At 70.8% G+C, this 56,548-nt stretch carries 53 protein-coding genes (2 of these 53 running past the window's edge); 23 read left to right on the forward strand and 30 right to left on the reverse strand.

The features are described from left to right. The 4 genes from MZC64_RS34850 to MZC64_RS34865 all read right to left on the reverse strand — a co-directional run. Nucleotides 1–594, reverse strand: partial view of a JmjC domain-containing protein gene (locus MZC64_RS34850; protein WP_247763885.1) — the 5' portion only. It extends 579 nt beyond the left edge of the window; the window shows 594 of its 1,173 coding nt (coding positions 1–594); the start codon lies at nt 592–594; its stop codon lies off the left edge, out of view. Next, nucleotides 594–833 carry a hypothetical protein gene (locus tag MZC64_RS34855; RefSeq protein WP_247763886.1) on the reverse strand — a complete coding sequence of 80 codons (240 nt, stop codon included), beginning with the start codon at nt 831–833 and terminating at the stop codon, nt 594–596. Before MZC64_RS34855 ends, MZC64_RS34850 begins: the two co-directional genes overlap by 1 nt. Beyond that, the gene (locus MZC64_RS34860; protein ID WP_247763888.1) at nt 830–2,074 is read right to left on the reverse strand and encodes a JmjC domain-containing protein; all 1,245 of its coding nucleotides are present in this window, start codon (nt 2,072–2,074) and stop codon (nt 830–832) included. Before MZC64_RS34860 ends, MZC64_RS34855 begins: the two co-directional genes overlap by 4 nt. 116 nt (nt 2,075–2,190) lie before the next feature. Next, entirely contained in the window at nt 2,191–3,552 is a 1,362-nt protein-coding gene (locus tag MZC64_RS34865; protein WP_247763890.1) for an aminotransferase class I/II-fold pyridoxal phosphate-dependent enzyme, read from the reverse strand. 129 nt (nt 3,553–3,681) lie between these two features. Here MZC64_RS34865 and MZC64_RS34870 point away from each other — a divergent pair, with 129 nt between their 5' ends. Next, complete coding sequence (locus tag MZC64_RS34870; protein ID WP_247763892.1) at nt 3,682–4,743, forward strand: NAD(P)-dependent oxidoreductase; 1,062 nt, start codon at nt 3,682–3,684, stop codon at nt 4,741–4,743. Here the strand turns inward: MZC64_RS34870 and MZC64_RS34875 are convergent. Beyond that, the gene (locus tag MZC64_RS34875; protein ID WP_247763894.1) at nt 4,730–6,010 is read right to left on the reverse strand and encodes a hypothetical protein; all 1,281 of its coding nucleotides are present in this window, start codon (nt 6,008–6,010) and stop codon (nt 4,730–4,732) included. The genes MZC64_RS34870 and MZC64_RS34875 overlap by 14 nt on opposite strands. Before the next feature lie 144 nt (nt 6,011–6,154). Here MZC64_RS34875 and MZC64_RS34880 point away from each other — a divergent pair, with 144 nt between their 5' ends. The 5 genes from MZC64_RS34880 to MZC64_RS34900 are packed head-to-tail and all read left to right on the forward strand — an operon-like array spanning nt 6,155 to nt 9,662. After that, nucleotides 6,155–6,820 (forward strand): glycosyltransferase family 2 protein, encoded by a 666-nt coding sequence (locus MZC64_RS34880; protein WP_247763895.1) that lies wholly within the window; start codon nt 6,155–6,157, stop codon nt 6,818–6,820. Further along, a complete protein-coding gene (locus tag MZC64_RS34885) occupies nt 6,817–7,509 on the forward strand; it encodes a DUF2064 domain-containing protein (protein WP_247763897.1) in 693 nt (230 codons plus the stop codon). Before MZC64_RS34880 ends, MZC64_RS34885 begins: the two co-directional genes overlap by 4 nt. Then, nucleotides 7,506–8,135, forward strand: a complete 630-nt coding sequence (locus tag MZC64_RS34890) for a methyltransferase domain-containing protein (RefSeq protein WP_247763899.1) — start codon at nt 7,506–7,508, stop codon at nt 8,133–8,135. Before MZC64_RS34885 ends, MZC64_RS34890 begins: the two co-directional genes overlap by 4 nt. Beyond that, the gene (locus MZC64_RS34895) at nt 8,116–9,237 is read left to right on the forward strand and encodes a molybdopterin-dependent oxidoreductase (protein WP_247764037.1); all 1,122 of its coding nucleotides are present in this window, start codon (nt 8,116–8,118) and stop codon (nt 9,235–9,237) included. The genes MZC64_RS34890 and MZC64_RS34895 overlap by 20 nt, the downstream gene beginning before the upstream one ends. Continuing rightward, nucleotides 9,237–9,662, forward strand: coding sequence for a hypothetical protein (locus MZC64_RS34900; RefSeq protein WP_247763900.1), 426 nt, complete (start codon nt 9,237–9,239; stop codon nt 9,660–9,662). The genes MZC64_RS34895 and MZC64_RS34900 overlap by 1 nt, the downstream gene beginning before the upstream one ends. On the opposite strand, the gene MZC64_RS34905 is transcribed toward MZC64_RS34900, so the two are convergent. Both MZC64_RS34905 and MZC64_RS34910 read right to left on the reverse strand, forming a co-directional pair. Then, nucleotides 9,634–10,251, reverse strand: coding sequence for a DsbA family protein (locus MZC64_RS34905; protein WP_247763902.1), 618 nt, complete (start codon nt 10,249–10,251; stop codon nt 9,634–9,636). The two genes, MZC64_RS34900 and MZC64_RS34905, sit on opposite strands and share 29 nt — an antisense overlap. A 36-nt stretch (nt 10,252–10,287) precedes the next feature. Then, nucleotides 10,288–10,812: a MarR family winged helix-turn-helix transcriptional regulator gene (locus MZC64_RS34910; RefSeq protein WP_247763903.1), complete on the reverse strand. Its 525-nt coding sequence runs from the start codon at nt 10,810–10,812 to the stop codon at nt 10,288–10,290. Between the two features lie 112 nt (nt 10,813–10,924). Between MZC64_RS34910 and MZC64_RS34915 the strand changes: the two genes are divergently transcribed. Together MZC64_RS34915 and MZC64_RS34920 are read left to right on the forward strand one after the other, a co-directional pair. Beyond that, on the forward strand, nt 10,925–11,464 hold the full coding sequence (locus MZC64_RS34915) for a putative immunity protein (RefSeq protein ID WP_247764038.1): 540 nt from the start codon (nt 10,925–10,927) through the stop codon (nt 11,462–11,464). A 58-nt stretch (nt 11,465–11,522) separates the two neighbouring features. Next, nucleotides 11,523–12,395 (forward strand): S8 family peptidase, encoded by an 873-nt coding sequence (locus MZC64_RS34920; RefSeq protein WP_247763905.1) that lies wholly within the window; start codon nt 11,523–11,525, stop codon nt 12,393–12,395. Nucleotides 12,396–12,426: 31 nt separating this feature from the next. Here the strand turns inward: MZC64_RS34920 and MZC64_RS34925 are convergent, their stop codons facing one another. Beyond that, nucleotides 12,427–13,725, reverse strand: coding sequence for an alpha/beta fold hydrolase (locus tag MZC64_RS34925; protein ID WP_247763906.1), 1,299 nt, complete (start codon nt 13,723–13,725; stop codon nt 12,427–12,429). 133 nt (nt 13,726–13,858) lie between these two features. Between MZC64_RS34925 and MZC64_RS34930 the strand changes: the two genes are divergently transcribed. The 5 genes from MZC64_RS34930 to MZC64_RS34950 are packed head-to-tail and all read left to right on the forward strand — an operon-like array spanning nt 13,859 to nt 19,922. Next, entirely contained in the window at nt 13,859–14,701 is an 843-nt protein-coding gene (locus tag MZC64_RS34930; RefSeq protein WP_247763908.1) for a nitrilase-related carbon-nitrogen hydrolase, read from the forward strand. Between the two features lies 1 nt (nt 14,702). After that, nucleotides 14,703–16,001, forward strand: coding sequence for an aspartate aminotransferase family protein (locus MZC64_RS34935; RefSeq protein ID WP_247763910.1), 1,299 nt, complete (start codon nt 14,703–14,705; stop codon nt 15,999–16,001). Then, nucleotides 15,998–17,404 carry a dihydropyrimidinase gene (gene hydA, locus MZC64_RS34940; protein WP_247763912.1) on the forward strand — a complete coding sequence of 469 codons (1,407 nt, stop codon included), beginning with the start codon at nt 15,998–16,000 and terminating at the stop codon, nt 17,402–17,404. Before MZC64_RS34935 ends, hydA begins: the two co-directional genes overlap by 4 nt. Nucleotides 17,405–17,412: 8 nt before the next feature. Next, nucleotides 17,413–18,906: a CoA-acylating methylmalonate-semialdehyde dehydrogenase gene (locus MZC64_RS34945; protein WP_247763913.1), complete on the forward strand. Its 1,494-nt coding sequence runs from the start codon at nt 17,413–17,415 to the stop codon at nt 18,904–18,906. 14 nt (nt 18,907–18,920) lie between these two features. Then, nucleotides 18,921–19,922: a TIGR03842 family LLM class F420-dependent oxidoreductase gene (locus MZC64_RS34950; protein WP_247763915.1), complete on the forward strand. Its 1,002-nt coding sequence runs from the start codon at nt 18,921–18,923 to the stop codon at nt 19,920–19,922. Nucleotides 19,923–20,090: 168 nt separating this feature from the next. Here MZC64_RS34950 and MZC64_RS34955 read toward each other — a convergent pair whose 3' ends face one another. Further along, nucleotides 20,091–20,693 carry a TetR/AcrR family transcriptional regulator gene (locus MZC64_RS34955; RefSeq protein WP_247763917.1) on the reverse strand — a complete coding sequence of 201 codons (603 nt, stop codon included), beginning with the start codon at nt 20,691–20,693 and terminating at the stop codon, nt 20,091–20,093. A 53-nt stretch (nt 20,694–20,746) separates the two neighbouring features. On the opposite strand from MZC64_RS34955, the gene MZC64_RS34960 reads away from it, so the two are divergent. Next, a complete protein-coding gene (locus tag MZC64_RS34960) occupies nt 20,747–22,078 on the forward strand; it encodes a M14 family zinc carboxypeptidase (RefSeq protein WP_247763919.1) in 1,332 nt (443 codons plus the stop codon). On the opposite strand, the gene MZC64_RS34965 is transcribed toward MZC64_RS34960, so the two are convergent. Further along, nucleotides 22,068–22,874, reverse strand: coding sequence for a class I SAM-dependent methyltransferase (locus MZC64_RS34965; protein ID WP_247763921.1), 807 nt, complete (start codon nt 22,872–22,874; stop codon nt 22,068–22,070). The two genes, MZC64_RS34960 and MZC64_RS34965, sit on opposite strands and share 11 nt — an antisense overlap. Beyond that, the gene (locus MZC64_RS34970) at nt 22,871–23,779 is read right to left on the reverse strand and encodes a TetR/AcrR family transcriptional regulator C-terminal domain-containing protein (protein ID WP_247763923.1); all 909 of its coding nucleotides are present in this window, start codon (nt 23,777–23,779) and stop codon (nt 22,871–22,873) included. Before MZC64_RS34970 ends, MZC64_RS34965 begins: the two co-directional genes overlap by 4 nt. Before the next feature lie 94 nt (nt 23,780–23,873). On the opposite strand from MZC64_RS34970, the gene MZC64_RS34975 reads away from it, so the two are divergent. Next, on the forward strand, nt 23,874–24,428 hold the full coding sequence (locus MZC64_RS34975; protein ID WP_247763925.1) for an N-acetyltransferase: 555 nt from the start codon (nt 23,874–23,876) through the stop codon (nt 24,426–24,428). A 1-nt stretch (nt 24,429) separates the two neighbouring features. Then, nucleotides 24,430–25,554, forward strand: a complete 1,125-nt coding sequence (locus tag MZC64_RS34980) for a C45 family peptidase (RefSeq protein ID WP_247763927.1) — start codon at nt 24,430–24,432, stop codon at nt 25,552–25,554. A 58-nt stretch (nt 25,555–25,612) separates the two neighbouring features. On the opposite strand, the gene MZC64_RS34985 is transcribed toward MZC64_RS34980, so the two are convergent. Together MZC64_RS34985 and MZC64_RS34990 are read right to left on the reverse strand one after the other, a co-directional pair. Beyond that, entirely contained in the window at nt 25,613–25,810 is a 198-nt protein-coding gene (locus tag MZC64_RS34985; protein WP_247763929.1) for a hypothetical protein, read from the reverse strand. A 461-nt stretch (nt 25,811–26,271) separates the two neighbouring features. Further along, nucleotides 26,272–27,171, reverse strand: a complete 900-nt coding sequence (locus tag MZC64_RS34990) for an SMP-30/gluconolactonase/LRE family protein (protein WP_247763930.1) — start codon at nt 27,169–27,171, stop codon at nt 26,272–26,274. 62 nt (nt 27,172–27,233) lie between these two features. On the opposite strand from MZC64_RS34990, the gene MZC64_RS34995 reads away from it, so the two are divergent. Continuing rightward, nucleotides 27,234–27,707 carry an Lrp/AsnC family transcriptional regulator gene (locus MZC64_RS34995; protein WP_247763932.1) on the forward strand — a complete coding sequence of 158 codons (474 nt, stop codon included), beginning with the start codon at nt 27,234–27,236 and terminating at the stop codon, nt 27,705–27,707. Nucleotides 27,708–27,751: 44 nt separating this feature from the next. On the opposite strand, the gene MZC64_RS35000 is transcribed toward MZC64_RS34995, so the two are convergent. Together MZC64_RS35000 and MZC64_RS35005 are read right to left on the reverse strand one after the other, a co-directional pair. Beyond that, nucleotides 27,752–27,907, reverse strand: coding sequence for a DUF6131 family protein (locus MZC64_RS35000; protein WP_247763934.1), 156 nt, complete (start codon nt 27,905–27,907; stop codon nt 27,752–27,754). Nucleotides 27,908–28,045: 138 nt separating this feature from the next. Further along, entirely contained in the window at nt 28,046–28,588 is a 543-nt protein-coding gene (locus tag MZC64_RS35005) for a hypothetical protein (protein WP_247763936.1), read from the reverse strand. Nucleotides 28,589–28,830: 242 nt separating this feature from the next. Between MZC64_RS35005 and MZC64_RS35010 the strand changes: the two genes are divergently transcribed. From MZC64_RS35010 to MZC64_RS35020, 3 genes are all read left to right on the forward strand, one after another. Next, nucleotides 28,831–30,120 (forward strand): sensor histidine kinase, encoded by a 1,290-nt coding sequence (locus MZC64_RS35010; protein WP_247763938.1) that lies wholly within the window; start codon nt 28,831–28,833, stop codon nt 30,118–30,120. Nucleotides 30,121–30,440: 320 nt separating this feature from the next. After that, nucleotides 30,441–31,448 carry a sorbosone dehydrogenase family protein gene (locus MZC64_RS35015; RefSeq protein ID WP_247763940.1) on the forward strand — a complete coding sequence of 336 codons (1,008 nt, stop codon included), beginning with the start codon at nt 30,441–30,443 and terminating at the stop codon, nt 31,446–31,448. Nucleotides 31,449–31,617: 169 nt separating this feature from the next. Further along, the gene (locus MZC64_RS35020; RefSeq protein WP_247763942.1) at nt 31,618–34,356 is read left to right on the forward strand and encodes a helix-turn-helix transcriptional regulator; all 2,739 of its coding nucleotides are present in this window, start codon (nt 31,618–31,620) and stop codon (nt 34,354–34,356) included. Nucleotides 34,357–34,556: 200 nt separating this feature from the next. Here the strand turns inward: MZC64_RS35020 and MZC64_RS35025 are convergent, their stop codons facing one another. The 4 genes from MZC64_RS35025 to MZC64_RS35040 all read right to left on the reverse strand — a co-directional run bounded on the left by MZC64_RS35025 (nt 34,557) and on the right by MZC64_RS35040 (nt 38,926). Further along, nucleotides 34,557–36,287 (reverse strand): FAD-dependent oxidoreductase, encoded by a 1,731-nt coding sequence (locus MZC64_RS35025; RefSeq protein WP_247763944.1) that lies wholly within the window; start codon nt 36,285–36,287, stop codon nt 34,557–34,559. Continuing rightward, nucleotides 36,284–37,156 (reverse strand): 4Fe-4S domain-containing protein, encoded by an 873-nt coding sequence (locus MZC64_RS35030; protein WP_247763946.1) that lies wholly within the window; start codon nt 37,154–37,156, stop codon nt 36,284–36,286. Before MZC64_RS35030 ends, MZC64_RS35025 begins: the two co-directional genes overlap by 4 nt. 236 nt (nt 37,157–37,392) lie before the next feature. Continuing rightward, nucleotides 37,393–38,400, reverse strand: coding sequence for a DUF4142 domain-containing protein (locus MZC64_RS35035; protein WP_247763947.1), 1,008 nt, complete (start codon nt 38,398–38,400; stop codon nt 37,393–37,395). Then, on the reverse strand, nt 38,390–38,926 hold the full coding sequence (locus MZC64_RS35040; protein WP_247764039.1) for a hypothetical protein: 537 nt from the start codon (nt 38,924–38,926) through the stop codon (nt 38,390–38,392). The genes MZC64_RS35035 and MZC64_RS35040 overlap by 11 nt, the downstream gene beginning before the upstream one ends. Before the next feature lie 165 nt (nt 38,927–39,091). On the opposite strand from MZC64_RS35040, the gene MZC64_RS35045 reads away from it, so the two are divergent. Next, complete coding sequence (locus tag MZC64_RS35045; protein ID WP_185006828.1) at nt 39,092–39,646, forward strand: sigma-70 family RNA polymerase sigma factor; 555 nt, start codon at nt 39,092–39,094, stop codon at nt 39,644–39,646. A 24-nt stretch (nt 39,647–39,670) separates the two neighbouring features. Here the strand turns inward: MZC64_RS35045 and MZC64_RS35050 are convergent, their stop codons facing one another. From MZC64_RS35050 to MZC64_RS35065, 4 genes are all read right to left on the reverse strand, one after another. Then, nucleotides 39,671–41,047: a GH1 family beta-glucosidase gene (locus MZC64_RS35050; protein ID WP_247764040.1), complete on the reverse strand. Its 1,377-nt coding sequence runs from the start codon at nt 41,045–41,047 to the stop codon at nt 39,671–39,673. A 67-nt stretch (nt 41,048–41,114) separates the two neighbouring features. Beyond that, nucleotides 41,115–41,942 carry a carbohydrate ABC transporter permease gene (locus tag MZC64_RS35055; RefSeq protein WP_247763949.1) on the reverse strand — a complete coding sequence of 276 codons (828 nt, stop codon included), beginning with the start codon at nt 41,940–41,942 and terminating at the stop codon, nt 41,115–41,117. A 5-nt stretch (nt 41,943–41,947) separates the two neighbouring features. Beyond that, entirely contained in the window at nt 41,948–42,913 is a 966-nt protein-coding gene (locus MZC64_RS35060) for a carbohydrate ABC transporter permease (RefSeq protein ID WP_247763951.1), read from the reverse strand. 4 nt (nt 42,914–42,917) lie between these two features. Further along, complete coding sequence (locus tag MZC64_RS35065; RefSeq protein WP_247763952.1) at nt 42,918–44,192, reverse strand: extracellular solute-binding protein; 1,275 nt, start codon at nt 44,190–44,192, stop codon at nt 42,918–42,920. Between the two features lie 236 nt (nt 44,193–44,428). On the opposite strand from MZC64_RS35065, the gene MZC64_RS35070 reads away from it, so the two are divergent. Beyond that, complete coding sequence (locus tag MZC64_RS35070; protein WP_247763954.1) at nt 44,429–45,454, forward strand: LacI family DNA-binding transcriptional regulator; 1,026 nt, start codon at nt 44,429–44,431, stop codon at nt 45,452–45,454. A 101-nt stretch (nt 45,455–45,555) separates the two neighbouring features. Here MZC64_RS35070 and MZC64_RS35075 read toward each other — a convergent pair whose 3' ends face one another. From MZC64_RS35075 to MZC64_RS35085, 3 genes are read right to left on the reverse strand one after another with little or no spacing between them, the layout of a single operon-like run. Next, nucleotides 45,556–46,485 (reverse strand): phytoene/squalene synthase family protein, encoded by a 930-nt coding sequence (locus tag MZC64_RS35075; protein ID WP_247764041.1) that lies wholly within the window; start codon nt 46,483–46,485, stop codon nt 45,556–45,558. A gap of 53 nt (nt 46,486–46,538) precedes the next feature. Beyond that, nucleotides 46,539–48,395 (reverse strand): cellulase family glycosylhydrolase, encoded by a 1,857-nt coding sequence (locus tag MZC64_RS35080; RefSeq protein WP_247763956.1) that lies wholly within the window; start codon nt 48,393–48,395, stop codon nt 46,539–46,541. Nucleotides 48,396–48,428: 33 nt separating this feature from the next. Then, nucleotides 48,429–49,058, reverse strand: a complete 630-nt coding sequence (locus MZC64_RS35085) for an HD domain-containing protein (RefSeq protein WP_247763958.1) — start codon at nt 49,056–49,058, stop codon at nt 48,429–48,431. A 146-nt stretch (nt 49,059–49,204) separates the two neighbouring features. Here MZC64_RS35085 and MZC64_RS35090 point away from each other — a divergent pair, with 146 nt between their 5' ends. Then, complete coding sequence (locus MZC64_RS35090) at nt 49,205–51,385, forward strand: tetratricopeptide repeat protein (RefSeq protein WP_247763960.1); 2,181 nt, start codon at nt 49,205–49,207, stop codon at nt 51,383–51,385. Here the strand turns inward: MZC64_RS35090 and MZC64_RS35095 are convergent. The 4 genes in view from MZC64_RS35095 to MZC64_RS35110 are tightly spaced (at most 17 nt apart) and all read right to left on the reverse strand, a layout consistent with a single transcriptional unit that may run on beyond the window. Further along, nucleotides 51,366–54,056: a sugar-binding protein gene (locus tag MZC64_RS35095; protein WP_247763961.1), complete on the reverse strand. Its 2,691-nt coding sequence runs from the start codon at nt 54,054–54,056 to the stop codon at nt 51,366–51,368. The two genes, MZC64_RS35090 and MZC64_RS35095, sit on opposite strands and share 20 nt — an antisense overlap. A 17-nt stretch (nt 54,057–54,073) precedes the next feature. Further along, entirely contained in the window at nt 54,074–54,880 is an 807-nt protein-coding gene (locus MZC64_RS35100; protein WP_247763963.1) for a carbohydrate ABC transporter permease, read from the reverse strand. After that, on the reverse strand, nt 54,877–55,749 hold the full coding sequence (locus MZC64_RS35105; protein ID WP_247763965.1) for a carbohydrate ABC transporter permease: 873 nt from the start codon (nt 55,747–55,749) through the stop codon (nt 54,877–54,879). The genes MZC64_RS35100 and MZC64_RS35105 overlap by 4 nt, the downstream gene beginning before the upstream one ends. Further along, nucleotides 55,736–56,548: the 3' portion of an extracellular solute-binding protein gene (locus MZC64_RS35110; protein WP_247763967.1), read on the reverse strand. 537 nt of this gene lie beyond the right edge of the window; the window shows 813 of its 1,350 coding nt (coding positions 538–1,350); its start codon lies off the right edge, out of view; its stop codon occupies nt 55,736–55,738. The genes MZC64_RS35105 and MZC64_RS35110 overlap by 14 nt, the downstream gene beginning before the upstream one ends.

Genomic DNA, 56,548 nt, shown 5'->3' on the forward strand with positions numbered 1-56,548 from the left:
GGGTTCCAGCACGAACTCCTTGGCGTCACCGGGAATCCGCTCCGGTGGGGCCTCGCGCTGGTAGGCGCGCAGGTCCGGGGTGAGCGGATCGCCGGCGCCCCAGCCGTGCAGCGGGCGCGGGGTGAACTCGTTCGGCGCCACCCGCCACACCTTGCGACCGGTGAGCTGCACGGTGATCACGTCGATCGGGTCGAAGTGCACCTTGGTGACCGCGCCCGGCCGGTTGCCGAAGAGCTGGACCTTCGCCGACTGGGCGGAGACCCGGAAGGTCTCGGCCACCTCGCGCTCGAACGGGTCGAACTCGGCGATCTCCTGGAAAAAAGCGGTGAAGCCCGCGTCGTAGAGCCGCCGCGCACTGGCCGCGGGCATCAGCGCGGAACTGGTGTTGCCCGCGGCGTCCTGGAACCAGGCGCAGACCCGCCGCACCTGTTTGGCGAAGACGTCGTCGATGGAGTGGATCTCCAGGGTGTCCCGCAGGCGGGCGGCCAGCTCCGGCCGCGCCGGGGTGGCCAGAATCCGGCGGCCCAACACGGAGTTACTGAATCCGGCCAGGTCCGTGGGGGCGAACCAGTCCGCGAGGTCGAGCCGGGACATCACCCCTCCAGGTTGTCTTCGACGGGCGCCTTGGTGATCTGGGGATGGGGCCGGTGCGCGGTGGCCTCGCCAAGGCCCTGGGTGGTGGTGATCCGCAACTCGCCGAAGGTGGCGGTGGCGATGATGTCCTCGCCGGCGCCCCGGTCGATGAGGAAGGCCGGGCGCACGGCGTACTCGGCCTCGGCGCCCGCTTCGACGTGGACGACCACGGCGGGCGGCAGATCCGGCTGTTCGATCATGGCAGGGGCTCCTCGGGGGATCGGCGCACCAGCCGGGTCTGCTCCATGAGCCCCAGCAGGTCCTGCGCCTCGGGTTTGGTCAGTCCGGGGGCCTCGCGCAGCACATCGGCCACATCGAGGGCGGTCCCGGCGGGCAGGGCGTTCACCCAGCGCAGAGCGGGCAGCGCGGGTGCGGGCACGGTCACCGCGGCGGTCTGGGTCTCGCGGAAACCGTAGGCGGACACCGAGATCCGGACTGTGTCGTGGTCGAGACCGTCCACGCCGAAGGCGGCCTGACCGGCGCGGGTGAACCGGGTCTCCGGTCCGACCGGGGCGGTCGGCAGTGGGGCGCGGACCAGGTCGCGCGGGTCGAGGCGGGCCAGCGCGGCGCGCAGTGCGGCCAGGTCGGCGGCGGTGCGGGCGGCGGTCTCGGCCGGGGTGGCGAAGTCGTAGATCGCATCGCGCCAGTGCCGCTCGCCCGCCAGCTCGTTCTTCAACGCGGCGAGCAGGAAGTCCATGCGCAGCGGCGGGATCAGCAGCAGGTGCAGGGAGATCGAGTCCTGATCGGAGAACGTCTCGTGCCAGTAGCCGCGCGGCACGTGCAGCACCGAACCCGGTTCGAGCCGGTACTCCTTGACGTTGCCCGGGATCACCTCGGGCGGCGGGTTCTCCTGGTAGGTGCGCAGACTGGGCCCGATCGGCTCGCCGGCGCCCCAGCCCTTGAGCGGGCGCGGCGCGAACTCATTCGGCGCGATCCGCCAGGTCTTGCGGCCGGTGAGCTGCACGGTGATCACGTCGACCGGGTCGAAGTGCACTTTGGTGACCGCGCTGGGCCGGTTGCAGAAGAGCTGGACCTTGGCCGAGCCCGGCGCGACGCGGAAGGCGCCTGCCACCTCGCGCTCGAACCCCGCGAAGTCGGCGACCTCCTGGAAGTAGGCGGTGGTGCCCGCGTCGTAGAGCCGTCGCGCACTGGCCGCGGGCATCGGCGCGGTGGCGGCGTTGCCGTCCAGGTCCAGGAACCAGGCCCGGACCTCGCGCACCCGCTTGCCGAAGGCGTCGTCCACGGTGTGCACGCCCAGCGCGGCGCGCAGCCGGTCTGCCAGGTCGGCCCTGGGCTGGGTGACCAAGGGCCGCTGGCCGAGCACGGTGCGGCTGAACTCGGTCAGGCCCAGTGGCGCGAACCAGTCGTCGAGATCGAGGCGCGGGCCCAGCTCAGTCCCCGGTCCGCGGGGTCTGGGTGGCGCCGAGTCCGGATGCTGCATCGGTCCAACTTCGCCGCCGACCGTTCGGTTGGCCAGCGCGGTGACCGTTCCGCGCCCGATCGGGACCCATGATCAGCCCCTACAGACGGTCAAACCGGGAAGTTGATCTCTCTGGCTCAGACCCGGCTGTACGGCGGGTACGGGCGGGCCGCCTCGGCCAGGGCGTCGGCCACCGCGGCGGCCTCGCTCACCGGCAGGGTGGCGGTGGTGATGCGCAGGTGGTCGCCGCCGCTGGGCTCGACCAGGAACGGGGAGCCGGGGGCCGCGCCGATGCCCTGGGCGGCCAGGGTCACCAGGGCCTCGCGCTCGCGGGCCACGTCGATCCACAGGTTGATGCCGTCCCAGCCGGTGGAGCGGATGCCGCGGCTGGTCAGGGCGTCCTTGAGGGCGCCGCGGCGCTGGCCGTAGACGGTGCGGGCGGTGGCCACCGCGGCCACGCAGCCAGGGTCGGTGAGCAGGCCGACCAGGACCTCCTGCAGCAACCGGCTGGACCAGGCCGCGCCCAGGTGCCGTCGCCCGATCAGCGGTTCGACGATCGAGGCCGGTCCGCCGAGGGCGGCCAGCCGCAGGTCGGGGCCGTGCGATTTGGAGAAGCTCTGCACCCGGACCACCCGGTCGGGCAGTGCGCCGGCGAAGCTGACCGGGTCGGCCAGGGCCACGTCACCGGAGTGGTCGGCCTCGATGATCATCACGTTCGGGTGAGCGCGCAGTTTCTCTACCAACTGGTCGGCTCGCCGCTGGGTGAGGCTGACGCCGGTCGGGTTCTGCGCGCGCGGCTGCATGAGCAGCACCGCCGGGTCGCGGCGCAGCTGACCGGCCAGGGCGTCCGGCAGGATGCCCTCGTCGTCCACCGGCACCGGCAGCGCGCTGGCGCCCACGGTGTCCAGCAGGTCCAGGAACGGCGGGAAGGTCGGGTTCTCCACGATCACCCGGTCCCCCAGGCGCAGCAGCTGACCGAGCAGCCGGTCGATGCCGTCCAGGGAGCCGTTGACGATGGTCAGCGTCTCCGGATCGCACACCGAAGCCCAGGACTTGCGGACCAGGCGGTCCAGGTCGGGCAGCACCGGGGCGTCCAGGTAACCCGACAGCGGCGGCTGGCCGTCGATGCGGGCCAGCGCGGGCCCGATCGGCGGCAGTAACGCCTGGTCAGGCACGCCGGCGGAGAGGTCGCGGGCGAACCGGCCGGTATCGCCGGCCAGTCGCCAGAACCGGGTGGGCTCGGCGCTGTGCGTGCGGGCGGTGACGAAGGAGCCGTTGCGGCCCTTGGTCTCGATCGCGCCGACCCTGGCCAGCGAGCGCCAGGCCTCGTTCACCGTGGTCGGGCTGACACCGAGGGCCTGGGCGAGCGCGCGCACCGTGGGCAGCCTGGTGCCCACGGACAACTCGCCCGCGCCGATCAGCCGGTTGATCGCCGCGGCGATGCCCGTGGCCGATCCTTCCTCGACGACCGACAGAATCCGGCTCAGATCGGCGTGCATGACCCTCCCGTCCACTGGCCCGCCGCCACCATGGCGGACCACTCAGCATTGTGCGCAAGTTCTGACGGTTTGGTGACGTCCGACGCCGATGGCGCTCATCGATACATCGTTCGGCCTAGCGTCAGGGGCATGCGAGTGTTGATCACCGGAGCGGCCGGGTTCATCGGCTCCCACATCGTCGAGGCACTGTCCGGATCGGACACCGTGCTGCTGGACGCCCTGCTCCCGCAGGCACACGGCGCGGACGGCCCGCCCCCGTGGACGCCCGCGGACCTGGTCGTCGGCGACGTCCGGGACGCCGACCTGCTGGACCGGCTGCTGCCGGGCGTGGACGTGGTGTGCCACCAGGCCGCCATGGTCGGGCACGGGGTCGATCCGAACGACGCGCCGGAGTACGCGCTGCAGAACGACTACGGCACCGCGGTGCTGCTGGCCGCGATGCACCGGGCGGGGGTGGGCAGGCTGGTGCTGGCCTCCTCGATGGTGGTCTACGGCGAGGGCCGCTACCGCTGCGCCGAGCACGGCGTGGTGCGACCGGGTCCGCGGTTGCTGCCCGAGCTGGCGGCCGGCCGGTACGAGCCGCCCTGCCCGGTGTGCGGGGCCGCGCTGGCCGACGAACTGGTGCCCGAGGACGCCCCGGTGGATCCGCGCAGCACCTACGCGGCCAGCAAACTCGCCCAGGAGCACCTGGCGGCGGCCTGGGCGCGGCAGACCGGCGGTGCGGTGTGGGCGTTGCGCTACCACAACGTGTACGGGCCGCGGATGCCGCAGAACACGCCGTACGCCGGGGTGGCCTCGATGTTCCGGTCCTCCCTGGAACGCGGTGACGCGCCGGTGGTCCTGGAGGACGGGCGGCAGCGGCGGGACTTCGTGCACGTGCGGGATGTCGCGCTGGCCAACCGGCTGGCGATCGAGACGCCCGCGCCGGCGGGCGGGTTGTGCGCGGTGAACGTGTGTTCGGGTGATCCGCACACCGTGGGCGAGCTGGCCACGGAGCTGGCGAAGGCGTGTGGTGGTCCCGAACCGCGGATCGTGGGCGGGGCCCGGCCGGGGGATGTGCGGCATGTGGTGGCCGATCCGGTGAAGGCGGCGGCGGTGCTCGGCTACCGGGCCCAGGTGTCCTTCGCCGAGGGCGTCACCGAGTTCGCCACCGCGCCGTTGCGGCGACCGGCGCAGCTCACCAGTTCGTGAGCACCAGGTGGTTCACCGCGAGCGCGGTGACCGCCTGCGCGGCCAGCCACCAGCGCCGGGATCCCCTTGGCAGCAAGGCGGTCCCGGCGCACAGCCACACCGCGAACGGCAGCCAGATCCGCTCGACCTCGGCCTTGCTGAGTCCGGACAGGTCCGCGGCGAGCACCGCGAGCAGGGCGGCGGCGACCAGGACGGTGATCCCCCTGGTCCGTTCGGTGACGGCGCGGCGGATCCCGGCGGCCAGCGCGGGTCCGGTGGCCAGGGCGAGCGCGGCGAGGTTGGCCCATACCCAGTAGGCGTAGGGGCGGGCGGTGGCGATGCCCTGGTAGTAGCGCTCGACGACCAGGTGGTAGCCGTCCAGCCACCAGAACCCGGCCAGCGCGAACGCCCCTGTCACGGCCAGCACACCGGTCGCGGCCGGGAGCACCTTGCCGCGGCCGACGATCAGCACCGCCAACGCCAGTGGTCCCAACAGGATCAAGCCGTAACTGAGGAACAACCCGAAGCCCAGCAGCAGTCCGCCGAGCAGTGACCGCCACCAGCCACCCAGTGCCAGCAACGCGATTCCGCAGGCGGTGACGCCGGCGAACAGGCCGTCCGCGGAGACGCCGAACCACACAAAACCTGGCAGTAGCACCACGAACGGCAGCATGCGGCGGGCCGCGTCGGCGTCGGCCAGCGCGCGCACGGTGACCGGCACCGCGATCGCGACCAGGCAGCCGATCAGTATTGTGACGATCCCGGCCCAGGCGCCGCCGTCCAGGCCGATCCGGTCCAGCAGCACGTACACCAGCAGCGCGCCCGGCGGGTGGCCGGAGACGTGCGTGGTCCAGGAATCGGGCTGGAAGTCCAGGATCCGTCCGGCGAATCCGGCGATCATCGCGCCGATGTCGGTGATCCCGCCGACCTCGTGGAGGTATTCGTCGGAGGTGGTGAGCCTGGTTGCCAGGCCGCGTTGCCAACCGTCCACAGTGGCCAGTGCCACGGTCCAGGCCACCGCGGTCACGTATCCGGCGGCGAGCACTCCGCGCCAGGGCAGGCGATCCGCCAGCCGCGGTCCGTGCCACACCACCAGGATCGCCAGCAGCAGCGCGGGCGCGGTGCCGGGTCCGAGGTGCGGCAGCCACTCGCCGAACAGCGGCGCGGCCCCGGCGAAAATGGGGACCCCGTTGGCACGCAGGACAAAGCCGAGGACTACCGCGACGGCCACGAGCAGCACGAGGGCCGCCGCGGCCAGCAGGTCACGGCGGTCTTTTCCAGACAGCACGCGGCCACCGTAAGGCCATTCCGCGCACCGCACCCGGCGGATCCGGGGTCCGAAACAACTCGGTAAGAACTGGCCGGTACGTCATATTTCGGTAAGCACCGCAACGGTTCCCGGCCGATCGTCAGGGCCCTAACGTCCGGTGGCATGACGCAGACGACCGGCGCGGTGGACGTGGTGCTGCCCTGTCTCAACGAGGCAGCCGCACTGCCCGCCGTGCTCCAGCAGCTCCCTCCTGGATACCACGCGATCGTGGTCGACAACGGTTCCACCGACGGCACCGCCGCGGTGGCCGCCGGACTCGGCGCGACCGTGGTGCACGAGCCGCGCCGGGGTTACGGCGCCGCCGTGCACACCGGCATCGAACACGCGCGGACCGAGATCGTCTGCGTGCTCGACGCCGACGGCTCGATGGCCCCCGCCCTGCTGCCCGCCCTGGTCGCGCCGGTGGCCACCGGCCGGGCGCGACTCTCGGTGGGACGGCGGATCCCGGTGGGCCGCGGGGTGTGGCCGTGGCACGCGCGAGCCGGGAACGCCTTCCTGGCCTGGCTGTTGCGCCGCCGCGGTCTCGCGGTCCGGGACATCGGCCCGATCCGCGCCTTCCGCCGCGAGGACCTGCTCGCCCTGGGCATCACCGACCGCGGTTTCGGCTACCCCCTGGAACTGTTGATCCGGGCGGCCGACGCGGGCTGGGAAGTGTCCGAAGTGGACTTCGACTACCTGCCGCGGGCCGCGGGCACCAGGTCGAAGGTGAGCGGTTCGGTGCTCGGCACCCTGCGCGCGGCCAGGGACATGGCGGGGGTGCTGCGATGAATCCCGCGATCCTGGTGGTGGCCAAGGCCCCCGTCCCCGGCCAGGCGAAGACCCGCCTGACCCCGCCGGCCACCCCGCGGCAGGCCGCCGCCATCGCCGCGGCGAGCCTGCACGACACCCTGGCCGCCGCCCGCGCCACTCCCGGCACCCGCCTGGTGGTGGCGCTGACCGGGGACCTGGCGGCGGCGGCCGATTCGGTGCGGCTGCGCCGATCCCTGTATGGCAGCACGGTGATCTCCCAGCGCGGCAACGGTTTCGCCGAACGCCTGGCCAACGCGCACGCCGATGTCGCCGGACCGCGGTTGCAGCTCGGCATGGACACCCCGCAGGTCACCCCGAGACTGCTCGCCGACTGCCTGCGCCTGCTGGCCCAGCGCAACACGGACGCGGTGCTCGGCCCGGCCACCGACGGCGGCTGGTGGGCACTCGGGCTGCGCAGGCGGGAGCACGCGGCACTGCTGGCCACGGTGCCGATGTCCCAGTCCGACACCGGCGAGCACACCCTGGCTGCCTTGCGGGACAAGGGCCTGATCGTGCGGATCGCGCCGGAACTGTCCGATGTGGACACCATGGCGGACGCGGTGGCGGTGGCCCGCGGCCTGCCGGGCTCGTACTTCGCGCACGCGGTGACCGCGGTGCTGCCCAGCCTCGCCGCGGTAGCCGCGCGCCCTGCTGAGGTGGCCCGATGACCAGCGAGTTCGACGCCGCCCTGCTCGGTCACACCGACCTGCTGCTGCTCCCGGACGGCCGCAGCCTGTTGCTGCCCATCGCCCGCTGGTCCGCCACCCCGTGCCCTGCCGACGAGCAACTCCTGCGCCGCTGCACCGGCCCGGTCCTCGACCTCGGCTGCGGCCCCGGCCGCCTGGTCACCGCGCTCGGCCGCCGCGGCGTGATCGCGCTCGGCGTGGACAGTTCCCCGGTGGCCGTCCGCCTCACCACCGACCGCGGCGGCGCCGCGCTGTGCCGCGACCTCTTCGACCGGCTGCCCGCCGAGGGCCGCTGGCAACAGATCCTCCTGGCCGACGGCAACATCGGCATCGGCGGCGACCCGGTGGTGCTGCTCCGCCGGGTGCACCGACTGCTCGCCCCCACCGGCCACGCCCTCATCGAGGTCGAACCCCCGGGCACTGGACTGCGCCGGGAACAGGTGCGGCTGACCGGATCCGCCTTCGACTGGGCCTGGGTCGGCGCCGACGCCATCGGGCTGCTCGCCGTGGTCACCGGGTTCCGGGTGACCGAACTCTTCGACCACTCCGGCCGATGGTTCGCGGTGCTACGCAAGGAGGTGCGCGATGATGCGACTGCGGCCGCCTGAGGAATCCGACTTCCAAGGCTCGGCGCACGATGTCCGGGTCACCAGCCGGATCGGACTGTGGCTGGGTATCGCGTTCGGGTTGTGCTTCATCACCGGGTTGCTCAGCCACGGCGTCCAGCATCCGCCGGCCTGGTTCAGCTGGCCCACCCGGCCGGTGAACCTGTTCCGGATCAACCAGGGCGTGCACGTGATCAGCGGGATCGCCGCGATCCCGTTGCTGGTGGCCAAACTCTGGACGGTCTACCCGAAACTGTTCGCCAAACCCGCCGTCCGCTCGCTGCCGCACGCCCTGGAGCGGCTGTCCATCTTCGCGTTGCTGGCCGCGGCGTTCTTCCAGCTCGCCAGCGGGCTGTTCAACGTGGCGCAGAACTACCCGTGGCGGTTCTACTTCGTCACCGCGCACTACGCCGTGGCCTGGATCGCGGTCGGCGCACTGCTGCTGCACATCGCGGTCAAACTCCCGCTGATCCGCGAGGCGCTCAGCCAACCCGTTGGCCTGCAACAGGAACCGGCGGTCGGCCTGTCCCGCCGGGCGTTCCTGCGCGGCACCGGCCTGGCCACCGGCGCGGCCGTGCTGGCCACCGCCGGAGCCACCGTGCCTGGCCTGCAAGGACTTTCCTTCCTCGGCTGGCGCTCCACCAAGGGCCCGCAAGGACTTCCGGTCAACCGCACCGCCTCCGCCGCCGGGGTCGCCCGGATCACCGACACCTGGAAGCTGGAGATCACCGGCCCTGCCGGGACCCGGACGCTCAGCCTGGCCGAGCTGACCGCGTTGCCGCAGACCACCGCGGAACTCCCGATCGCCTGCGTGGAGGGCTGGAGTCAGTCCGCCACCTGGACCGGCGTCCGGGTCGCCGACCTGATCACCAGTGTCGGCGCGGGTCCGGACGCGGTGGTGCGGGTGGAATCCCTGGAGCAGGGCGGCGCGTACCGGGTCAGCGAACTGCCCGCCGCGCACGCGCACGACCCGTTGACGCTGCTGGCCTTGCGGCTCAACGGGGAGGAACTGGACCTGGACCACGGCTACCCGTGCCGGATCATCGCGCCGAGCCGTCCGGGTGTGTTGCAGACCAAGTGGGTTGGCCGATTGGCGGTGCGGTGATGCGGTGGGTACTCGGTGCGATCGGCGCCGGACTGCTCGGCTGGGGCGTGATCCTGTTGCTGCCCTTGCTGTTCACCTCCGTCGGCGACACGGTGTCGCTGGGCGGCTGGCTGATCGGCGGCCCGATCCTGCACGACGCGGTGATCGCGCCGGTCATCGGCCTGCTCGGCCTGGCGATCAGCCAGCGGGTCGGCCGGGCCTGGCGGACACCGGTGATCACTGGGCTGGCGGTGTCCGCGGTGCTGGTGACGCTGTCCGTGCCGTGGCTGTGGCGGACCTTCGCGCCCTACCTCAACCCCGGCCTGCACGACCGGAATGTGCTGCTGGGCCTGGTGATCGCGCTCGGCGTGGTGTGGCTGGCGGTACTGGCCGCGGGTCTGCTCAACGGCCGCCGGATCAGCGCAGCGCCGCCAGTCGACGGGTGACTTCCTCGGTGGAAGCGTGTCCCACCGCGAGGGTCGCCACCCGTTCCTCGTCCACCACGAGCAGGGTCGGGAAGCCCTGCACACCCAGCTCCCCGGCGAACCGGAAGTCCGCCGCCGCCTCGGCCACCGCGTTCGGCGACTCGAAGGCCGCCACCAGCAGGTCCGGTTCCAGTCCGGTCCGCTCGGCCAGTGCGCGGTAGGTCGCGGGGTCGGACAGGCTCTGCCCGTCCTGGTAGTAGGCGTCCTGGAGTGCGCCGACGAGTTCCACCGCTCGGTCGGGGGCCAGCGCGCGCAGGGCGGCCACCCCGCGCGCGGCCGCTTCGGAGTCCATCACGAACGATCCTTCGTCCAGGAGTCGCTCGAATCCGGCGCCGAAGCTCACCCCGGTGAGGTCGGTGATCCGCTCGTTGGCGTCCCGGATGAACTCGTACTGACCGATCGGTCGGCGCCGGTCGCCGGTGAACAGCCCGCCGGAGACCACTTCCACCGGCAGCCCGGGATGCGCGGCGGTCAGCTCGGCCATGGTCCGGGAAAACCCGTAACACCAGCCGCAGTAGGCATCCAGCACATACACCAGCCGCACAGTCACTCGATCAGGTTACCTGACGAGTCAGATGTTCCACTTTCAACCCAGCGGCGGCAGCGCGTCCCTGGCCGCGTGACTGAGCAGCTTCAGCTGGGCCGCGAACCGTGCCCGCTCTGGCTCGGGCAGCAGGTCCAGGAGATACCGCTGGACGTTGCGCGCGTGCAGTCGCGCCGCGGTCACCGCGGTCCGCTCCCCCGCCTCGGTCAGCCGTACTAGCTGCACCCGCCGGTCCCCCGGCTCGGCCACCCGTTCGACCAGGCCCGCCCGCACCATCCGATCAACCAGGCGGGTGGCGCCGCCGGTGGTCAGCACCTGTTCCTGGGCGATCCGCCGCATCGGCAGCCCTGGTTCCCCGGCCCGGCCCAGGATCAGCAGCACCTCGAACATGAGGTGGCTGATCCCGCACTCGGCCTCGATCTCCCGCCCGAGGATGTGCTCCAGGCGATTCGCCGTGCCCAGCAACCGCCCGAACACGAGCACCCGGTCATCAGCGGCGGCCTGCTGCGCCGTGCTGATCTCCGTGTGCCCAGCCTCCGCGCCCAAGTCCCCGGCCTCCAGTCCCATCGTTTGAGGGTTCATCCACGTTGTCCTGCGATTATCACCAAGAAGTCTCCACCGAATATTCAACGATACCGTTCACTGGGTGGCTGACCAGGACCTGACGATCGAACTCAGCATGACCGAACTGCGCGAGATCGCAGGCTACGCCGCGGCCTGCGCGCGGCCCGCGTTGGCGATCTTCGAACGGGCCCGCCCCGACAACCCGCGACCACGAGCCGCGATCGAGTCCGCGCAGGCGTTCGCGGCCGGCGCCGAGCGGACCAAGGCGATCCGGGATCACGCGTGGGCGGCGAACCGGGCCTACCAGGAGACCCGCGACGCCGGCCAAGCCGCGGCCAGTGACGCCGCCCGCGCCGCCGTCGCCGCGGCCAGCGCGGCCTACCTGCATCCCCTGGCCAAGGCCACCCAGGTCCTGCACATCCTCGGCGCGGCCGCCCACGCGGCCAGGGCCTTTGAGCTGGACGCCGGTACCGACCGTTCGGTAGGCGAGCAGTACATCGAGAAGGCCCGCGTTCTGGCCAGTCCCGTTGTGGTGCGTGTCCTGGCGCGGTACCCCAGCGCGCCAGGTGGTCGCGGCCGGGCGGGCGAACTGTTGCGGGCACTGGACACCGCGTTGCGCGTGCGGGCCGCCGATGTGAACCCGGCGGCCAACTGAAACCCCGGCTACTTCCGTAGGTACCCCGCCCCGCCCCGCGCCACGAAAAGTGGTGGTCATGACCACCCTGCACCGGCGCGCGCTCCCCGTGCTCGCCACCATCCTGCTCAGCGCGCTCGCGTTCACTCCCGCCGCCTCCGCCGCCCCCGTCGACTGGGGCTTGGACCGCATCGACCAGCGCGACCTCCCGCTCAACGGCGCCTACCAACCGGTCGGGAACGGCGCGGGCGTCAACATCTACGTCCTGGACACCGGCATCCGCACCACCCACCAGGCCTTCGGCGGCCGGGCGCGCACCGCCTACGACCCCGAGGGCGTCGGCGGCGACTGCGCCAGTCACGGCACCGCGGTGGGCAGCATCGCCGCCCGCACCGCGCCCGCGGCGACCATCCAGTCGGTTCGGGCGCTGTGCGGACGGGTGGACGTGGTCGAGGCCGTGCGCTGGGTCGCCGCCAACGCGGTCAAGCCCGCCGTGCTCAACCTCAGCCTGGGCGGGGCGCGCAACGCCGCGATGGACGCCGCCGTGCAGCAGGTGCTGAACAAGAACATCCCGGTGGTGGTCTCCGCGGGCAACCAGCCGGTGGACGCCTGCAACGGCTCGCCCTCCCGGGTGCGGGACGCGATCACCGTCGGTTCGGTGACCCGCACCGACCAGGTCTGGCAGCACTCCGCCATCGGCCCGTGTATCGACCTGTTCGCGCCCGGCGCGGCCATCCTGACCGCCACCAGCGAGTCCGACACCGCCACCGCCGTGCACGACGGGACCTCCGAGGCCGCGCCGTTCGTCTCCGGCGTGGTGGCCAACTACCTGGGTGCGCACCCGGCGGCCACCGTCGCCGAGGTCAACAAGCACCTCGTCGACGGGGCCACCAAGAACAAGGTCACCGGACTGAAGGCCGGCACCCCGAACCGCCTGCTCTACGCACGCTGACCAGGGCGGCTGTGACCGGTGCAGCCGCCGGTCACAGCTCCCCGCGGGTCATCTTGATCAGCCGGTCCAGCACCGAGGCGGACCGGCCCGCACCGTCGTGCTCGTACTCGTTGGTCACCCAGGCCCTGGTGGCGCCCATGACGCTCGCGGTCTCCAGGGAGTAGGCGGAGTCGACGTACATGTCGTCGAAGTAGACCGCCGCGGCCACCGGCACCTCGTTGCGCGCCAGCACCTCCGGGTCGTACAGCGGCCCCCAGTCCGTGCGCGCGGCCAGGATCTCCGCGACGTCCTTGAGCGGGGTCAGCGCCGGGTCCTCGTCGAACTGCCAGGGGTAGATCATCTCGCCGGTGAACAGCACCGGCCAGTCACCTTCCAGGTCGAACTCGGGGAACTCCGCCCGCACCCGCTGCGCCGACCAGTCCGAGGCGCGGCCCTGGGCGTAGATCGACTCGTGCACCAGCGCGTACAGCGGTGCGGTGGCGAAGGACAACCGGGCCCCGGCCTGGGCCAGGAACGGGTCGGACAGCTCCGGGCCACCCGCACCGTCCACAAAGGACATCTCCAGCAGGTAGTGCAGCGAGTCGAACTCGCGGTGCGTGCCGAAACCCATGCCCAGGGTCTGGAAGCGGTGCGCGGTCAGCCGTTCCCCGGTGGGCAGCCGGACGTCGTGCGCCAGCAGGTGGTCCACCACCCGGCGGGCGATCTCCGCGTCCTCCGGGTACCTGGCGAAGAACTGCTCGTTCTTCTCCCGCACCCGCGGGTACAGCGCCCGGTAGACCTCGTCCGCGGTGGCGGTCAGCGGGGCCAGCCCGCCGGTGATCAGCGACTCGCGCAGTGAGCCGGGGAACAGCGACAGGTAGGTCAGCGAGCAGAAACCGCCGAAGCTCTGCCCGTAGATGCTCCACGGCGCCTCGCCGATCAGCGCCCGCCGGACCAGCTCGGCGTCCCGCACGATCGAGTCGGCGCGGAAGTGCGCCACGTACTCCGCCTGCGCCTTGGCGTCCCCGCGCAGCGGCAGGGTCTGCCGGTTGACCCGGCTGCTCAGGCCGGTGCCGCGCTGGTCGAGCAGCAGCACCCGGTAGTCCTTGAGCGCCCGGCCCAGCCAGGCACTCGGCGCGCTCGGCCGCTCACAGGGGTGGCCGGGGCCGCCCTGCAGCATCAGCAGCCAGGGCAGATCGTCCTTCTCCCGCCCGGCGGCCACCACCTCGCGGGCGAACACGGTCAGGTGTTCCCCTTGCGGAGCAGCATGATCAACCGGTACGTCGAAGGTGTAGGCGGTGGTCACCAGGCCGGGCAGCCGGTCGGTGCGCAGGCGATTGGCAGTCGTCACACGCCAAACGTTAACTCCATGGCGCCCGGGTGAATTATTGTTCGGTAACAAAGACCCTATTGCACCAGAGTGATGCTCTTCATAGGTTGCCGAAGTCGACCCCGACGCCCAGACCGGAAGCGAGGGGAAAGCTGTGGTCAACGTGGTTCGAGCCGCGATCTTCCAGACTAAGTGGACCGGCGACACCGACTCGATGATCGAGGCGCACGAGCGTGCGGCGCGGTCGGCGGCCGCCCAGGGCGCCAAGGTCATGGGTTTCCAAGAGGTGTTCAACGCGCCGTACTTCTGCCAGGTGCAGGACGCCGAGCACTACAAATGGGCCGAACCGGTGCCGGACGGGCCGACGGTCAAGCGGATGCAGGCACTGGCCAAGGAGACCGGCATGGTGCTGGTCGTCCCGGTCTACGAGGTCGAGCAGTCCGGCTTCTACTACAACACCGCGGCGGTCATCGACGCCGACGGCAGCTACCTCGGCAAGTACCGCAAACACCACATCCCGCAGGTCAAGGGCTTCTGGGAGAAGTACTACTTCCGGCCCGGCAACCTCGGCTGGCCGATCTTCGACACCGCGGTCGGCCGGATCGGCGTCTACATCTGCTACGACCGGCACTTCCCCGAGGGCTGGCGCGCGCTCGGCCTGGCCGGGGCGAAACTGGTCTTCAACCCCTCCGCCACCAGCCGCGGCCTGTCGGCCTACCTGTGGCAGCTCGAACAGCCCGCCGCCGCGGTGGCCAACGAGTACTTCGTGGCCGCGATCAACCGGGTCGGCGTGGAGGAGTACGGGGACAACGACTTCTACGGCACCAGCTACTTCGTCGACCCGCGCGGTCAGATGGTCGGCGAGGTGGCCAGCGGCACCGAGGAGGAACTCGTGGTCCGCGACCTGGACTTCGACCTCATCGACGAGGTCCGCCAGCAATGGGCCTTCTACCGGGACCGCCGCCCGGACGCCTACGGAACCCTGACGGAGGGCTGAGATGGGAGCGCACGCGGAGCTGTACGCCCGCCGCCAGGCGGTGCTGCCGAGCTGGCTGTCCGCCTACTACGCCGAGCCGATCGAACTCGACCGCGGCGAAGGCAGGCACGTCTACGACAGCGAGGGCAACCGCTACCTGGACTTCTTCGGCGGCATCCTGACCACGATGACCGCGCACGCCCTGCCCGAGGTGACCAAGGCGGTCACCGAGCAGGCCGGCAAGATCCTGCACACCTCCACGGTGTACCTGAGCCGCCCCATGGTCGAACTGGCCGAGCAGATCGCCGCGATCTCCGGCATCCCGGACGCGCGGGTGTTCTTCACCGCCAGCGGCACCGAAGCCAACGACGCGGCACTGCTGCTGGCCACCGGCGTGCGCCGGTCCAACCAGGTCCTCGCCATGCGCAACAGCTACCACGGGCGCTCCTTCTCCGCGGTCTCCATCACCGGCAACTCCGGCTGGTCCACCACCAGCCTGTCCCCGTTCCAGGTCTCCTACGTGCACGGCGGCAACCGGTTCCGCGGCCCGTTCCGCGAGTTCTCCGACGCCGAGTACATCAACGCCTGCGTCGAGGACCTGCGCGATGTGCTCGACCAGGGCGACAAGAACTCAGCCGCGCTGATCGCCGAGCCGATCCAGGGCGTCGGCGGGTTCAGCGTGCCCCCGGACGGGCTCTACGGCGCGCTCAAGGAAGTCCTGGACGAACACGGCATCCTGTGGATCGCCGACGAGGTGCAGACCGGCTGGGGCCGCACCGGCGAGAACTTCTGGGGCTGGCAGGCCCACGGCGCCACCCCCGACATCGTCACCTTCGCCAAGGGCATCGGCAACGGCATGTCCATCGGCGGTGTGATCGCCCGCGCCGAGATCATGAACACTCTGCGTGCGAACTCCTTGTCCACCTTCGGCGGCAGCCCGATCACCATGGCCGCCGGCCTGGCCAACCTGCGCTACGCCCTGGACAACAACCTCCAGGCCAACGCCCTGGAAGTGGGCGGCTGGCTCAAACAGGAACTGTCCTCGGCCACCGCGCTGCTGCCGGTGGTCGGCGACGTGCGCGGCAAGGGACTGATGCTGGGCGTCGAACTCGTCCGGCCCGGCACCCTGGACCCGAACCCGGCCGCGGCCACCGCCACCCTGGAGGCCGCGCGCGCCGGCGGGCTGCTGATCGGCAAGGGCGGCCTGCACAACAACGTGCTGCGGCTGGCCCCGCCGCTCTCCCTCACCAGGACCGAGGCCGAGGAAGGACTGCGGGTGCTCAAGCACGCGCTGACCGTGGCCGGGGAGGAAAACCCATGAGCCGCACCGTGATCCGCAACGGCCTGGTGATCACCGCGGCCGACGAGCTGCGCGCCGACGTGCTCATCGACGGCGAGAAAGTGGTGGCCCTGGCCGCGCCCGAATCCGGACTCGCCGAGTCCTTCGCCACCGGCGCGGACACCGTGCTGGATGCCACCGGCCGCTATGTGCTGCCCGGCGGCGTGGACTGCCACACCCACATGGAACTGCCCTTCGGCGGCACCTTCGCCGCCGACACCTTCGAGACCGGCACCCGGGCCGCGGCCTGGGGCGGCACCACCACCATCGTCGACTTCGCCGTGCAGACCCCGGGCATGTCGCTGCGCGAGGGCCTGGATGCCTGGCAGGCCAAGGCCGACGGCCAGTGCGCCATCGACTACGGCTTCCACATGATCATGGGCGAGGTCACCCCGAACTCGCTCAAGGAGATGGACCAGCTCGTCGGCGAGGGCATCTCCAGCTTCAAGCTGTTCATGGCCTACCCGGGTGTGTTCTACAGCGACGACGGCCAGATCCTGCGTGCCATGCAGAAAGCCGCCGACAACGGCGGGCTGATCATGATGCACGCGGAGAACGGCATCGCCATCGACGTGCTCATCGAACAGGCCCTGCAACGCGGCGAGACCGATCCGCGCTACCACGGCCAGGTCCGGCACGCCTTCCTGGAGGCCGAGGCCACCCACCGCGCCATCCAGCTCGCCAGGGTGGCCGGCGCGCCGGTCTACATCGTGCACCTCTCCGCCGCCGAAGCCCTCGCCGAGGTGGCCCGCGCCAGGGACAACGGCGTCAACGCCTTCGCCGAGACCTGCCCGCAGTACCTCTATCTGTCCACAGCGGACCTGGCCAGGCCGGGCTTCGAGGGGTCCAAGTACGTCTGCTCCACCCCGCTGCGGCCCGAGCAGCACCAGGCCGAGCTGTGGAAGGGGTTGCGCACCAACGACCTCTCCGTGGTCTCCACCGACCACTGCCCGTTCTGCTTCAAGGGCCAGAAGGAACTCGGCCTCGGCGACTTCTCCAAGATTCCCAACGGGTTGCCGGGTGTCGAGCACCGGATGGACCTGCTGCACCAGGGCGTGGTGGACGGCCAGATCAGCCGCAAACGCTGGATCGAACTCGCCTGCGCCACCCCGGCCCGGATGTTCGGCCTGTACCCGCGCAAGGGCACCATCGCACCCGGGTCCGACGCCGACGTGGTGATCTACGACCCCAAGGCGCGGCAGACCCTGTCCGCCGAGACCCACCACATGAACGTCGACTACTCCTGCTACGAGGGCAAGACCATCACCGGCAAGGTCGACGTGGTGCTCTCCCGCGGCAAGGTGGTCATCTCGGAGAACACCTACCTCGGCAGCAAGGGCCACGGCTCCTTCCTCAAACGCGACACATGTCAGTACCTGGTGTGAGGACAGCGATGCGCACGATCAACCACTGGATCGGCGGCAAGACCGTCGAGAGCACCTCCGGCCGCCACGGCGTGGTGACCAACCCGGCCACCGGCGAACAGACCGCCCAGGTCGCGCTCGCCGATGTGTCCGAAGTGGACAGTGCGGTGGCCGCGGCCAAGGACGCGCTGACCTCCTGGCGGCAGTCCTCCCTGGCCACCCGCACCCGGATCCTGTTCGCCTACCGGGAACTGTTGCTGCGGCACCGGGACGAGATCGCCGCGCTGCTCACCGCCGAACACGGCAAGGTCACCTCCGACGCCGCGGGCGAGGTCTCGCGGGGCCTGGAGGTCGTCGAATTCGCCTGCGGCATCCCACAACTACTCAAGGGCGGCCTGTCCATCGGCGCCTCCACCGGCGTGGATGTGCACTCCATCCGGCAGCCGGTCGGCGTGGTCGCGGGCATCACCCCGTTCAACTTCCCGGCCATGGTGCCGCTGTGGATGTTCCCCCTGGCGATCGCCTGCGGCAACACCTTCGTGCTCAAACCGAGTGAGAAGGACCCGTCCGCGGCGCTGCGGGTGGCCGAACTGATGGCCGAGGCCGGGCTGCCCGAGGGCGTGCTCAACGTGGTGCACGGCGACGCCACCGCGGTCAACCGGCTGCTGGAACACCCGGACGTGGCCGCGGTCAGCTTCGTCGGCTCCACCCCGGTCGCCCGGCACATCTACCAGACCGGCACCGGCAACGGGAAACGCGTGCAAGCGTTGGGCGGGGCCAAAAACCACATGGTCGTGCTGCCCGACGCCGACCTGGACCTGGCCGCCGACGCGGCCGTGTCCGCCGCCTACGGCTCGGCCGGGGAACGCTGCATGGCGATCTCCGTGCTGGTCGCCGTCGGCGGGGTCGGCGACGACCTGGTCCGCCGCATCCAGGACCGCATCGCCGCACTCACCATCGGGCCCGGCACCGACCCGGGTTCCGATATGGGCCCGCTGATCACCCGCGAACACCGGGACAAGGTCGCCGGATACGTTGCGGCGGGCGAAAAAGAAGGCGCCACGGTCGTCGCCGACGGCCGGAATCTCGCCGTTCCGGGCCACGACAACGGTTTCTGGCTCGGCGTCAGCCTGGTCGACCACGTCACGCCCGCGATGAGCGTGTACCGCGACGAGATCTTCGGCCCGGTGCTCTCGGTGGTCCGGTCACCGTCCTATGAGGACGCTCTCGGCCTGGTCAACGACAACCAGTGGGGCAACGGGGTGGCCATCTTCACCAGGGACGGCGGGGTGGCCCGCAAGTTCCAGCTGGAGGTCGAGGCCGGGATGGTGGGGGTCAACGTGCCCATCCCGGTGCCCGTGCCGTACTACCCGTTCGGGGGCTGGAAGGCCTCGCTGTTCGGCGACAACCACGCCTACGGTGAGGACGGCGTGCACTTCTACACCAGGGGAAAGGTCGTCACCACCCGCTGGCCGGACCCGGCCACCAGTAGTGTCGATCTGGGGTTTCCACAGAACCGCTGAGTTGAGGGGACACAATGGACTTCGGACTGGTGCTGCAGACCGATCCACCGGCCTCGGCCGTGGTCGAGCTGATGAAACGGGCCGAGCGAGCGGGCTTCGACTACGGCTGGACGTTCGACTCCTGCGTGCTGTGGCAGGAACCGTTCGTCATCTACAGCCAGATCCTGGCCCAGACCGAACGGCTGATCGTCGGACCGATGGTGACCAACCCGGGCACCCGCGACTGGTCGGTGACCGCGTCGTTGTTCGCCACCCTCAACGACATGTTCGGCAACCGCACCGTCTGCGGCATCGGCCGCGGCGACTCCGCCATGCGGGTGATCGGCAACAAACCGAACACCCTGGCCCGCCTCGGCGAGTCCATCCGGGTCATCCGCGACCTGGCCGAAGGCCGCCCCGCCACCATCGGCGACCAGGAAGTCCGCATCCCCTGGGTACGCGACGGCGAACTCCCGGTCTGGATGGCCGCCTACGGCCCCAAGGCCCTCGCCCTCACCGGCCAGGTCGCCGACGGCTTCATCCTGCAACTGGCCGACCCGTTCCTCACCGAGTGGATGGTCAAGGCCGTCCGCGACGCCGCCGAACAAGCCGGCCGCGACCCGGATTCGATCACCATGTGCGTGGCGGCTCCGGCCTACGTCACCGACGACCTGGCCCACGGCCGCGACCAGTGCCGCTGGTTCGGCGGCATGGTCGGCAACCACGTCGCGGACCTGGTTTCCCGCTATGGCACCGATTCCAGCATCGTGCCGCAGGCCCTGACGGATTACATCAAGGGCCGCCAGGGTTACGACTACAGCCACCACGGCCGCGCGGGCAACCCGGACACCGAGTTCGTCCCCGACGAGATCGTGGACCGCTTCTGCCTGATCGGCCCCCCGGAGAAGCACATCGAACGCCTGGAACACCTGAAATCCCTTGGCGTGCACCAGTTCGCCGTCTACAACATGCACGACGCCCGAGAAGCCACCATCGACACCTACGGCGAAAAGATCATCCCCGCCCTGCGCGGCTAATCCCCTCACCCGAGTGTTGGCCGTTGTCGTACGGCGAGTTGGGCCAACTGGTACGCCGATTTTGCCCAACCGGGCGTACCGGTTGGCCCAAGCGGTACGACACCGCCGATTCGCAACAGAGTCCTCCGCCTGATTGGACTCGACCGGGCAGCCTGCCCCGGTCTCGGGTCAGCTCGCCGCCAGGACCGCGAGGGCCAGCTCCACCCACCGCTGTCCCGAAGCCACCCCCGGCTCCACCGCGCACTGCACCGCCAAGCCGCGCACCACCGCCGACACCGCCACCGCGGCCCGCTCCGCCCGCGGCTCCCCCAGGCGCCGCCCGTCCAGCACCCGCCCGGTCAGCAACCCGGCCAGTGCCCGTCGGCTGCCCGCCCCGAACTCCCCCAGCGCCCGCTCCGGCTCCGCGCTGCCCAGCACCAGCGACAGCGCCTCCACCTCCAGCCGCAGCGCCCGCCAGCCGTCCACGGTGGACACAAGCCGGTGGTACGCCCGCACGTAGCGCGTCACCGCCTCCCGGGCATCCACCTCCGGTTCGGCCGCCAGGACCCGGACCTCGGACTCGACCTGGTCGGCCAGGTTGGCGAGTACCGCGTGCAGCAGGGCCTGCTTGGAGCCGAACAGGGAGTAGATGGCGCCGATGGTCAGGTCCGCTTCGGTGGCGATGGCCTGGATGCCGACCGCCTGGTAGCCGTCGGCCAGGAACAGGCGCCGGGCCGCGGCCAGGAGGGCGTCGGTGTTGCGGCGTTTGGATTCCGCTCTTCTGCCGGACATGAGGGGAATGATAGCGTCGCTATTCAATAGCGGTGCTATCAGATTGGGTGATCATGACTGACGCACTCAGGAAGGTGCTGGACGCACTGCCTGAACTGGGGCGATACCCCACCGTGGATGAGTCGCAGGCGGAGCTGGACGAGCTGGCGGCGCGGTATCCGGACCTGGTGACCGTGCGGCGGATCGGGACCTCGCGGCTGGGTGAGCCGATCCGGGTGGCGTCCATCGGCGCGGGTGAGCGGGACGCGCTGGTACTGGGTGGGCCGCATCCGAATGAGCCGGTGGGTGGGCTGACCGTGCGGGAGCTGGGGCGGCTGCTGTGCGCGGAGCCCTGGTTGCGGGCGGGGCTGCGGTGGCAGCTGGTGCCGTGCATTGATCCGGACGGGGCCCGGCTGAACGAGACCTGGTACGGGCTTCCGGGGGATCGGGATGCCTATGGGCGCGGGTTCTACCGGCCGGCCATGGACGAACAGCCGGAGTGGACGTTTCCGCACCTGGCCGAGGCGGGGTACTTCGACCGGATGCTGCCGGAGACGGTGGCCCTGGCCCGGCTGATCGACGAGGTGCGGCCGGTGTTGCTGGCCTCGCTGCACAACGCGGAGTACGGCGGGGCCTTCCACTACACGACCACGACCGATCCGGCACTGGCCGAACTGCTGGCCGCGGTGCCGGGGTGGTTCGGGGTGCCGTTGCAGCACTCGGTGTACGAGGTGCCGGGCAGTGTCCGGCTCACGCCGGGGGTGCTGCGGATGCCGACCGTGGCCGAACTGACCGAGGGCGCGCCACCCGGGGACGGGTCGTTCGGGGCGAGCAGTGGCGAGTACGCCAGCAGGCACGGGGCCGTCACGGTGATCACCGAGGTGCCGATGTGGGCCGATCCCCGGGCCGCCGACTCCCTACCGACCGGTCGGTTGATGGACGAAATCGTGACTGGACTACTGGCCGAGCTGACCGGCGCGGAGGAGGCGGTGTCGGGAGTGCTGGACTCGGCGCGGTCCGCGGTGCGGCTGGACACCCCGCACCAGCGCGCGTTGACCGACGTGCTGACCGCGATGCGGCGGATCAGCGCGGGCTGGCGGCGGATGGCGGGCACCGCCGAGGGTGCTCGGCCGGCGACCGTGGCCGATGAGTCCGCGTTCCTCGCGTTGCCGCACACGTTGCGGCTGCGGGCGGCGGGCACGCTGTTGCGGGTCCTGGACGCCGAGCGGGCCAGTGGCAACGTGCGGCCGGCGATCCGCGCCGCGCACGCTCGCGCCGAGGCCCTGTTCACCGAGTGGCGCGCGGCCGCCGACCGTCAGCCCGGCACGCTGATCCCGTTGCGGGCGCAGGCCGGGATCCAGCTGGGCTCGATCCTGGCCACGGCCGCGCACCTGGTCAGAACGTGAAGCGGAACTCGCGGAACATGGTGCGCCAGCCCGGAATCGCGTGCCCGAGCCGGTACAACAGCCGGTAGCCGCGGGCCGGGATCTTGGCCCAGTGCGTGGTGAACGGCGGCTGTTCGACGCAGCGCAGCCGCGGATGCCAGGCTTCGACCTCCCGGCCGTCCCGGATGCCCCACCGGCCCAGCGGCGACAGCCGGGCCAGCCAGGGTGCGCCGCCGTCGAACTGCAGTTCGCCGGTGCCGAAATGGTCGACGAGTCGCTGGACCAGGCCCCGCACCTCGGCGCCGTCCAGGTAGGGCAGCAGGCCCTCGGCGATGATCAGCGCGGGACGGTCGGCCGGGATCCCGGCCAGCCAGGCCGGATCGGTGACCGAGGCGCCGATCAGGTGGTAGTGCTCGCGTTCCGGGTACAGCCTGCGGCGCAGCTGCACGACCTCGGGCCTGTCCAGGTCGTACCAGTCCACTGTGGACGGTGGGTCCAGGCGCAGCATGCGGCTGTCCAGGCCGCAGCCCAGGTGCAGCACCACGGCGTCCGGATGGCGGCGCAGGAAATCCGCGGCCCACTCGTCGAGCTGGGTGGCGCGCAGGGCGACCAGGTACTGGTTGCTCTCCGGGCGGACCCGGCGGTGCAGCTTGGGGAAGTCGTAGTCGATGCGGCGGATCGCCTCGGCGGCATGGCGATCGCCCAGGATCGGGTGCCGCGAGCCGCTTTCCCAGGCGCGCAGGTACAGCGTGCCGAGCAGGGTCCAGGTGACGTCGTTGTCGGCGACGCCGGTGAAGTCGAGCCGCTCCGCGCTCATGGGGCCAACCGTAGCCGGGCGGCCAGGCCGTCCAGGTGCCGGGTCAGACCGTGCTCGAACAGGCCGTCCAGGTCCTCCACCGCACTGGAGTCCATTGTGGACAGGCAGGGATAGCGGCCGGACTCCATATGCACCATGATCTCCTGTTCCTGGGCCTGCCACCACTCGGTGGCGCTGAGCCCGGTGTCCTTGCTCGCCTGCGCTTCGGCGGCGTGGCTGAGCGCGACGCCGCGGACGAAGGCGGGGATGGTGACCGCCTCCCGGACCCGTTCGGCCCGGCCCAGGCCGAGCCCCGCCAGGGCGGCCAGGGTCCATTCGGTGTGCGCCATGGCTTCCGGGATCAGCCGGGGCCTGGTGATGGAGACCAGTTCGGGCAGCCAGGGGTGCGCGCGGTAGATGGCCCACTGGATGCGGGAGACCGCGGTGAGCCGGGCCCGCCAGCCCGGCGGCGCTGGGGCGGGCAGCGGGTGACTGCCGAAGACCCGGCGCATCATCAGGTGCACCAGCTCGTCCTTGCCCGCCAGGTGCCGGTACAGCGACATGGGTCCGGTGCCCAGATCGGTGGCCAGGCGGCGCATGGTCACCGCGTCCAGGCCCTCGGCGTCGGCCAGCTTGATCGCGGCGGCGGTGATCCGGGCCCGGGTCAGCGTCGGCGCGGTCGCGGGCGTGCGCCGCGGACCGTGCGCCGGGGTGCGGACCACGGTGCCCGCGCCGGGGTGGGTCTCGACCAGACCTTGCTGGCGCAACAGATCCAGGGCCTTGGCCGCGGTGGCCAGTGCCACGCCCCACTCGCGCATCACCGCGCGGGTGGACGGCACCCGGTCGCCGGGCAGCAGTTCACCTGCGGTGATGCGGGCGGCCAGCTCGGCGGCAATCCGCCGAAACGGCGGCGCGGAATCGTTCACAGCAACAAGTGTACTAGTACAGTCAGGTGGGCTTATCTCCCCTATTCGTCCGATTTCGTTGCGAGGACTCGGCCCACGTCGGCACAGTTGAGCCATGACACCGATACAGCGTACGCAGGACGCGGTGCGGATCCTGTGCGACGCCTTCCTGGAGGACGCGCCCATGCGGTGGCTCTTCCCCGGGCCACCTGAACAGCGACGGCTCAGCGCGAGCCGGTTGTTCGAGGGGGCGGTGGCCGAATCCGCCGCGGCGGGCACGCTGGCGATGACCGGCGCGGACGCGGTCGCGGTGTGGCTGCCGATGCCGGTCGGCGCGCACGTGGCGCCGCCGCCCGAGGTCGAGCTGCCCGAGCGGGTGCGGATCATGGTGGAGTTGCTGGCACAACGGCATTCCACCGACCGCGCGCACCTGTATCTGGCGTTCCTGGGGGTGGCGCCGGACAAGCAGGGGACCGGGATCGGCGGCGCGTTGCTGGCCGAGGGCCTGCGCCGGGCCGACGCCGAGGGCCTGCCCGCCTACCTGGAGGCCAGTTCACCCCGCAACCTGCCGTTGTACGAACGGCACGGATTCCACCGGCTCGGCGAGCCGATCACCCTGCCCGACGGCCCGTCGGTGTGGCCGATGTGGCGCGAGAACAAGGAGAACTGAGATGGCACAGCAGATCGTCGCCGGGGGCGGCGCGGCGGATTTCCCGACGGTGCGGCTGGTCAGCGCCGAGGGCGACCAGCAGGCGATCGGGCGAACGCTGGCCGAGGCGGCCCGGCAGACCTACGGCTGGCAGCCGATTCCGGCGGACCGGCGCAAGGCGCGGGCGCGGCGGCGCTGGTTCGAGCGGAACTGGCCGCAGCACCACGAGCGGATGCGCGGCACGGCTGCCGCGCTGGGCCTGGACTTCACCGCCGATGAGTTCTCTGTGGACAGTCTGTTCCCGCTGCCGGCGGGCTCGGCCTGCTCGGCCACCTACCTGCCGCCGGCACTGACCGAGGAGGGACGCGGCCTGCTCGGTCGCAACTACGACTTCTTCACCACCAGCCAGTCCGAGCTGTTCGCGCTGATGACCGGCGCCCAGCCGCCCGCGACCAGCGAGCCGCCGTTGGCCTCGCGGCCGACCCTGGTGCACAGCAGGCCGACCGACGGTCCGGCCACGCTGGTGCTGACCATGGACACCCTGGACGGCTGCATGGACGGGATCAACGAGCACGGCCTGGCCGTGGTGCTGCTGATCGCCGACGCGGAGAACGCCGCCCCGCCGGTGGATGAGGGCCCGCAGGTCGGGGTGTCCAGTGTGCAGCTGCCTCGTTTCCTGCTGGACACCTGCCGGAACGCGGAGGAGGCCCGCGCGGCGCTGCTGGACGCCAAGCAGTACGACATGGGCACTCCGCTGCATTACCTGGTCGCGGACGCCGGCGGCGACTCGTTCGTCTGGGAGCGGATCAGCGGGAACGAGCACATCACCGACGGCGACGGCGCGCTGTGCGTGACCAACCACCTGCTGCACCGGCACCCGGACGTGACGAACCTGCCAGCCGACAACGCCGAGACCCTGCTGACCTACCAGCGCTACCAGCAGCTGACCAAGAGCACCGACGCGACCATGTCCGCCGACTCGCTGCGCGCCGCCCTGGCCGAGATCGGCTTCGACGCCGACTCCCCCACCGACTACCCGGTCCGCACCCTGTGGCGCACCGTGTTCGACCTGGGCGCGCGCACCATGTCGACCCAGTTCTACCTGGATGACCTGCGGCAGAGCGCGGAACTGACCTACTCGGTCTGAACACAGGCGAACCCGGGTCCACGGTGGGACCCGGGTTCGTCCGTCAGCACACCGCGGCTCAGCCCGGCAGCCCGACCAGCTCCTCGTTCTCGGAGAGCAGCTCGATCTCGACGTCGAAGTCGACCGGCGATTCCGGTTGCACCACCTCGGCCGGCGGCGCGGGGACCGGGTCCACGGCCGCGGAGGCGTTGGGGGCGAACAGGATCAGGGCGGCGCCGGAGAGCAGAGCGGCAACCACGGTCCAGAGCTTGCGCAAGACGCAGGTTCCTTTTCTCGAGGTTCGACTGTGGGTGCCCGCCCGAGTTTTCCGGCCCCGCCCCGATTTGCCAACCCGCTCGATCGGGTGTCGAGGTGCCCAGGGGTGCGACACCCGGGCCGAATGCCAGTCCGCCGACGTGCGCCGACAACCAGTCGAGGCTGGCAATACCCTCGACCGGCCAACCATATCGGCAGCACGCCGGACAGACCTGGCACAGTGCCTTCTGAGAGCACCGTGATGAAGTCCGCTGGGAGAACAGCGAACCGGAGAAGCTTTGGGTACAGCGTCAACACCGAACACGTCCACAGAGGACGCTCTTGCGGCGGTACAGCCCTGGCGACCCGGTCCGAAGTGCGGCGGTCGAGCCTGCGCAGTCGAGCACTACCGTACACCCTCGGCCAAACCCGGCCAGCCAGGCCGGGGCCGTGACCTCGGTCTCCCGTTCTGGTCGGCCCTGGTCAGCGCGGGTAGCGGAGGCCGTTGAAGTTCACCCGGAGCGAGTAGACCGAGCTGGTCGCGCAGATGTACAGGTGGTTGCGCTTGGGCCCGCCGAAGGTCAGGTTGGCGCAGACCTCGGGCACCCGGAGCTTGCCGAGCAGCGTGCCGTCCGGGTCGAAGCAGTGCAGCCCGTCCCCCGCGGCCAGCCACACCCGGCCCAGCTCGTCCAGCCGGATCCCGTCCGGATTGCCCGCGCCGCAGTCGGCGAAGACCTCGCCACCGGAGAGGGTTCCGTTGTCCCGCACGGCGAACCGCCGGATGTGCCGCCCCCGGGTGTCCACAATGTACAGAGTCTGTTCGTCGGCGGAGAAGGCCAGCCCGTTGGGACGGACGAAGTCGTCGGCGACCCGGGTGACCGCGCCGTCCGGGTCGACGCGGTAGACGTGGCAGCCGTCGGTCTCGCTCTCCGCGCGGTTGCCCTCGTAGTCGCTGTCAATGCCGTAACTGGGGTCGGTGAACCACAACGAGCCGTCGGCGCGCTCGACGATGTCGTTGGGACTGTTGAGTTTTCGCCCCCGCCACTGGTCCGCGAGCACGGTGATCGAGCCGTCGGCCTCAGTGCGGGTGACCCGGCGCGCACCCTGCTCACAACTCACCAGCCGACCGCGGCGATCCACGGTGTGCCCGTTGCTGTGGTTGGCGGGCTGCCGGAAGACGCCGACCGCGCCGGTGGTCTCGTCCCAGCGCAGCATCCGGTCGTTGGGGATGTCGCTGAACACCAGGTACCGCCCAGCCGGGAAGTACGCGGGCCCTTCAAGCCACCGCCCACCGTCGAAGAGCACCTCCAGCCAGTCGTCACCCGCGACCCGCCGGAACCGCTCGTCCAGCACCTCGAACTCGGCCTTGACCCGATCCGCCATCTTACCCTCCCTGATGAACTACGTTCAGCAAGAAGCTAACATGACCATATGAGGTTCTGTCGATGACGGATGACACAGATCGCGCCCTGCTCACCGAGCTACAACGCGACGCCACCCAGTCCTACGCCACCCTGGGCGCCACGGTCGGCTTGTCCGCGGGCGCGGCGCACGAGCGGGTGCGCAAGCTGCGGGACCGCGGGGTGATCCGGCGGACCACGATCGAGGTCGACCCCGCCGCGGTCGGGGCAGGGGTGCTGGCCTTCGTCCTGGTGGAGTCCAACGCCTGGATGGGCGAGGCGGACACCAGCGAGGCCCTGGCCGCACTGCCGGAGGTGCAGGAGGCGCACATCGTGGCCGGCGCCGCCTCGGTGCTGATCAAGGTCCGCACCGGGACCACCGAGCAGCTGCAGGACGTGCTGCGCCGGGTGTTCGCGGTGCGCGGCGTCAGCGGAACGCAGACGGTGATGGTGCTGGAGACCATGTTCGAGCGTTCGGTCCACTGTGGACAAAAAGGTCCCGCGGGCGCGCCGGGCTGACAGACGACGCGCCCACGGGAGTTCAGGGACCGGTCAGTTTCCGGTCAGTACCAGTGCGGACGGCCGCCCACGGCCCGGCCAGTGCCGCCGAGGACCGCGAGAACCAGTCCGATCACGACCAGCACCATGCCGATCGTCCACAGGACGGAGATGTCGGCCAGGAATCCGATGAGGAGCAGGATCGCGCCGAGAATGATCACGGGTTGCCTCCCTGGGATGTACGGGACGCAGACTGGATTACCGTTCTGTGCCAAGCCAAACCTGGCGTTCGGGGCTCCGTGCTGCCGCCATTCGGCCGAGCACCGGGCCGGGGCAGCGCGACTCTGCCCCGGTGCGCGCTAGGACCAGATCACCTGGAGCAGTGGCGAGGTGAGCTGGGTGAGCCCGGCGGTGGCGCAATCCAGGTTGGGGTTGAGCACCACCGGGAACGCGTTCGCGGTGTCCCCGGCCAGCGGCCCACTGGTGAACAGCGCGCTGATCGTGATCGGACCGGCCAGCGGATCGGTGTTGACGGTGATCTCGAACTCGCTGACCTCACCGGTGTTCCAGGTCAGCACGGCGGTTTCCCGGATCGTCATGACCGGAACGCACGGCAGCAGACCGAGCGGCCTGCTCACCGTGCCCTGGCCTACCCGGACTCCGGACTTGAGGCGGGTGTACTGACCGTTGAGGGACAAGCAGTTCACCAGGCCGCCACCGACGACGGCGTTGGCGGTGGTGTTGGTGGCGGTCAACGGCGGGTCGAAGTCGAACTGGAAGTTGCCGGTGCAGGTCAGATCCCCCACAGCCGCCGAGGCGGCGTGCGGGACGAACGTGGTCGCGAGCAGTGCGGCGCAGGCGGCGAGCAGAATCCGCACCCGGGCCGGATAACGACGAGCCACTGCGAACCTCCTTGTCTGCGTGCTTGGTGATCGCGGCGAGCATGGCAGCGGGATGGAGCAGCACCACAGCGGCTGTTCGGGTCACGCGTACTACAACTCGACCATCGCGCCGCCTGCCCGGAGCGGGTCGCCGAGTCGACCGCCGGTCGCGGGCAGCGGTCCTGTCCTCCGATCCGCCAATTGTGTGCGCCGGCGCACGGTGGTAGTCCATTCGGCGACTTGCCCCGGACCCCGTCACTGGCATGGAATCTGAGTCCTGGGGCGAGGGGTATTGGAGTGCTGTGGCGGTGCATCCGCAGAGCGAGACCGTGCAACGACCAGACGAGGGCAAACGCCGGCGGTGGGCCTGGCTTGACCCGCGGTACATGCTCGCGGAGAACGGCGAGCAGCGGACCCGGTGGTTCATCGCGGTCATCCTGTTCGTGCAGCGGGCCTCCTACCTGATACCCGCCTCGATCGCGATGGCCAGTGCCGACCTGCACCGGCACACCAGTCCCACGCTCAACGGCGCGCTGCTGGGCGTGGCCTGGCTCTGGCAGGGCTACCTGGTCTACCGGATGCGCAGGCACGGCTGGCTCACCTACCGAACGGTCGGTATAGACGTTGTGCTGGCCTGTCTGCTGATGACCGTGGTGACCTCCAATGTGCAGGCCGGATTCGAGTTCACCACGGTCAACTGGGCGCCGAAGTACGCCCTGGGCACCGCGGCCCTGATCGGCGCGGTGCTGCCGCTGCGCTGGGCGCTCGCGGTGGAAGTGGTGCCGATGGCCTGGTACGTGATCACGCTGAGCAGTGAGACCCAGCCGGACCAGCCGCTGCTGCCCGCGGTGGTCGGGCACCTCAACTCGTGCATCTTCTTCGGCGCGATCCTCTACTTCATGACCCGGTACCTGACCGCGCAGGCCAAGTACCTGGACGAGCAGACCGAGGCCCGGTTGCGCGCGGAGACCCGGCAGGCCGCCGAGCGCGCCAGGTTCGAGACCCGGACCAGGCACTACCGGGCGCTGCACGACAACGCGCTGGCCACGTTGACCGCGATCGCCATGGGCGGGCTGGACCACCGGGGCGAGCAGGTGCGGAAACGCTGTGCCAAGGACGCGGAGTACGTGCGGCGGTTGATCGCGGCCGACACCACCAACTCCTTCACCGGCCTCGGCGACCGGCTGGCCGAGGTGGTCACCGACGCGGAAGCCCTGGACCTGCGGGTCCGCTACATGCCGGACACCGTGCCGGGGCATCTGCCGCACCACGTGGTGGAAGCGGTGGCCGACGCCTGCCGGGAAGCGCTGAACAATGTGGCCAAGCACGCGGGCACCGATCAGGCCTGGGTGACCGTGTCCTGGGTGGAGGACACCCTCAGCGTGCGGGTGGTCGACCGCGGGCGCGGGTTCGACCCGATCCGCACCCCGCGCGGGCAGGGGCTGAAGTCCTCGATCAGCGGCCGGATGCGGGAAATCGGCGGCAGCGTGCAGGTGGACTCGATGGCTGAGAACGGCACCTGCGTGGAACTGGTCTGGTCGCACGCACCATGACCCGTTCTGTCCATTGCAGACAAACAGTGGACAGTGCTAAGGCCGTGTCCACAGTGCCCCGCCCGCGATAGCCGCGCCGAGCCGGCCGCCAGCGGCACGGCCGAAGCACCCGAATACGTCCGGTATGAGGGCGCTCCGGCCGCACCGCCGGCAACCACCTCGATCCCGACTCTCGCACACGGCGCACCGCGGACACGGCCTTGGTATTCCCCTTTCCGACGAAAGTCGTGACCGGGGGCTGCCTTCGCGGGTGGCCGGATACCCGGCGGGGGTGTTGGGTGGGAGACCACCCTGTACCGCCGCCGTTTGAGGAGTCCACCATGAGGAGACGACTTCGGCTGCTGCTCGCCGCGACCACCGTCGCGGCGCTGCCCCTGGGGACCGCTGCCGCCGAACCGGCCGCGGTCCGCGTGATCGCGCAGAACCTGGCCTACACCTGGGGAGTCGGATTCCTGCCCGACGGCTCCGCGCTGGTGACCGAGCGCAACAGCGCCAAGGTGCTGGCCATCAAGGGCACCGCGGTCAGCACCGCCGCGACCATTCCCGGAGTGCGCCCGGCCGGGGAGGGCGGGCTGCTGGGCATCGCGGTCTCGCCGACCTACGCCAGCGACGGCCTGATCTTCGTCTACTACACCGCCGCGGGTGACAACCGGATCGCCCGGTTCAAGCTCGGCCAGACCCCGCAGGTGATCGTCACCGGCATTCCCAAGGCCAACATCCACAACGGCGGCCGGCTCGCCTTCGGGCCGGACGGCCACCTCTACGCGGGCACCGGCGACGCGGGCAACACCGCCAACTCGCAGAACCCCTCCTCGCTCGGCGGCAAGATCCTGCGGATGACCGCGGAAGGTCGTCCGGCCCCGAACAATCCCACCGGCACCCTGGTGTACTCGTTGGGGCACCGCAACGTCCAGGGTCTGGCCTGGGACAGCAAGGGTCGGATGTTTGCCTCGGAACTGGGGCAGAACGCACAGGACGAGCTGAACCAGATCCAGGCCGGCGCCAACTACGGCTGGCCGACCTGCGAAGGCCGGTGCGGCAACCCGAGGTTCAAGGATCCGCTGCTGACCTGGACCACCGCGCAAGCCTCGCCGAGCGGGATCGCGGTCTACAACAACAACGTCTACATGGCCGCGCTGCGCGGGCAGCGGCTGTGGCGGATCCCGCTGACCGACTCCGGAGTAGGCACGCCGACCGCGCTCTACCAGGGCACTTACGGCCGGATCCGGGACGCGGCGGCGGCTCCGGACAAGACGTTGTGGGTGCTGACCTCCAATGGTCCCACCGGTGTCGCCGGCGGTGACAAGGTGCTGAGCACCGACGGCTAGACCAATCAGCCTCAATCTGGCTACCGAAAGCCGCAAATCCCGCCAGATTCGTGAGCCTTCTTGACTACCGGAAACCGTTTGGGCAGTTACGGTGAGGGCGCCAGACGCCACGTGCAGACCGCCGCCCTGCGCCAGACTGACCTGAGCCCGTCAAGGAGTACTCGTGTTGGTGGAGCGGTCATCCGAGCTGTCCGCACTTCGGGACGCGGTGCACAGTGCCCAGGCCGGCCAGGGCCGGACCGTGGTCATCGAAGGGCCCAGCGGGATCGGCAAAACGGCGCTGCTGGACGCGGCGGCCGAGTACGCGGTCACCGCGGGCAGCCATGTGCTGCGCGGGAGTTGCCGCGCCGAGGAGCAGGACAGCGGGCTGGGCCTGGCCGCCCAGCTCGTCGCCCCGCTGCTGCGGGAGGGCGAGACCGGGCTGGACCTGTTGTCCGGCCCCGATGCCGCGGTGTGGAGCCGGTTGTGCCACCTGATGGCCGGACCGGCCGCACCCGGTCCACTGTGCGTCTTCGCCGACGACGTGCAGTGGGCCGACCGCCCCTCGCTGGACCTGCTGGTGCGCTGCGCCGGCCACACCGCCGCACTGCCCATCGCGCTGATCGTCACCGCGCGGGCGGGCAGTGGCGAGTTACGCGCGCCCGAGGCGGCCGCACTGCTCGATGCCACCGGCGCCGAACCGATCCGGCCGGAACCATTGACCGAACGCGGAGTCGGGCTGCTGCTACGCAACCGGCTCAACCAGCAGCCCGCCGACGCCTTCACCATCGCCTGCCACCGGCTCACCGGCGGCGAGCCGCAGTTGCTGACCGCGGTGCTGGACTCGGTGCGGCGCAAGCAGATCGAGCCGCAGCCCGAGCAGCTCTTCGCGTTGCGGGCCACTGTCGGCCAGCTGCGCACCGGACTCGCGGTGGCCCGGCTGCGCGCGGAATCGCGGGCGGTGCGGCGGCTGGCCGAGGTGATCGCGCTGCTCGGCGAATCGGCCAGCCTGGCCGTGGTGGGCGAGCTGATCGGACTGGAACCCGAGCAGGCCGAACGGGCCGCGGCGCGATTACGGCAGCTGTCCATCTTCGGCAAGGGCGAGCGGCTCACCGTCAGCGATCCCAAGGTACGCCAGACAGTGCTGCGCTGGCTGCCCTCGCGTGATCACCACCGGCTGCGCATCCAGGCCGCGAAACTGTTGCGGGAACACGGAGAGTCCGCCGATCTCATCGCACCGCACCTGGTCTCCGCGCGGCCCGAGGGCGATCAGCAGGCGGTGGACGTGCTGCGCACCGCGGCCGGGAACGCGTTGCGGCGCGGGGACCATCGCTCGGCCACCGGGTACCTGCGGCGGGCTTTGGCCGAGCCGCCAACGGGTTCACTGCGGGCCACCGTGCTCACCGAACTGTCCGCGGCCCGCTACCACACCGATCCGGGCGCCGCGGCGGACAGTCTCCTGGACGCGCTCGCGCTGGCGCCCACCGCGCGGGCGCAGGCGGCGTTGCTCACCAACTACCCGCACCCCACCGTGATCAGCGCGACGCCCGCGCTGGTCGGCGTGGTGAAGCGGATCGTGCCGCAGCTGTGGCCCGGTGAGGGCAGTGTGGAACCCTCGCCGCTGCTGACCGCGGCCCGGTTGCTGGCGCTGGTGCCGGTGACCGATCCGCAGGACGCGGACACCCGGTACGGGTCGGTGCGGCGCAGCGTGCACCAGCAGTGGAACAACCTCAAGGCCACCAGGGTCGGCAGGCAGTTGCTGGCGGTGGAGGCATACAACCAGGCGATCCGGTGTTCCGGGGACATCGACCAGATCCGGGCGCTGGCCCGGCTCTCCCTCACCGACGCGCCGGACACCGCCGAGTTCCTGACCTCGCCGCTGCTCTACGGTGGGGCCGCGCTGGCGCTGACCGACGATCTGCCGGAGGCGATGGCCGCGCTGGACGCGCCGATCGTGGACGCGCAACGGAAAGGCTCCACCGCGCGGCTGGTGACCGGGCTGAGCTACCGGGCGATGATGCTGATCCGGCAGGGCCGGGTGCAGGACGCGATCGGCGAGGCGCGGCTGGCCGCGCGGTTGCTGCGCAAGGTGCCCGAGCACCCGAACCGGGGCGCGGTGGTGCTCGCGCTGGGCGGGGCGCTGCTGGAGAACGGTCGGCCGGAACGGGCGGCGGCGGTGGTGCACAAGTACATCACCGATCGCGACGGCGGTTTCCAGGAGTGGGACCAGGTTTTCGCGCTGTCCGGGCGGATCCGGTTGGTGCAGAAGGACGCCACCGGCGCGCTGCGGGACGCCCTGGACTGCGGGCGGCGGCTGGCCGAGGTCGGCTGGACCTATCCCGGTTGCGTGCCCTGGCGTTCGGTGGCGGCCATCGCGCACCTGATGCTGGGACAGACCAGACAGGGCTGGCCGCTGGTGGAGGAGGAACTGGCACAGGCCCGCAGCTGGGGTTCGCCGGAACCCCTCGGCGTGGCCCTGTGCACCGCGGCCCGGCTCACCGGGCACCGCGCCGGACTGCGGTACCTGGACGAGGCGGTGACGGTGCTGCGCGGCCGGACCAGCAGGCTGGAACTCGCGCGGGCGTTGATCCAGCGCGGCAAGGCCCGGCACGAGCTGGAGGTGGCAGGCGCGGACGAGTCGTTGCGCGAGGCACTGCGGCTGGGCGAGCGCTGCGCGGCGCCGCGGGTGGTGACCAGGGCGCGGGCGTTGTTGCGGGAGTTCGGGTTCCGGGCCGACGGCGGTGGCGACCTGAGCCGGACGGAGTTGCGGGTGGCGGCGCTGGCGGCGGAGGGTCACACCAATCAGGAGATCGCGGAGCGGTTCCACGTCGGGCTGCGCACGGTGGAGATCCACCTGACGCACGCGTACCGGAAACTCGGCATCCGCGGCCGCGGCGAACTCGCCAAAGCCCTCGCCAAGGCCAACTAACCTCACCCGCCCCGGGAAGACACCCGCGTGTTGGCCGTTCTCGTACGGCACGTTGGCCGTTGTGGACGGTGTGTTGGCCGTTGTGGGGCGGTGTGTTGGCCGCGCCGCCACTTTGGCCCAACCCGGCGTACAAGTTGGCCCAACTCGGCGTACGAGTTGGGCCAACGTGGCGTACGAGTTCGGCCAACACGCCGGCGGGGTTAGCCGGTTCGACGGCGGCGGCGGGGGATTTGGCGGGAGATGCCGTTGGCGGGGGCGTCGAGTTCGGCTGGTTCGGTGAAGGACCATTGGCGGGTGGGGGGTTTGGGGTCCATCCGCGGGATCGGGCGGGGTGGGGCCGGGAGCGGGAGTGAGGGTGGGCCGCCGCGGCGGGTGGCGGGGGCCGGGAGTGGGCCGGAGTTCTGGTCTGCGGGCCGGGATGGGGCAGGCGAGGCGGGGAGTGGGCCGGGGATTCCGTTGCCTGGCCAGGAGTTGGCCGCCGCGGAGGAGCGGCCGTTGCGGGCCGCCGCCGGGACCGGGACGCCGCGGAGTGGGGTGCCGCGGGGCGGGGTGCCGTTGGCGGGAGCCGGGCCGTTGGGGGCGGCATCGCTGAAGGCCGGGCCGGTGAACGCCGGGCCGTTGGCGGCGGGGCGGAGGTTGGGTGCCGGGAACGGTGGGGGTGTCACCGGTCCCGGCACCCGGCCCCGCGCTGAGGGAGGCCGCGCGGGGGTGATGGTGGCGACCGATTCGCGGTCGGGGGCGTGCAGGCGAGGCCGGGTCTGGCGGTCGAGTTCGGCGGTCCAGGACAGCAGAGCTTGGGGGCTGTTCAGGGCGACCAGACCGACCAGTCTGCCGCCGCGGACGAAGCCGGTGACGCTCTGGTCGGCGCGGGAGGAGGGCAGCAGCTGCACGGTGTCCTCGCCCAGGGCGGGGATGCCGGCGCCCTGGATGCGCATGCCGTGCTGCTCGGACCAGAACCTGGGGACCGGGGTGAAAGGTTGGGCGGCGGCGCGGCCGGCGAGCAGGCTTTCCGCGGCGTGGCGGCCCATCTCGATCGCGTTGAGCCAGTGTTCGACCCGGCGGGGGCGGGCGTCGAAGCGCAGGTTGGGCCAGCGGGCGACATCGCCCGCGGCCACGATGTCACCGCGGCCCAGCACGTGACAGGTGGGCTCGCACAGCACGCCGTCGTCGATGGTCAGGCCGGAGCCGCGCAGCCAGTTCACCGCGGGCACCGAACCGGCGCACACCACCACCGCGCCGGCCACGATCACCTGGCCGGAGGACAGGTTCAGCACCACGCCCTGTTGTTGCGGCAGCCAGTGCAGGACCTTCTCCCCCAGCGCCAGGTTGACCCCGTTGCCGCGGTGCAGCTCGGTGATCCGCTCGGCCAGTTGTGGGCCGACGGCCTTGCCCAGCAACACCTTCGACCGGCCGATGATGGTGACCTCGCCGCCGAGGTGGTGTGCGGTGGAGGCCAGTTCGCAGCCGATGAACCCGGCGCCGAGCACCACCAGCGGACGCCGGGTGCGTTGCAGGTTCTGGCGCAGGGCAAGGGCTTCGTCGACGGTGTGCAGGAAGTGCACCCGCGGATCGTGCACCGGAACCCCTGGCAGGTGCCGGGGTTCCACGCCGGTGGCGATCACCAGGCCGTCGTAGCGCAGCTCCTCGCCGCCGGGTAGGTGCACCACCTGGCGACGCGGATCCATGCCCAGCACCGGGGTGTTCAGCCGCCAGGTCGCGTCCAGTTCGGTGTAGCTGGGCAGCAGCAGATCGCTGGGCCGCAACTTGCCGCACAACAGCTGTTTGGACAGCGGCGGCCGGTGGTACGGCGGCGTCGGTTCGGCGCCGACCAGCACGATCTCGTCGGTGAACCCCAGTTCCCGCAGGCGTTCCGCGGTCCGCAGGCCGGCCACGCCACCGCCGACCACCACCACGCGTTCCCGTTTCCTCACTTGACACCACGCTCCTGGACGGTGATCGCGCGCATCGGACAGCACCGCGCCGCGGCCTTGGCCTGGGTGGCGAACTGCGCGTGCGGGCTGGTGTCGTACCGCAGCCGCCCGTCCTCCACCAGTTGGAACACCTCCGGCGCCGCGGTCTCGCAGATCCCGTACCGCTGGCACCGCTCGTTGTCCACGCTGACCCCGACCTTCCCGGCCCGCGGGTTGGGCGGCGCGGCCGGATCCTGTTGCACCGGCTGCACCGCCGGTTCGGCCGAGACGAGGCCGACCTTGGTGAGCAGCCGCGGCGGCAGGAAGCGCAGCGCGGTCAGCGTGATCACCGGCACCACCAGGGTGATCCCGGCGGTCTGCAGCAGCGCCAGGTTGCCGTTGGCGGCCGCGCCCAGCCAGGCGTGCACCACGGTCAGCCCGACCGCGAGGTAGCCGAGCTGGTGGAAGCGCAGCCAGTGCCGGTAGACCAGCCACCGGCGCACCGCCACCGAGATGGCCACCGCGGTCATCAGCTGCAACCCGATGATGCCGGCCGCGTGCCGGGCGAAACCGCCCTCGGCGAACGGGACCATGATCTTGACGACGCCGAAGTCGACGTCGGTGACGAAGATGAACGCGAAGCCGTGCAGCGAGCCGAAGGCGATGGTCATCACCGCCAGCATCATGTGCCCGCTGCGCAGGGCCTGCCTGCTGGTGGTGCGCCGCACCCACCCGGTGGCGGTCAGCACCCCCCAGACCAGGGTGAAGCACATCATGGCGTAGGCCAGCCTCGCGGAGAGCGCGGCCACCTGACGAACGCCGGCGTCGTGCGATGAGTTCTGGGCGAGAATCACGCCCAACTCGGGGATGTCGGCGAGTTGGCTCAACACCGGATGCCTCCAGCGACTCGGGAGAAAATGGGGCGAGGCGAAACCCGGGCGGCGTGGTGGGCGCCCCTGCCCGGCCGTGGCGAACGGGGAGGCACGGCCGGGCAGTGAAAATCAGCGTCAATACCTCCTCTCTTTCAGCAGCTCAATTACATTGTTGGCGCGCTGAACGAATTGCGGAGGCGGGCTCTACTGGAATAATTCCATTGTTGGACTCACTCCAGAATGCGCCGGTTCGGCTATCGGGACTGCACGAACCGGACCACTCCGATGGTGGCCGCGGCCAGTCCGGTGCACAGCAGCAGCACCAGCAGGATCATCCCGCCGCCACCGGCGTCCTCACTCCAGGAGGAGGAGCTGGCATTGGCCACGTCCCTGGACTGCGCTTCGTCGACGGGCTGCTGGGCGGGCGCGACCGGGGTCGGTTTGGCCTTGACCGAGGGCTTGGGCGCGGCGGGCGCCTTGGTGCTGCCCGGCGCGGCGGCGCCACCGGTGCTGGGCGCGGCGGCAGGGGGTTTGGCCGCGTCCGGGTTGGGCGCCAGCGGCAGCTCCTCGAAGTTGACCAGCTTGGTGCTCTCCAGCAAGGTCATGTGCCGCATGACCGCGTTGATCGCCTCCTGGGCGAACTCGCGGACCAGGGTGTTGCGGGTGCCGGAGCGGACCGCGGCGACCACGGTGAAGACCTTGCCGTGCGCGGCGCGCAGCCGGTCGGCGAAGAGCTGATCGAAGGCCGGGCCGGTGGCCCCGCGCAGTTCGGCCATCCAGCCCTGCTGGTCGGCGTTGGGCTCGGCGGGCAGTTCGACCGCGAGCTGGCCGGCCACCTTCTTCACCCTGGTGTCCAGCACCTCGTGGTCCTTCATGATCAGCCTGCCGACCTCCTTGACCCGCGGCGCGGCGGCCCTGACCTGGGCCTCATCGCCCATGGGCATCTCCCACAGGCCGGCCTGGCGGACCTTGACCAGCAGGTCCCGGTCGGCCGGGCCGAGTGGGCCGCATTCGGTCTGGGTCCAGCCGGAGCCGGAGGTCTCCTCGTCGAGCTGCGTCACCGGCGAGGTGGGCGCCGGGGCCTTGGCCGGCGGCGGCGGCGGCGGTGGCGCGGCCGGTTTGGAGCTGGCGGGGGGTGGCGGCGCCCCCGTGGGTTCGTCGGCCAGCGCGGCCCCGGCGGCGGCGAACGCGACGGCCGTGGCGGCGACGGCGAGCGCGCTCCCCCGCAGGAGCCTGGTCCGGACGGATGTCTCAGTAGCCACTTGCGGTGCCTCCATTCGCCGGCGCCGCCGCCTTCTTGCCGTCAGGGGTGGCCGCGTGCCAGGTGCCGCCCTTGCCGTGTCCTCTGGATTCGCCGGGCTTGGCGTCCTGGAAGAAGCGGTACAGCGGCCAGCCGCCCACGGTCACCTGCTGCGCGCCGTCGGCCCGCTCGACAGTGCTGACCAGTGCCGGGTCGATTCCCTCGACCTGGAAGTTGCCGTCGGCGAGCACGGGCGGCCACTGCACGGCACAGGTGTCGGCGCAGTTGGATTTAGCCGGTTTGGCGGTGTCCTTGTCGAATCGGTACAGGGTATAGCCCTCGTGGTCGGTGATTACCTGTCCAAGCGCGCCGACCTGTCGGGCGTGCATTAACGAGCTTTCGTGGCCGGGCTGGAAACTCGGTGGGGCGCCGTTATCGCCGCTGCCGCCGCCCGGGGAGTAGGCGTCCCCGCCACAGGCGGTGGCGGACAATGCGGCGGCGCAGGCTATAGCCGCCAACGCGGGGCCCCTACTGCCGCTGATTTTCATCTCGGTCACCTTTCCTGCTGCACATCACGCCAACGCCCAGGACTACGGATCTCCCGGAAGGGTGGTTCAGGACCAAATCCGCGATTACCGAAAAAAGGTGATCTGGGTCACATACGAGGTATGAAACTACGCTGGGTCATACCCCGGGCACAGCACGATGACGCCATGTCACAGCAACTTCTCGCCCACCACCGCAGAGCCCAGGGCCCCGCGCACCCGGGTGAAGAACTCGTCGAGTGGCTCAACCTGAACTTCGGCAGACGGCTGCTGCGCTTCACCACCGCGCTCACCGGTGGCGATCGCCAGTGGGCCGAGGATGTGGTTCAGGAGACCTGGCTGCGCGCCTGGCGCAACGCCGGGAAGCTGCGTCCCGAGACCGATCAGGTGCTGCCGTGGCTGTTCACCGTGGCCCGGCGGATCGTGGTGGACGGGGTCCGCCAGCGCCGGGCCCGGCCGACCGAGGTGGACCTGACCCAGCTCGGTGAGGCCACCGTGCGGGACGAGGCCGACCACGTGGTCATCAGCATCACCGTGGCCGACGCGCTCAACCAGCTCAGCAAGGAGCACCGGGACGCCATCCGGGAGACCTACCTGCGCGACCGCACGGTCAACGAGGCGGCCCGCATCCTGGGCGTGCCGCCGGGCACGGTGAAATCGCGGGTGTACTACGGCCTGCGCATGCTCAACCAGCTGTTGCAGGAGCGAGGGGTCACCCGGTGAGGCTCCCCCTCGCTCCTGTCCCGACTACTCGGTCGGCACCGCGTTGTCGGCGACCACCTGGGCGTAGGCGAACGCGGAGTCCTTGAGCGTGCGCCGCTGGGTGGCGAAGTCCACGTGCACCAGACCGAACCGCTTGTCGTAGCCGAAGGCCCACTCGAAGTTGTCCAGCAGCGACCAGGCCAGGTATCCGCGCACGTCGGCCCCGTCCTGGATGGCGGCGTGCACCGCGCGCAGGTGCGCCAGCAGGTAGGCGGTGCGCTCGGGATCGTGCACCCGGCCGTCGGCGGTGACCTCGTCGCCGGGGAAGGCGGAACCGTTCTCGGTCACCAGCATCGGCAGTCCGGGCGCCTGGGCGGCCAGCCAGCGCAACAGATCCGCCAGCCCGTCGGCCTCCTGTTCCCAGCCGGTGTGGGTCAGCGGACCTTCCGCGGGCAGGATCTCCACCCCGCGCAGGCCCGGCAGCGCACCCGGGGTGTCCAGGAGCGGATCGGCGGCGGGAGCGATCCGGGTGGGGTTGTAGTAGTTGACGCCGAGCCAGTCGATGGGCGCGGCGATCTCGGCCAGGTCGCCGTCCTGGATCACCGGTTCGAGGGCGTTCAGGTGTGCGACGTCGGCGAGCACGTCGGCCGGGTAGTTCCCGCGCAGCACCGGTTCCAGGAACAACCGGTGGCCGATGCCCTCGACCTTGCGGGCGGCTTCCTGGTGCGGCTCGTCGTCGACCGCGATCCGCGGGGTGCTGAAGTTGAGCACCAGGGAGAATTCCTGCTCCGGCCGGGCCTGCGCGCGCATCGCGCTGACCGCGCGGCCGTGTGCGAGCAGCAGGTGGTGCGCGGCCTGGAGCGCGGCGGCCGGGTCCACGATGCCGGGCGCGTGGATCCCGTTGCCGTAGCCCAGGTAGGCCGCGCAGAACGGCTCGTTGAACGTGGTCCACTGCTTGACCCGGTCGCCGAGGTGGGCGTGCGCGATCCGGGCGTAGTCCACGAAATCGTCCACGAGGTCCCGGTTGACCCAGCCGCCCTTGTCCTGCAACGCCTGCGGCAGGTCCCAGTGGTAGAGCGTCACCATCGGCTCGATGCCGGCTTCGAGTAAGGCGTCTACCAGCCGGTCGTAGAAGGCCAGTCCGCGCGGTTCGACCGCGCCGGCGCCGGCGGGCTGGATCCGCGGCCAGGACAGGGAGAACCGGTATGCGGCCACCCCCAGCCGTCGCATCACCGCGATGTCCTCGGGGTACCGGGTGTAGTGCTCGCAGGCGGGGTCGCCGGTGTCGCCGCCGTCCACCTTGCCAGGGGTGGCGGCGAAGGTGTCCCAGATGGACGGTCCGCGTCCGTCCACTGTGGTCGCGCCCTCGATCTGGAAGGCCGAGGTGGCGGTCCCCCAGACGAATCCGGGCGGGAAGGCCAGTGGTTTCCGGGCGCCCGCCGGGTCCGCGACGGTCAGGTCACCAGAGTCGGTTGTGGTCAAGTTCCCCTCATCCCTTGACGGCGCCCTGCATGATCCCGCCCACGATGTGCCGGGCGAGCAGCAGGAACAGCGCGATCACCGGCAGCACACCGAGTGTGGCTCCGGTCAGCATCAGCGAGTAGTCGGTGTAGTAGCCACTGGCCAGTGTGGACACCGCGACCTGCACGGTCGGGCTGTCGTTGGGGTCCAGCACGATCAGCGGCCAGAAGTAGTCGTTCCAGGCGGTCATGAAGGTGAGCATGCCCAGCACCGCGGCCTGCGGGCGGATGGCGGGCAGGGCCACGGTGAAGAAGGTGCGCAGCACCGAGCAGCCGTCCACCCTGGCCGCCTCGATCAGCTCGTGCGGCACGGTCTCCTCGCAGGCCTGGCGCATCATGAACACCCCGAGCGCGCCCACCAGCGCGGGCAGGATGACCGCCTGCAGCTGGCCGTACCAGTCCAGTTCGGACATCAGCATGTACAGCGGGATCACGCCGAGCTGGGTGGGCACCATGGCGGTGCCGACCACGACCAGGAACAGCGAGTCCCGGCCGCGGAAACGCAACCGGGCGAAGGCGAAACCGGCCAGTGAGGACAGCAGCACGTTGGCCACCGCGACGGTGGAGGCGATGATCAGCGAGTTCTGGATGGCCAGCCAGAAGTCCACGGTGTCGAAGACCCTGGCGATGTTGGCGAACAGGTTGCCGCCGGGGATCAGCGGCGGCACCTTGTCGCCGATCGCCGAGTTGTCCTTGGAGGCCACCACGAAGGAGAAGTACAGCGGGAACACCGAGGCGAGCAGGAACGCCGACAGCAGTCCGTAGACCAGGAATCCCGGACGTTTGGTGGTCTGCACCGGCCTCACCCCTTGGACGCGATACGCCGCGCCAGCGTGAAGTTGATCAGGGCGAAGACCAGCACCACCAGGAACAGCACCCAGGCGATGGCCGAGGCGTAGCCGGCGTCGAACAACCGGAAACCCTTCTCGTACAAATACATCGTCAGGGTCTGGAACTGCCGGTCGCTGCCGCCGACCCCGGAGGCGCCCTTGGGGTCGAACAGGGTCGGCTCGACGAAGAGCTGCATGCCGCCGATGGTGGAGACCACGATGGTGAACAGGATCGTCGGCCGGATGCTGGGCACGGTGATGGACCAGAACATCCGCCACCGGGACGCGCCGTCCACGGTGGCCGCCTCGTAGAGATCCTTGGGCACCGACTGCATCGCGGCCAGGTACAGCAACGCGTTGTACCCGGTCCAGCGCCACATCACCATCGCGCTGACCGCCAGGTGCGAGGACCAGGTGTCGGCCTGCCAGTTGACCCGGTCCAGGCCGATGAGTTCGAGGAGGTAGTTCACGATGCCGAAGTCGCGGCCGAAGATCTGGGTGAACACCAGCGCGACCGCGACCACCGAGACCACGTTGGGCAGCAGCAGTCCGGCCCGCCAGAACGTGCGGCCGCGCAACCCGCGGTCCAGCAACGCGGCCAGGCCGAGCGCGGCCAGCAGCTGGGGCACGGTGGAGAGCAGGAACATGCTCACCGTGTTGCCCAGCGCGTTGTAGAAGTTCGGGTCGCCGAACAGGGCGAAGTAGTTGTCCAGGCCCACGAAGCCCTGCTGCCCGTCCACCAGCTGCCAGTCGTGCAGCGACACCCAGGCGGTGTAGAGCAACGGGAACAGCCCGAACGCCCCGAAGATCAGGAAGAACGGGGCGACGAACAGGTACGGGGTGACCTTGGTGTCCAGACGGGCCAGCGGCCACCGCCGCTTGCGCGACGGTGGCTGCCGGTGTGTCCGAAGTGGACTGTCGGTGACGGGAGCCGCCATCGAGCTACTTCACCTCGTTGCGGGACTGGGTGACCGCCTCGCCGAAGGCCGTGTCCGGGGTGGACTTGCCCTGTTCGATCCGGGCCAGGGCCTCGTTGAAGCGCGGGCGGACCTTGGAGTCGCGGGTGCCGCGGTAGTTGGGCTTGAGGCTGTCCGCGGCGGCGGCGAAGATCTGGCCGACCGGCGCGTCGTTGTAGTACGCGTCGACCTTGTTGAGCACCTCGGGGTCCTTGTAGACCGCGGGCTCGCTGGGCAGGTTGCCGGTCTTGGCGAAGATCTTCTTCTGCTGCGCGGGCGCGGTGAGGTACTTGGCGACCTCGTAGGCTTCCTTGGTGTTCTTGCCCTGCTTGGGCACGGTCAGGAACGAGCCGCCCCAGTTGCCGCTGCCACCGGGGACCGAGGTGACGTCCCACTTGTCCGCCGCGCCCTCACCGGCGCCTGCCTTGATCTGGGCCAGGGCCCAGGCCGCGCAGGTCTCGGTGGCGAAGCTGCCCTGCTTGAGCGCGATGGTCCACTCCGGGGTGAACGGCTTGATGCCCGCGGTCTGGCCCTTGGCGCCCATCCCACCGGCCAGCAGGAAGGCTTCCTTCACCTTGGGGTTGGTGTCGGCGATGAAGCCGTCGTCGGACTTGGCGAAGTAGCCCTCTTCGCTCTGGTAGAGCTTCGCGGTGAAGATGTTCTCCGCGGATCCGGCGAACTTGACGTTCGGGGTCTTCTCCTTGAAGCGGTCGGCGACCTTGGCGAACTCCTCCCAGGTCGGCCACAGCTTGGCCACCTCACCGCGTTCGGTGGGCAGGCCGGCGGCGGCGAAGAGGTCCTTGCGGTAACACAGCGCCAGGCTGCCCATGTCGGTGCCCAGGCCCATGACGAAGTTGCCGTCCTCGAGGATGCCCTGGCTCCACTTCCAGGAGACCCACTGGTCCTTGAGGTCCTTGGCGCCCAGGTCGGCGAGGTTGACGAACTTGTCCTTGGAGGTGCGGAACTGGGCCAGCCAGCCCTCCTCGATGGCGACCACGTCGGCCGCGCCCCGACCGCCGGCGAGCTGGGTGGCCAGCTGCGAGTGGTGCGCGTCGAACTCGAGTTTGCGCGCCTCCAGCTTGATGTTGGGGTGCGTTTTCTCGTACTCGGCGAACAGGTCCTCGTAGCCGAAGTCGCTGAACGTGCCGACCGTGATCTTGATCTTGCCATCGTCCGCGGATCCACCACAGGCGGCGACTCCGGTGGCCAGGACAGCGGCAGCCGCGAGCGCCACCGCCCGGCGCGTCGCGTTGTTGTTCATTGGTCCTCCTCGACCGCAGTGTCGACCCCGTAGTCGGCACTGATGGATGAGAGCGCTCTCACTTTTGGGTGGTCAGGGTCACATGTCAAGCCGCGATCAACGATCCGACATCTTTCCGTAACCGGGCCCGCCCAGCTCACGGGCTCCTTGTGAGAGCGCTTCCGTGCAGGTGGGCGGGGAAATCGACCGGCTACGCTTGGCCGATCGAGGTCAATGGCAACAGGGGTGGTGCGCAGGTGGCGGAACGATCGGCCGGCCGGCCGACCCTGGAGGATGTCGCCGCGCACGCGGGCATCTCCCGGGCGACGGTCTCCCGCGTGGTCAACGGCGCGAGCCGGGTGAGCGAGCAGACCAGGCTGACCGTGCAGCGGGCGGTGGAGGAGCTGGGGTACCGGCCCAACCAGGCCGCGCGCTCGCTGGTCACCCGGCGCACCGGCACCCTGGCGGTGGTGCTGTCCGAGCCGGGCGAGAAGCTGTTCGAGGACCCGTTCTTCGCCGCGGTGATCCGCGCCGCGCACCACGAACTGTCCACTGTGGACGCGCAGATGGCATTGCTGATCGCCCGCTCCCCGGCAGAGGTCGAGCGGGTGGTGCGGTTCCTGGGTTCCGGGCACACCGACGGCGCGCTGGTGTTCACCCCGCGCCGCGGTGATCCACTGCCCGGGGCGGTGCGTTCGCTGGGCATCCCGGTGGTCTTCGGCGGCAGGCCGTGGCGCGGCGGGCGCGGTCTGGATGTGGTGTCGGTGGACAACGAGGCAGGCGCGACGCAGGCGACCCGGTTGCTGTTGTCCCAGGGGCGCAAGCGAATCGTCACCGTGTGCGGGCCGTCGGACCAGGCCGCCGCGGTGGACCGGCTCACCGGCTGGCGGGTGGCCATGGACCTGGGTCCGGACCAGGCCGCGCAGTGGTCCGAACCGGCCGAGTTCAACCTGGAGGGCGGCGAACGCGCGATGACCGAGTTGCTGCGCCGGGTGCCGGACCTGGACGGGGTGTTCGCGGCCAGCGACCTGATGGCGGTGGGCGCCTTGCGGGCCCTGCGCGCGGCCGGTCGCCGGGTGCCCGAAGACGTTGCGGTGGTGGGTTTCGACGATCTGCCCTCGGTGGCCCAGCAGTCCCAGCCCAGCCTGACCACGATCCGCCAGGACCCGGGCGCACAGGTCCGCGAGATGGTCGCCATCCTGCGCGAACGCCTGCGCGGCAACGAGGTCCGCCCCCGCAACCGGATGCTCCCGGTGGAGTTGATCCGCCGCGAATCGGCTTAGCCCCCCACAACAGCCAAGCCTGCGTACGAGTTGGCCCAACTGGTACGCCCAGTTTGGCCAACTCGGCGTACCAGTTGGGCCAACTCGGCGTTCGGGGTGGGTTAGGCCCATCTGGCGAGCACCGCCCGGCCGAATCCGGGTAGGGCGACGGCGAGGCGGCGGGTCTTGGGCACCGCGACGCGGTGGTCCAGGACGCGGTAGTCGGCGGCCTCGATCTCGTCCAGGATGCCTTGGTACAGCTCGAAAGCGGTGGCCACGCAGGGCCGGGACACCGGGGCCAGCATGGCGATGCCGGGGCGGGCGCGGCGATAGGTGGCCCTGGTGCGGGAGACCAGGTGGGCCAGGGCGGCGCGCAGCGGGCGGTCGGTGTGGCCGCGGTCCCGGCAGTGCTTGAGGTGCGCGCGGTCCACGCCGAAGGCGGCGAGTTCGTCCAGGGGCAGGTAGATCCGGTCCCGGTCGAGGTCCTCGCCGACATCGCGCAGGAAGTTGGTGAGCTGGAATGCCTCGCCGAGCGCGGCGGCGTGCGGTTCGGCCTCGGCCCGGCTGGTCACGGTGCCCAGCACCGGCAGCACCTGGAGTCCGATCACCTCGGCCGAACCGCGCACGTAGCGGGACAGTGCGGCGAAGCTGGCGTACTCGCGGACCTGGGTGTCCATCCGCATCGAGGCCAGAAAGTCGGCGAAGTAGCCGCGGTCGATGTCGTACCGCGCCACCGTGTCCACCACCGCGGCCAGCACCGGGTGCGTGCTGTGCCCCAGCTCGAAGCCCCGGGCCAGGTCCGCGCCCAGCTCGTCCAGGGCGGCCCGGCGCTGCTCCAGGGTGCGGCCGTCGCCCTGGTCGTCCACGATCTCATCGGCCCAGCGGGCGAAGCCGTACAGCGCGTGCACGGCCGGCCGCTGGGCGGGGGTGAGCATCCGGGTGGCCAGGAAGTAGGTGCGGCCGTAGCGCGCGTTGATTTCCCGGCAGCGGCGGTAGGCGGTACGCAGCGACGGTTCGAGCACGCCTGCGGCGTCCAGCTCGGTGGTGGTCAGCGGGGACACGTCAAGAGTCTGGCGGTTGCTCCGTTCGGCTGCACGCCGGGGCGTCACCGGGTGCCGAAAGTGGCCGCCGCCCACCCTGTCAGCTCGGTTTTCGCCTGCGCCAGCAGTGTCTGATCCGTGCTGGCCGGGGCGATCAGCGCCACGTGCAGCGTGCCCGCCGGGCCACCGGGCAGCACCAGCCGGGCCGCCCCGTGGTGCCGGTCCACGCCGATCCCGGTCCCGGCGTACACCGGCGCGCTGCCGAACACGCCCTGATCCGACACGACCGCGCCCGCGGCCAGGTCCTCCGGCACCTGCACCTCGGTCGGCGCGGCCGCGCCCGAGGAGCGCCACACCAGCACCGCGTGCCGCCGGTCCGCGGTCAGCTTGACCAGTCCGGGGTACTCGGCGGGCACCCGTTGCCACTGCTGCACGGTGTTCCCGTCCCGGCTGAGGTCCTCGAAGCTGAACGCCAGACTCCGCCCGGCCACCGCGCGCGGATACGCCCGGTCGATCACCCGGCGGTCCACCCTGGGCGTCACCGCGCCGGTGTTGTCCTTGTGCACCGGGGAGAAGTCCTCGTCCATCCACGCGTCGGTCTCGGTGAGCACCTTGTTCGGGTTGCCGTTCATCAGTTCCCGGTGCCGCCCGCTGTTGGTGTCCCACTGCCACTGGGTGGCCGACATCGGCGGCGCGGCGTTGCGCGCCTCCCGCCACCAGTTCTTCCCGGCCACGCCGGAATCCAGGGACTGGTAGGCGGCCTTGAGGATGCTGGGGGTCTTGTCCGAGGTGAACCCGGTGATCGGGTGCCCGAACTCGCTGAGGATCGGCGCGGTCCGGTGGTACTGGGCGCGTTCGCGCACCGCCTGGATGTCCGCGGTGTACTCGCCGTCGCCGGCCTTGCCCGGCTTGAGGATCCCGGAGCGGGCCTTGGCGTCGTAGAAGTGCGCGTTGAACACGAACCGCTGGCCCAGCGGCGGGATCTCGGTGAGGCCACCGGGTTCGCGGAAGATCGAGGTGTTGATGTTCCAGTACACCAGGGGTTCGGCGAACAGCGGTTTGTCGGTCCACCCGGCCCGGTCCATGGCCGCGCGGGTGCGCTGGTAGAACGGCGCCAGGAAGTCCCGTTCCCAGGCCGGTCCCTGCTGGCCTTCGTCGTAGCGCCCGGCGTAGGGCTCGTTCAACGGGTTGAACCCCACCACCCGGCGGAACTCGTTGCTGCTCAAGGTATTACGCAGGTGTCCGAGCGCGATCTCGCTCTGTGCCAGGAAAGCGTCCAGGATGTTGCGGGGTCCGGCCTCGGTGTCGATGCGGCGGTTGTGCCAGAAGTCGTAGGTGGCCATGGTGACCGCCTTGTTGTTCTTCATGTTCTGGCCCCAGTTGACGCAGGCCTCGCAGTATTCCTTGGGATAGCCGCCCGCCCGCACCACCCACTCCGGCGCGCCGTCCCCGGTGTACCAACTGTCCACAGTGAACAGATAGCGGGAGTAGAGATCCTGGTGGTAGTCCACGAACACGAACAGTCCGGCGGCCAGGAACTCCCGGATCTGCGCGGTCACCCGGTCCAGGTAGGTCCGGTCGATCTGCCCGGCCCGCGGTTCGACCCGCTCCCAGGTGATCAGGAACCGCACCGCGTTCGCCCCGGTCAGCCGGCGCATGGCGGTGGCCGACACCCCGGCCTCGGCGGTGCTGGGGAAGGGCAGGCCGCCGTGTTCGGCGAGTTTGGCGGTGCCGGAGACGTTGTAGCCGCGCAGCAACACCGTGCGCCCGTGCCCGTCCCGGAAGGTGCCCTCAGGTGACACGGTGACGACGTCGGCCCGCGCGTCGTCGAACCACCATTGCGCCGCGGCGGGCGCCCCCGGCACCGCCGTCAGACCCAGCACGACCGCGAGGACCCCGGTGACCACGCTCCGCCATCCCATGTCCGCAACGGTAGGGATCGCGGTCGCACAGCGTCACCCGCCGAATGAATGTTTTTCACGTTTGAGGTTGGCCTTGGCCGCCGCCTCCCACCGGTCCTGGGCCGGCGCGGTCCGGTACAGCGGGTCCCGTGCGATCAGCCGGTCCAGCACGGCCCCGCGCCCGACCAGCCAGTCGGCGTCACTCACGTGCGCGTATTCCGCGCGCACCGCCAGCGCGTACCGGTCGTAGTCGGCCGCCGTCCCGCCCAGCACCGCGAGGTCGGCGTCCAGCAGGGCCAGGGTCAGCGGGTCCTCGCCCAGATGGTCGATGGTCGCCAGTACCAACCGTTCGGTCGGCGCGCTGTGCTGTTCGGCCACTCCGGCCTCGCTCAGCCATCGCCGTACCCAGTCGGCGCTGCGCCGTTCGTCCTCGCCCGGCACGCCGTCGTAGACCACGTCGTGCGCGGCCGCGGCCACTACCAGCACTGCTCTGTCCACTTCGGACAGTCCAAGTTCCTTGCCCAGCCAGGCCGAGTCCCGCAGCACCGCCTCGACGTGGGTCAGGTCGTGGTACCGCCGGTGCTCCTCCCGGTACCGGCCGATCAGCTCCTCCCCCGCCCGCCGGGCCACCTCGGGCTGCCCGCCGAGGGTCACCACCGCCGTCACCCACGCGTCCAGAACCATCACGTCCCCCTCTCATCGCCACCCAGTGTGACCGCCGGTCTCACAAGATCGGGCGACATGCCTCACGACCACGGCATGTGAAACCTGTGTCACACTCGGTGAAGACGCTCCGCTGCTGTCCTTCGACCGGCGAAGGGGGAACGCTGGTGGACTTTCGGATCCTGGGTCCCGTTTCGGTTTGGGTCGACGGACAACAGGTTGGGATCACCGAACCCGACCTGCGGCGCCTGCTTGCGATCCTGCTGCTGGCCGACGGTCGCCCGGTGCCGAAGGAGCAGGTCATCGCCGATCTGTGGGACGGCGCGCCGCCGGTGCGGCCCGGTCGCGCGCTGCGCACCCAGTTCTCTCAGCTCAGTGAGACGCTGCCACTGCCCGAGGTCCAGTTGCACAGCGCGCACGGCAAGCACCAGTTGCAGGTCGATCTGGAGAAGCTGGACTGGCACCGGTTCCGCCAACTGGTGGGCCGCGGCCGTTCAGCTGCTCGTGGTGGCCGCTACCAGGCCGCGGTGGAGATCCTGACCCAGGCCCTGGACGAGTGGCGCGGGGACGCCCTGGCCGACGTGGACGGCGACTGGGCCCGCCGCTGCCGCGCGCACCTGGAACGGCAGCGGCGCAGTGCCCGGCAGTGCCTGGTCGCCGCCCGCCGGGCCTGCACCGGCAGGCAGATCTTCGTGCCGGTGCCGCGCCGTGGCGAGATCGAACGCGGCCCGGCCCCCATGCAACTCCCCCTCGGGCTGGCGGACTTTGTTGGCCGGGAACAGGAACTGGCCACCCTGGGCACCGCGATCCCCGGCACCGTCACGGTGATCAACGGCGCCCCGGGCAGCGGTAAGACTTCCCTGGCGCTGGCCTGGGCGCACCGGGTCAGCGACCGGCACCCCGACGGCGCGCTGTTCGCCGAACTACGCGGACACGGCCCCGGTGAGCCGGTGCCGCCGACCGAACTGCTCGCCGATTTCCTCACCGGGCTCGGCGTGGCCCCGGCCAAGATCCCGGCCACCGAGAGCGCCCGCGCCGAACTGTTCCGCACCCTGCTGATCCGCCGCCGCCTGCTAATCCTGCTCGACGGCGCCCGCGACCTGGCCCAGGTGCAGCCGCTGCTGCCCGGCCTGCCCGGGGTCACCGTGGTGATCACCAGCCACGAACCCCTTGACCTGCCAGGACGGCACATCACCGTCGGCCCGCTCTCCCCCGCCGACGCGACCGGACTGCTCAAGGAGCTGATCGGCCCGGCCCGGGTGGCCAACCAGGCCGGGGCACTGGCCGACCTGGCCCGCTACTGCGCCTACCTGCCCCTGGCGCTGCGTATCGCCGGCCGCCGGGTCGCCGGCCGGCCGCACACCTACCTGGCCGATCTGGTCGGTGAACTCCGGGAGGAACGGCACCGGCTGGACCGGCTCTCCCCCGACACCGACGGCTCCGGCGCGATCCGCGGCACCTTCCGCTGGTCCTACCGCGCGCTTCCCCTGCCGGCGCAACGCATGTTCCGGCTGCTCGGTCTCTACCAGGGCGTGGACGTCGACGCGCCCGCCGCGGCCGCACTGTCCGGAATGGACCTTGAGCAGGCCACGAAGCTGTTGCGGGACCTCAGCAAGGCGCAACTGCTGCAGCCGAGTCCGCGTGGCGCGTACCAGCTACACGACCTGCTGCGCGGCTACGCGGCCGAACGCGCCCTGCGAGAAGAAGGCGCGAACAACCGGCAGGCCGCCATCCGCAGGCTGCTCGACCACTACCGGGCCGCGGGCGCCGATCCCGGACACGCCTGGAGCGACACTGAACTGATCAACCTGTGCGCCGCCGCGCGCAGTGCGACCAGCACCGGAAACCACGCGGTGGCAGTGGATCTGCTGACCACCGCGGGCACCGTGCATCGTTCCCGCGGCCAGCTGGACCGGGCCATCGCCCGCTACCACCTGGCCTGGGTGAGCGGGGACCGGCACGGCGACACCGACATCGCGCACCGCCTCGGCGAGACCTACCTGGCCGCCGGCCGGTTGTGCGCGGCGGTGGAGGTCCTCGGCCGGGCCACCCCGGACGCGCTCACCCTCGACCTCCTGGGCGGCTGCTACCAGCGGCTGGGCCGCCCGGACGCGGCGATCCAGCACTTCCAGCGCGGCCTCCGCCTGGTCAACGAACCCGCCGCCGAGGCGCGACTGCTGTCCAGCCTGGGTGAGGCGCTACGCCGACTAGGCCGGTTGGCGCAGGCCAGGGAACACCTGGCCCGCGCCCTGGAACTGAGCCGCCGGATCGGCGATCACGGGGTGACCGCGCACTGCCTGCACAGCCTCAGCCAGCTGCCCAGCACGCTCAGCCCGAACCTGCCCTGACCCGTGAGGCGGAAACCTTCCCGTCCGGGGTCTCGAAGCCGAGCAGCACCTGGGCCGGTCGCCCGCCGGTGACCGGCACGGTGATCTCGCTGAACCCGTGCGACAGCTCAATTGTCTTGCGGCCCAACAGTTTTCCGTCCTGGTTGAGCACGAACACGTACGCCTTGCCGGGTGCGCCGAGCACCCGCGCGGTCACCGTGTCACCCTGGGTCCGGGCCGAGAGCAGTCGCGCGGATTCCCAGACGGGCGCGATCGGCTTGCCGCCCAGGGAAATGCCGGTGCGCACGGACTGCTCCACCGACTGCGCTGAGTCCACAGAGGACAGTGCGATCAGCGGGAGCCTGGCCGCGGGCGGGTCCACCGGACGGCCCGTGGGCGGGGTGTAGCCGTCGAAAACCGCGCGGCCCCAACGGTACGGGTCGCCCTGCACGCCGCCCCAGGTGGACCAGCCGAGCCGGGTCTGGCCGATCTTGTCCTGGGTGTCGGAGTCGTAGACGAACAGGTTCAGTCCGACCTTGGCCGGGTCCAGCGCACCCGGCACCGCGGCCAGGGGCAGTGCGAGTTCGATGGTGTAGCCGGTGTACGGGCTGCTCACCTTGCTCGCCACCTGGAGTCCGGGCACCGTCTCGGCGGCCGGGCCCTGGAAGTTGTCGGCGTCCCTGGCCGCGCACGGCTTGCCCGCGGTGGTGGTCGGGAACACGGCCAGTTTCAGCGTGGTGGAGGTGTTCTCGGACTTGCCGCGCGGGTCGATGGCCAGTTCCAGGGAGTCGGTGCGCCAGTGCCGTTTGCAGTCGGCGGCGTCCAGCACACTGCCCTGTTTGTCATCGGCCACCGTGACCAGCGCGTACAGGGTGTCGTTGTGCCAGGTCAGTTTCGCCTTGGCCGAGCAGTCCGCGGCGGAGACGCAGTCCTCGCCTTCCCAGCGGGTGGACAGGTCCAGTTCCGGACCCGAGTACTCGCCGGGTGTGGCCACCCCGTCCACGGTGGGTGCGGTGGGCGCCTGTGGGATCGTGCTGCGCGGCACCAGTTCCAGGGCCGGGGTGCTGCTGCTGACGCCGGTCACCGACAGCGTGTACTTGTAGTCCCCGCCCTGCATCCCGGTGCGCAGCGCGGTGTCGGTGTTGGTCACCTTGCCGGCGAGCGTGGTCGTGGCGCCGGCGGCCAGTCCGGTGAACGGCAGGCTCGTGGTGGCACTGAACCCGGTCGGCGGCGCGATGGTCACGGTGCCCGACCTGGTCGCGGAACCGTTGTTGCGCACCAGGATCGGCAGTTCGCGGTCCCCGCCGGAGGGCAGGGTGAGCACCGGCGGCACCAGGTCGGCCAGCGCGGGCACTCCGCTGCGCTGCGCCCAGTCCCGGAACTGGGCGACCTGCGGCAGCGGCTGCTGCTCCGCGGTCAGCTCCGGCACCACGGCCACCACGGTCTCGGTGTACCCGGATCCGTTGCCACTGCTCAGTTCCACCGGAATCCGCACCCGGCCCGGCTTGGTGCCGGCGGGCACGGTCACGGTGAACTCGGCACTCGCCGACCGTCCAGAGTAGACAGTGCCGAGTCGCCCGTACCCGGTCGCCTGCCACCCGGCGGGCAGCGCGAGCTTGGCCTCCACCCGGGTCAGCGGCCGGTCCTCCGGGGCGGTCACCGTCACCTTGACCGGCACCGAGGATCCGGCGACCAGGCTGAACCGCCCGGCCTCGGCCACCGCGCCAGTACCCAGGGGCAGGCCGCCCGGGGTCGGGATCAGCGCGCCGTGCAGTGCCGCGTCCGGGCCATTGGCGGTCGGCGAGAACGGCACCCGGCTGGCCACCTGGGTGAACCAGTCGCAGTCGATGAGTTTCGGATCCGTTGGCACGTCGGGGAATCCGGCCCAGCCCTGGGTCACGTACTCCCGCTGTGCGGACCGCTCCTCCTGCGCCCAGCTGCGACCGGGCACAGTGGACGGTCGCCCGTCCCACACCCCGTACACCCGGTCAGTGGCCTCGGCGGGCACGAACTTCGCCGCGCAGTCCGGTCCACTGGGCCGCTCACCGCGGGCCCCGCCGGTCAGCAACCGTTTGACCGACCACGGCCGCAATACCTCCTCGCGCAACTGCTCCGGGTAGGCGCCGGGGTCGGCGGCCACCCGGTATGCCTCGATGGCCAGCCGAGCCGCGTACTGGTGGTTGCCGTGGTTGCCCGGGGTGGGCGCGGGATCCATGGTGACCACGAGTTCGGGGCGGGTCTGCCGGATCGCCCGGACCAGCTTGCCGAGCACGTCCTGGTGTTGCCAGCCCTGTTCGGTCAGCGGCGAGCTGACCGTGTAGTAGAAGTCGGCCTCGTCCAGGTTGAGCACCTCGGTGATCCCGGCCCGGCGCACCGCCCGCCGCTCCTCGGCCTCCCGGAGCTGGCCCAGTGCCGGGCCTTCCTCGGGTCCGGCCGCGTTGCCGCCGCCCTCGCCGCGGGTGATGGTGACCACCCCGGCCCGCACCTTGTGCTCGGCGTGCCACTGCCCGAAGGTGGACAGGCTGAACGCCTCGTCATCGGGGTGCGCGCCCACGAACAGCGCGTCCAGGTCGACCGCGCGCCGCGCGGCCTCCGCCTGCTCGTCCACCGCGGTGGCCGGACTCTCCAGCGCCACCAACGTGATCAGGGCGGCGGCCACCGGCAGCAGCCCGGTCAGCCAACGTCGATCCACCCGGTTCTCCTTACGTGTCAACCCTTGACCGCGCCGTCCAGCATGCCGCGGATGAAATGTCGTTGCAGGAAGAGATAAAGCACCACCACGGGCAGCGCGACCAGCACCGAACCGGCCGCCAGCAGCGGCACGCTCGTGGTCGCCCGGCCCTGGAAGAACCGCAGCCCCAGCGGGGCGGTGCGCAGCCCCTCGTCGGTGACCATGACCAGGGCGAGCAGGAACTCGTTCCAGGTCCACATGAACACCAGCACCACCAGGGTCAGCACCGCGGGCCTGCCCATCGGCAGCAGCACCCGCCACAGGATCTGCCAGTGCCCGGCCCCATCCAGTCGCGCCGCCTCCACCACACTGGTGGAGCTGGACCGGAAGTAGGCGCGCATCCAGAACACGCCGAAGGCCACCGACTGCGCGACCTGCGGCAGCACCAGCGCCGCGTAGGTGTCGAGCAGGCCGACATCGCGCAGGTCGAAGTACAGCGGCACCACCACGGCCTGACTGGGGATGGTGACCCCGAGCAGCAGCAGGTAGAACAGCAGCCCCGACCCGCGGAAACGCATGGTGCCAAAGGCATAGCCGGCCAGCACCGACAGCAGCGCGGACAGCGCCACCACGGCCACCGCGACGATCGCGCTGGTGCCGAGGTAACTGCCGAACTTGCCCTGGGTCCAGGCGGTGAGGAAGTTCTCCGGATGCCAGCCGCCCTGCCCCGGCACGTCGGAACGCACCGCGGTCAACAGGATCCACAGCACCGGGTAGAGCGCGTACCCGGCGAAGAGCAGCAACACCACATACGTGCCAACGCGTTCCCAGCGGGACACCGTCATCGCCGACCCCCAGCCAGTCGCAGCACCACCGCGCTGAGCGCGAACACCAGGACGGTCAGGGTGATCCCGATCGCCGCCGCCGAACCCACCTGCCCGGACTGGAAAGCTCGGTGGTAGATCTCGTAGGCGGGCACCGTGGTCGACTCGCCCGGCCCACCCAGTGGGGTCATCACGTACACCAGGTCGAAGGTGCGCAGCGAGGAGATCACGGTCAGCGTCAGCGCCACCGCGATGTCCGGACGCAGCGCGGGCAGCGTCACCGAGCGAAATTCGCGCAGCACCCCGGCCCCGTCCAGCCGCGCCGCCTCGTACAGGTCACCGGAGATCCGGCCGATCCCGGCCAGGAACAACACCACGGTCAGTCCGGTCTGCACCCAGGTGCCGACCAGCCCGACCGCGATCAGCGCGGTGCTTTCCTCGCCCAGCCAGTTGAACGCGAACGCGTCGAGGCCCAGCGCGCGCAGCGCCGAGTTGAGCGGGCCGTCCGGGGCCAGGATCTGTTGCCAGGCAACGGCGACCACCACCATCGCCACCACCTGCGGCAGGAACACCACGGTGCGGAAGAAGGCGAGTCCGCGCACCCGGCTGCGATGCAGAGCCGAGGCCAGTATCAGCCCGAGGCACACCGGCAGGATGGAGAAGAACACGATCAGCACCAGCGCGTGCCCGAACGCCGCGCGCAATCCGGCCTCGGCGAACAGGGTCAGGTAGTTGTCCAGTCCCGCCCAGGTGCCGAGTGTCAGACCGTCCCAGTCGAACAGCGAGATCCACGCGCTGTGCAGCAACGGGAACAGCAGGAACGCCCCGTACACGGCCAAGGCCGGCAACACATAGAGGTAGCCGACCCGCCGCGGTTCACCGGCCGCCACGGGCGGCGTCCACGTCGGCCTGGAGCTTGTCCAGGGCCTGCTGCGGGCTCAACCGCTTGGCCAGCAACTGCTCGATCACGCTGGTCACGGTGTCGTAGGCGGTGGGCGTGGCGTAGTCCAGATAGGGCACCAGTCCGCCGGTTTCCGAGGCGTGCGCCCAGGAGTTGAACACCTCGGCCCGGAACACCGTGGGCGGGCGCTGGCTGGTGGCCTCCACCACCGGCAGGTTCGCGTGCTCGGCCATCAGCGCCATGCCCCGCGAGGAGGTCAGGAACTCGATGTAGGCCGCGGCCGCGTCCGGGTTCCTGCTGCGCGCGCTGATCGCGAACGGCACGCTGGTGCCCGCGGTCACCGCGACCTTGCCGTCATCGGTCGGTGGTAGCACAAAGCCCACCTTGTCCCCCATCGCCGCCTCCAGATCGGCCATCAACCAGGTGCCGCTGACCAGGAAAACCCCTTTGTCCTGGGCGAACTCCCGCCAGGCCGCGTCCGAGCCGAGCCCGGAGAACCCGTTGGTCAGCATGCCCTGATCGGCCCACCGCACCAGGAGTTCGGCCGCCGCCTTGGGATTCTCGTCGGCCCAGAACACGCCCTGTCTGCCGGTGGCCAGCTTGTAGACGTCCTCGGTGGGCGCGAACCGGTTGAGCGCGAAGCCGAACAGGTGGATGCCCGCGCTCTTTTCCAGGTTGCCGAACTGGATCGGCACCTCGCGGACTTCCTTGGCCTTGCGCAGCGCGGCGTCGAACTCCGCCCAGGTGCGCGGCGGCGCGATGCCCAGGCGGGCCAGCTTCTGCTTGTT

It is taken from the genome of Crossiella sp. S99.2 (genome assembly GCF_023094165.1).
In the GTDB taxonomy this organism is placed as follows: Bacteria; Actinomycetota; Actinomycetes; order Mycobacteriales; family Pseudonocardiaceae; genus Crossiella.

Excerpts from the sequence above, each read along its gene's own strand:
- MZC64_RS35085 (WP_247763958.1), bottom strand. The coding sequence starts at position 49,058 with ATGGTTCTGGACGCGTGGGTGACGGCGGTGGTGACCCTCGGCGGGCAG.
- MZC64_RS34910 (WP_247763903.1), bottom strand. The coding sequence starts at position 10,812 with ATGGGACTGGAGGCCGGGGACTTGGGCGCGGAGGCTGGGCACACGGAG.
- MZC64_RS34900 (WP_247763900.1), top strand. The coding sequence starts at position 9,237 with ATGCGGTGGGTACTCGGTGCGATCGGCGCCGGACTGCTCGGCTGGGGC.
- MZC64_RS34995 (WP_247763932.1), top strand. The coding sequence starts at position 27,234 with ATGACGGATGACACAGATCGCGCCCTGCTCACCGAGCTACAACGCGAC.
- MZC64_RS34960 (WP_247763919.1), top strand. The coding sequence starts at position 20,747 with ATGACTGACGCACTCAGGAAGGTGCTGGACGCACTGCCTGAACTGGGG.
- MZC64_RS34895 (WP_247764037.1), top strand. The coding sequence starts at position 8,116 with ATGCGACTGCGGCCGCCTGAGGAATCCGACTTCCAAGGCTCGGCGCAC.
- MZC64_RS34855 (WP_247763886.1), bottom strand. The coding sequence starts at position 833 with ATGATCGAACAGCCGGATCTGCCGCCCGCCGTGGTCGTCCACGTCGAA.
- MZC64_RS35010 (WP_247763938.1), top strand. The coding sequence starts at position 28,831 with ATGGAATCTGAGTCCTGGGGCGAGGGGTATTGGAGTGCTGTGGCGGTG.
- MZC64_RS34990 (WP_247763930.1), bottom strand. The coding sequence starts at position 27,171 with ATGGCGGATCGGGTCAAGGCCGAGTTCGAGGTGCTGGACGAGCGGTTC.
- MZC64_RS34975 (WP_247763925.1), top strand. The coding sequence starts at position 23,874 with ATGACACCGATACAGCGTACGCAGGACGCGGTGCGGATCCTGTGCGAC.
- MZC64_RS34945 (WP_247763913.1), top strand. The coding sequence starts at position 17,413 with ATGCGCACGATCAACCACTGGATCGGCGGCAAGACCGTCGAGAGCACC.
- MZC64_RS34915 (WP_247764038.1), top strand. The coding sequence starts at position 10,925 with ATGACCGAACTGCGCGAGATCGCAGGCTACGCCGCGGCCTGCGCGCGG.
- MZC64_RS34870 (WP_247763892.1), top strand. The coding sequence starts at position 3,682 with ATGCGAGTGTTGATCACCGGAGCGGCCGGGTTCATCGGCTCCCACATC.
- MZC64_RS35065 (WP_247763952.1), bottom strand. The coding sequence starts at position 44,192 with ATGAACAACAACGCGACGCGCCGGGCGGTGGCGCTCGCGGCTGCCGCT.
- MZC64_RS34980 (WP_247763927.1), top strand. The coding sequence starts at position 24,430 with ATGGCACAGCAGATCGTCGCCGGGGGCGGCGCGGCGGATTTCCCGACG.
- MZC64_RS35015 (WP_247763940.1), top strand. The coding sequence starts at position 30,441 with ATGAGGAGACGACTTCGGCTGCTGCTCGCCGCGACCACCGTCGCGGCG.
- hydA (WP_247763912.1), top strand. The coding sequence starts at position 15,998 with ATGAGCCGCACCGTGATCCGCAACGGCCTGGTGATCACCGCGGCCGAC.
- MZC64_RS34860 (WP_247763888.1), bottom strand. The coding sequence starts at position 2,074 with ATGCAGCATCCGGACTCGGCGCCACCCAGACCCCGCGGACCGGGGACT.
- MZC64_RS35045 (WP_185006828.1), top strand. The coding sequence starts at position 39,092 with ATGTCACAGCAACTTCTCGCCCACCACCGCAGAGCCCAGGGCCCCGCG.
- MZC64_RS34920 (WP_247763905.1), top strand. The coding sequence starts at position 11,523 with ATGACCACCCTGCACCGGCGCGCGCTCCCCGTGCTCGCCACCATCCTG.
- MZC64_RS34955 (WP_247763917.1), bottom strand. The coding sequence starts at position 20,693 with ATGTCCGGCAGAAGAGCGGAATCCAAACGCCGCAACACCGACGCCCTC.
- MZC64_RS35060 (WP_247763951.1), bottom strand. The coding sequence starts at position 42,913 with ATGGCGGCTCCCGTCACCGACAGTCCACTTCGGACACACCGGCAGCCA.
- MZC64_RS34880 (WP_247763895.1), top strand. The coding sequence starts at position 6,155 with ATGACGCAGACGACCGGCGCGGTGGACGTGGTGCTGCCCTGTCTCAAC.
- MZC64_RS34885 (WP_247763897.1), top strand. The coding sequence starts at position 6,817 with ATGAATCCCGCGATCCTGGTGGTGGCCAAGGCCCCCGTCCCCGGCCAG.
- MZC64_RS34865 (WP_247763890.1), bottom strand. The coding sequence starts at position 3,552 with ATGCACGCCGATCTGAGCCGGATTCTGTCGGTCGTCGAGGAAGGATCG.
- MZC64_RS35040 (WP_247764039.1), bottom strand. The coding sequence starts at position 38,926 with ATGAAAATCAGCGGCAGTAGGGGCCCCGCGTTGGCGGCTATAGCCTGC.
- MZC64_RS34965 (WP_247763921.1), bottom strand. The coding sequence starts at position 22,874 with ATGAGCGCGGAGCGGCTCGACTTCACCGGCGTCGCCGACAACGACGTC.
- MZC64_RS35100 (WP_247763963.1), bottom strand. The coding sequence starts at position 54,880 with ATGACGGTGTCCCGCTGGGAACGCGTTGGCACGTATGTGGTGTTGCTG.
- MZC64_RS35080 (WP_247763956.1), bottom strand. The coding sequence starts at position 48,395 with ATGGGATGGCGGAGCGTGGTCACCGGGGTCCTCGCGGTCGTGCTGGGT.
- MZC64_RS34890 (WP_247763899.1), top strand. The coding sequence starts at position 7,506 with ATGACCAGCGAGTTCGACGCCGCCCTGCTCGGTCACACCGACCTGCTG.
- MZC64_RS34935 (WP_247763910.1), top strand. The coding sequence starts at position 14,703 with ATGGGAGCGCACGCGGAGCTGTACGCCCGCCGCCAGGCGGTGCTGCCG.
- MZC64_RS34950 (WP_247763915.1), top strand. The coding sequence starts at position 18,921 with ATGGACTTCGGACTGGTGCTGCAGACCGATCCACCGGCCTCGGCCGTG.